This is a genomic window from Kitasatospora sp. NPDC086801 (genome assembly GCF_044745805.1).
Classification (GTDB): Bacteria; Actinomycetota; Actinomycetes; order Streptomycetales; family Streptomycetaceae; genus Kitasatospora.
Genome location: NZ_JBIVAX010000008.1, coordinates 176,615 through 228,699, shown reverse-complemented (window position 1 = coordinate 228,699; position 52,085 = coordinate 176,615). Strand labels below are relative to the sequence as shown.

The 52,085-nt window shown below is 73.2% G+C and carries 43 protein-coding genes and 2 pseudogenes; 27 read left to right on the top strand and 18 right to left on the bottom strand.

The genetic code is table 11. From position 1 onward, the window contains the following. On the top strand, window positions 1-843 hold an 843-nt coding region (locus ACIPLC_RS13085), incomplete at its 5' end, for an IS701 family transposase (protein WP_400473028.1). Between the two features lie 27 nt (window positions 844-870). Continuing rightward, a pseudogene (locus ACIPLC_RS13080) lies at window positions 871-2,175 on the top strand (serine/threonine-protein kinase); the annotation flags it as partial. Window positions 2,176-2,229: 54 nt separating this feature from the next. On the opposite strand, the gene ACIPLC_RS13075 reads toward ACIPLC_RS13080, so the two are convergent. Beyond that, on the bottom strand, window positions 2,230-2,592 hold the full coding sequence (locus ACIPLC_RS13075) for a hypothetical protein (RefSeq protein WP_400473042.1): 363 nt from the start codon (window positions 2,590-2,592) through the stop codon (window positions 2,230-2,232). Between the two features lie 81 nt (window positions 2,593-2,673). After that, entirely contained in the window at window positions 2,674-3,852 is a 1,179-nt protein-coding gene (locus ACIPLC_RS13070) for an acyl-CoA dehydrogenase family protein (protein WP_400473027.1), read from the bottom strand. Window positions 3,853-3,969: 117 nt separating this feature from the next. Here ACIPLC_RS13070 and ACIPLC_RS13065 point away from each other — a divergent pair, with 117 nt between their 5' ends. Then, the gene (locus ACIPLC_RS13065; RefSeq protein WP_400473026.1) at window positions 3,970-4,509 is read left to right on the top strand and encodes a GNAT family N-acetyltransferase; all 540 of its coding nucleotides are present in this window, start codon (window positions 3,970-3,972) and stop codon (window positions 4,507-4,509) included. Between the two features lie 154 nt (window positions 4,510-4,663). On the opposite strand, the gene ACIPLC_RS13060 is transcribed toward ACIPLC_RS13065, so the two are convergent. Next, window positions 4,664-4,972, bottom strand: a complete 309-nt coding sequence (locus ACIPLC_RS13060; RefSeq protein WP_400473041.1) for an AzlD domain-containing protein — start codon at window positions 4,970-4,972, stop codon at window positions 4,664-4,666. Then, on the bottom strand, window positions 4,972-5,766 hold the full coding sequence (locus ACIPLC_RS13055; protein ID WP_400473025.1) for an AzlC family ABC transporter permease: 795 nt from the start codon (window positions 5,764-5,766) through the stop codon (window positions 4,972-4,974). The genes ACIPLC_RS13060 and ACIPLC_RS13055 overlap by 1 nt, the downstream gene beginning before the upstream one ends. A 167-nt stretch (window positions 5,767-5,933) precedes the next feature. On the opposite strand from ACIPLC_RS13055, the gene ACIPLC_RS13050 reads away from it, so the two are divergent. Continuing rightward, window positions 5,934-6,515, top strand: coding sequence for a helix-turn-helix domain-containing protein (locus ACIPLC_RS13050; protein WP_400473040.1), 582 nt, complete (start codon window positions 5,934-5,936; stop codon window positions 6,513-6,515). Window positions 6,516-6,536: 21 nt separating this feature from the next. On the opposite strand, the gene ACIPLC_RS13045 is transcribed toward ACIPLC_RS13050, so the two are convergent. Continuing rightward, window positions 6,537-8,471, bottom strand: a complete 1,935-nt coding sequence (locus tag ACIPLC_RS13045; protein WP_400473024.1) for a cholesterol oxidase substrate-binding domain-containing protein — start codon at window positions 8,469-8,471, stop codon at window positions 6,537-6,539. 368 nt (window positions 8,472-8,839) lie between these two features. Between ACIPLC_RS13045 and ACIPLC_RS13040 the strand changes: the two genes are divergently transcribed. Continuing rightward, the gene (locus tag ACIPLC_RS13040) at window positions 8,840-9,580 is read left to right on the top strand and encodes a carbon-nitrogen hydrolase family protein (protein WP_400473023.1); all 741 of its coding nucleotides are present in this window, start codon (window positions 8,840-8,842) and stop codon (window positions 9,578-9,580) included. A 204-nt stretch (window positions 9,581-9,784) separates the two neighbouring features. Continuing rightward, the gene (locus tag ACIPLC_RS13035; protein ID WP_400473022.1) at window positions 9,785-11,191 is read left to right on the top strand and encodes a class II fumarate hydratase; all 1,407 of its coding nucleotides are present in this window, start codon (window positions 9,785-9,787) and stop codon (window positions 11,189-11,191) included. A 187-nt stretch (window positions 11,192-11,378) separates the two neighbouring features. Here ACIPLC_RS13035 and ACIPLC_RS13030 read toward each other — a convergent pair whose 3' ends face one another. Next, on the bottom strand, window positions 11,379-11,849 hold the full coding sequence (locus tag ACIPLC_RS13030; RefSeq protein ID WP_400473021.1) for an SPW repeat protein: 471 nt from the start codon (window positions 11,847-11,849) through the stop codon (window positions 11,379-11,381). Window positions 11,850-12,035: 186 nt separating this feature from the next. Here ACIPLC_RS13030 and ACIPLC_RS13025 point away from each other — a divergent pair, with 186 nt between their 5' ends. The 7 genes from ACIPLC_RS13025 (at window position 12,036) to fahA (ending at window position 21,118) form a co-directional block, all read left to right on the top strand. Continuing rightward, on the top strand, window positions 12,036-12,638 hold the full coding sequence (locus ACIPLC_RS13025) for a PadR family transcriptional regulator (RefSeq protein ID WP_400473020.1): 603 nt from the start codon (window positions 12,036-12,038) through the stop codon (window positions 12,636-12,638). Window positions 12,639-12,786: 148 nt separating this feature from the next. Next, complete coding sequence (locus ACIPLC_RS13020; RefSeq protein ID WP_400473019.1) at window positions 12,787-14,487, top strand: acyl-CoA dehydrogenase family protein; 1,701 nt, start codon at window positions 12,787-12,789, stop codon at window positions 14,485-14,487. A 348-nt stretch (window positions 14,488-14,835) separates the two neighbouring features. Then, the gene (locus ACIPLC_RS13015) at window positions 14,836-16,164 is read left to right on the top strand and encodes a phosphoribosyltransferase family protein (protein ID WP_400473039.1); all 1,329 of its coding nucleotides are present in this window, start codon (window positions 14,836-14,838) and stop codon (window positions 16,162-16,164) included. Window positions 16,165-16,369: 205 nt separating this feature from the next. Next, window positions 16,370-17,584, top strand: coding sequence for a 4-hydroxyphenylpyruvate dioxygenase (hppD, locus tag ACIPLC_RS13010; RefSeq protein ID WP_400473018.1), 1,215 nt, complete (start codon window positions 16,370-16,372; stop codon window positions 17,582-17,584). Window positions 17,585-17,694: 110 nt separating this feature from the next. Beyond that, entirely contained in the window at window positions 17,695-18,921 is a 1,227-nt protein-coding gene (locus tag ACIPLC_RS13005) for a homogentisate 1,2-dioxygenase (RefSeq protein ID WP_400473017.1), read from the top strand. Further along, complete coding sequence (locus tag ACIPLC_RS13000; protein ID WP_400473016.1) at window positions 18,918-19,898, top strand: hypothetical protein; 981 nt, start codon at window positions 18,918-18,920, stop codon at window positions 19,896-19,898. Before ACIPLC_RS13005 ends, ACIPLC_RS13000 begins: the two co-directional genes overlap by 4 nt. After that, complete coding sequence (fahA, locus tag ACIPLC_RS12995; RefSeq protein WP_400473015.1) at window positions 19,895-21,118, top strand: fumarylacetoacetase; 1,224 nt, start codon at window positions 19,895-19,897, stop codon at window positions 21,116-21,118. The genes ACIPLC_RS13000 and fahA overlap by 4 nt, the downstream gene beginning before the upstream one ends. A 154-nt stretch (window positions 21,119-21,272) precedes the next feature. On the opposite strand, the gene ACIPLC_RS12990 is transcribed toward fahA, so the two are convergent. After that, window positions 21,273-22,046: an SDR family oxidoreductase gene (locus tag ACIPLC_RS12990; protein ID WP_400473014.1), complete on the bottom strand. Its 774-nt coding sequence runs from the start codon at window positions 22,044-22,046 to the stop codon at window positions 21,273-21,275. 97 nt (window positions 22,047-22,143) lie between these two features. Between ACIPLC_RS12990 and ACIPLC_RS12985 the strand changes: the two genes are divergently transcribed. The 4 genes and pseudogenes from ACIPLC_RS12985 to ACIPLC_RS12970 all read left to right on the top strand — a co-directional run bounded on the left by ACIPLC_RS12985 (window position 22,144) and on the right by ACIPLC_RS12970 (window position 27,482). Continuing rightward, window positions 22,144-22,755 carry a TetR/AcrR family transcriptional regulator gene (locus ACIPLC_RS12985; protein WP_400473013.1) on the top strand — a complete coding sequence of 204 codons (612 nt, stop codon included), beginning with the start codon at window positions 22,144-22,146 and terminating at the stop codon, window positions 22,753-22,755. Window positions 22,756-23,012: 257 nt separating this feature from the next. After that, on the top strand, window positions 23,013-24,068 hold the full coding sequence (locus ACIPLC_RS12980; protein WP_400473012.1) for an enoyl-CoA hydratase/isomerase family protein: 1,056 nt from the start codon (window positions 23,013-23,015) through the stop codon (window positions 24,066-24,068). A 158-nt stretch (window positions 24,069-24,226) separates the two neighbouring features. Then, a pseudogene (gene aceE / locus ACIPLC_RS12975) lies at window positions 24,227-26,525 on the top strand (pyruvate dehydrogenase (acetyl-transferring), homodimeric type); the annotation flags it as partial. A gap of 171 nt (window positions 26,526-26,696) precedes the next feature. After that, complete coding sequence (locus tag ACIPLC_RS12970) at window positions 26,697-27,482, top strand: enoyl-CoA hydratase (RefSeq protein ID WP_400473011.1); 786 nt, start codon at window positions 26,697-26,699, stop codon at window positions 27,480-27,482. A 138-nt stretch (window positions 27,483-27,620) separates the two neighbouring features. Here ACIPLC_RS12970 and ACIPLC_RS12965 read toward each other — a convergent pair whose 3' ends face one another. Next, entirely contained in the window at window positions 27,621-29,435 is a 1,815-nt protein-coding gene (locus ACIPLC_RS12965) for an NAD-binding protein (RefSeq protein ID WP_400473010.1), read from the bottom strand. Between the two features lie 236 nt (window positions 29,436-29,671). Between ACIPLC_RS12965 and ACIPLC_RS12960 the strand changes: the two genes are divergently transcribed. Beyond that, a complete protein-coding gene (locus ACIPLC_RS12960; protein WP_400473009.1) occupies window positions 29,672-30,271 on the top strand; it encodes an HdeD family acid-resistance protein in 600 nt (199 codons plus the stop codon). Window positions 30,272-30,420: 149 nt separating this feature from the next. Here ACIPLC_RS12960 and ACIPLC_RS12955 read toward each other — a convergent pair whose 3' ends face one another. From ACIPLC_RS12955 to ACIPLC_RS12945, 3 genes are all read right to left on the bottom strand, one after another. Further along, complete coding sequence (locus ACIPLC_RS12955; protein ID WP_400473008.1) at window positions 30,421-31,056, bottom strand: DUF6461 domain-containing protein; 636 nt, start codon at window positions 31,054-31,056, stop codon at window positions 30,421-30,423. 70 nt (window positions 31,057-31,126) lie between these two features. Next, the gene (locus ACIPLC_RS12950; protein WP_400473038.1) at window positions 31,127-32,413 is read right to left on the bottom strand and encodes a CoA transferase; all 1,287 of its coding nucleotides are present in this window, start codon (window positions 32,411-32,413) and stop codon (window positions 31,127-31,129) included. Window positions 32,414-32,759: 346 nt separating this feature from the next. Next, a complete protein-coding gene (locus ACIPLC_RS12945) occupies window positions 32,760-33,389 on the bottom strand; it encodes a LysE family translocator (protein ID WP_400473007.1) in 630 nt (209 codons plus the stop codon). A gap of 166 nt (window positions 33,390-33,555) precedes the next feature. Here ACIPLC_RS12945 and ACIPLC_RS12940 point away from each other — a divergent pair, with 166 nt between their 5' ends. Then, window positions 33,556-34,014: an Lrp/AsnC family transcriptional regulator gene (locus tag ACIPLC_RS12940; RefSeq protein ID WP_400473006.1), complete on the top strand. Its 459-nt coding sequence runs from the start codon at window positions 33,556-33,558 to the stop codon at window positions 34,012-34,014. Between the two features lie 60 nt (window positions 34,015-34,074). Continuing rightward, the gene (locus tag ACIPLC_RS12935) at window positions 34,075-34,770 is read left to right on the top strand and encodes an N-acyl homoserine lactonase family protein (RefSeq protein WP_400473005.1); all 696 of its coding nucleotides are present in this window, start codon (window positions 34,075-34,077) and stop codon (window positions 34,768-34,770) included. 99 nt (window positions 34,771-34,869) lie between these two features. On the opposite strand, the gene ACIPLC_RS12930 is transcribed toward ACIPLC_RS12935, so the two are convergent. Further along, on the bottom strand, window positions 34,870-36,120 hold the full coding sequence (locus ACIPLC_RS12930; RefSeq protein ID WP_400473004.1) for a cytochrome P450: 1,251 nt from the start codon (window positions 36,118-36,120) through the stop codon (window positions 34,870-34,872). Between the two features lie 241 nt (window positions 36,121-36,361). Here ACIPLC_RS12930 and ACIPLC_RS12925 point away from each other — a divergent pair, with 241 nt between their 5' ends. After that, window positions 36,362-37,315 (top strand): hypothetical protein, encoded by a 954-nt coding sequence (locus ACIPLC_RS12925; protein WP_400473003.1) that lies wholly within the window; start codon window positions 36,362-36,364, stop codon window positions 37,313-37,315. 321 nt (window positions 37,316-37,636) lie between these two features. Here the strand turns inward: ACIPLC_RS12925 and ACIPLC_RS12920 are convergent, their stop codons facing one another. Next, the gene (locus ACIPLC_RS12920) at window positions 37,637-37,906 is read right to left on the bottom strand and encodes a zf-HC2 domain-containing protein (protein WP_400473002.1); all 270 of its coding nucleotides are present in this window, start codon (window positions 37,904-37,906) and stop codon (window positions 37,637-37,639) included. Window positions 37,907-37,961: 55 nt separating this feature from the next. Here ACIPLC_RS12920 and ACIPLC_RS12915 point away from each other — a divergent pair, with 55 nt between their 5' ends. The 4 genes from ACIPLC_RS12915 (at window position 37,962) to ACIPLC_RS12900 (ending at window position 42,748) form a co-directional block, all read left to right on the top strand. Beyond that, a complete protein-coding gene (locus ACIPLC_RS12915) occupies window positions 37,962-38,525 on the top strand; it encodes a sigma-70 family RNA polymerase sigma factor (RefSeq protein ID WP_400473001.1) in 564 nt (187 codons plus the stop codon). A gap of 212 nt (window positions 38,526-38,737) precedes the next feature. Beyond that, window positions 38,738-40,111, top strand: coding sequence for an MFS transporter (locus tag ACIPLC_RS12910; RefSeq protein WP_400473000.1), 1,374 nt, complete (start codon window positions 38,738-38,740; stop codon window positions 40,109-40,111). Window positions 40,112-40,227: 116 nt separating this feature from the next. Then, the gene (locus ACIPLC_RS12905; RefSeq protein WP_400472999.1) at window positions 40,228-41,598 is read left to right on the top strand and encodes a cytochrome P450; all 1,371 of its coding nucleotides are present in this window, start codon (window positions 40,228-40,230) and stop codon (window positions 41,596-41,598) included. 118 nt (window positions 41,599-41,716) lie between these two features. Beyond that, entirely contained in the window at window positions 41,717-42,748 is a 1,032-nt protein-coding gene (locus tag ACIPLC_RS12900; protein WP_400472998.1) for an L-tyrosine/L-tryptophan isonitrile synthase family protein, read from the top strand. Here ACIPLC_RS12900 and ACIPLC_RS12895 read toward each other — a convergent pair. Genes ACIPLC_RS12895 through ACIPLC_RS12885 form a run of 3 tightly spaced genes read right to left on the bottom strand, consistent with a single transcriptional unit; the run spans window position 42,733 to window position 45,740 of the window. After that, window positions 42,733-43,539 carry an ABC transporter ATP-binding protein gene (locus ACIPLC_RS12895; protein WP_400472997.1) on the bottom strand — a complete coding sequence of 269 codons (807 nt, stop codon included), beginning with the start codon at window positions 43,537-43,539 and terminating at the stop codon, window positions 42,733-42,735. The two genes, ACIPLC_RS12900 and ACIPLC_RS12895, sit on opposite strands and share 16 nt — an antisense overlap. Further along, window positions 43,536-44,624, bottom strand: a complete 1,089-nt coding sequence (locus tag ACIPLC_RS12890) for a FecCD family ABC transporter permease (RefSeq protein ID WP_400472996.1) — start codon at window positions 44,622-44,624, stop codon at window positions 43,536-43,538. The genes ACIPLC_RS12895 and ACIPLC_RS12890 overlap by 4 nt, the downstream gene beginning before the upstream one ends. A gap of 3 nt (window positions 44,625-44,627) precedes the next feature. Continuing rightward, window positions 44,628-45,740 carry an ABC transporter substrate-binding protein gene (locus ACIPLC_RS12885; RefSeq protein ID WP_400472995.1) on the bottom strand — a complete coding sequence of 371 codons (1,113 nt, stop codon included), beginning with the start codon at window positions 45,738-45,740 and terminating at the stop codon, window positions 44,628-44,630. 305 nt (window positions 45,741-46,045) lie between these two features. On the opposite strand from ACIPLC_RS12885, the gene ACIPLC_RS12880 reads away from it, so the two are divergent. Next, on the top strand, window positions 46,046-46,852 hold the full coding sequence (locus ACIPLC_RS12880) for a helical backbone metal receptor (protein WP_400472994.1): 807 nt from the start codon (window positions 46,046-46,048) through the stop codon (window positions 46,850-46,852). A gap of 49 nt (window positions 46,853-46,901) precedes the next feature. Beyond that, a complete protein-coding gene (locus ACIPLC_RS12875) occupies window positions 46,902-47,930 on the top strand; it encodes a transglycosylase SLT domain-containing protein (protein WP_400472993.1) in 1,029 nt (342 codons plus the stop codon). Between the two features lie 88 nt (window positions 47,931-48,018). Here the strand turns inward: ACIPLC_RS12875 and ACIPLC_RS12870 are convergent, their stop codons facing one another. Together ACIPLC_RS12870 and ACIPLC_RS12865 are read right to left on the bottom strand one after the other, a co-directional pair. Then, entirely contained in the window at window positions 48,019-50,067 is a 2,049-nt protein-coding gene (locus tag ACIPLC_RS12870; RefSeq protein WP_400472992.1) for a hypothetical protein, read from the bottom strand. A gap of 204 nt (window positions 50,068-50,271) precedes the next feature. Further along, window positions 50,272-51,861 (bottom strand): lipase maturation factor family protein, encoded by a 1,590-nt coding sequence (locus ACIPLC_RS12865; RefSeq protein ID WP_400473037.1) that lies wholly within the window; start codon window positions 51,859-51,861, stop codon window positions 50,272-50,274. Between the last annotated feature and the right edge of the window lie 224 nt (window positions 51,862-52,085).

Sequence of the window (52,085 nt, the reverse complement as noted above, 5' to 3'; positions counted from 1 at the left end):
CTGTACATCCCGCGCTCGTGGACCGACCAGCCCGACCGCTGCCAGGCCGCCGGACTCGACCCGGACACCGAGTTCGCCACCAAGCCCGAACTGGCCGCCCGCATGATCACCCGCTTCCTGGACTCCGGACACCACGCCCCGTGGGTAGCCGGAGACGAGGTCTACGGCGGCAACCCCACACTGCGCGCCGCACTGGAGGAACGCGCCACCGGATACGTCCTCGCGGTGGCCCGCACCCACGAGGTCACCACCGGGGCCGGGAAGTTCCGCGCGGACACCCTGGCCAAGAAACTCCCCAAGCGGGCCTGGCAGAAACTGTCCGCCGGAGCCGGCGCCAAAGGACAGCGCTTCTACGACTGGGCCCACATCGACCTGCCCAGCACCGCGTCCGGCCACCGCCACCTGTTGATCCGCCGCAACCGCACCACCGGCGAACTTGCCTACTACCGCTGCCACTCACCCGAACCAGTCCCCCTGGCAGCCCTGGTGCGGGTCGCGGGATCCAGGTGGAGGGTCGAAGAGACGTTCCAGTCCGGAAAGGGCCTGGCCGGCCTGGACGAGCACCAGCTCCGCCGCTACACGTCCTGGTCCCGCTGGGTCACCCTGGCCATGCTCGCCCACGCCTTCCTGGCCGTCGTCCGCGCCGACGAGCACCGTCTCCGTCCCGGACCCGACGACCTGATTCCGCTGACCTGCAACGAAATCCAGCGGCTGTTCATCGCCCTCATCGCTCGACCCGTCCACGATGCCGGTCACTGGCTCCACTGGTCCCACTGGAGACGTCGTCATCAAGCCCGTTCCCAGGCCAGTCACTACAGACGCCAAGCCGCGACCCAAGCATGATCGTGATCTACAGCTGGAGTACTAGGCACCGGCGCCATGGGGCAAGTCTGGCACGCCTATGACCAGGCGAATCAGCATGACGTCGCAATCAAGATCATTCAGACGGGCTGGGCCACCGCTCCGGACCTGGCCGACCGCATCCGGCGGTTCCGGCGCGAGGCCGGTGTACTCAGCCGTCTTCGCCATCCCGGCATCCCCGCGCTCTACGAAGCGCAGCTCGACCATGAATCCGAGCGCCCCTACCTGGCCATGGAACTCATCCTCGGCGAAGACCTCTCACAGCGGCTGAGCCGCGGCCCGCTACCAGTCCACGAAGTCACGTCAATCGCCGCGCAATTGTGCGACATTCTCGCCCACATACACGAGATTCCCATCGTTCACCGTGACATCAAGCCGGCCAACATCATGCTGACGGGCGACGGACAGGTGGTACTGCTCGACTATGGCGTTGCGCGCACGTTCGACATGGCCCACCAGAACCTCACCCGGAACGGACAGGTCCTCGGCACCGTCAACTACATGGCACCGGAACAGCTCGCTCCTGGCGGCCTCATCAGCCCTCGCAGCGACCTCTACTCACTCGGCTGTGTTCTGTACGAACTCCTCACGGGGTCAACACCCTTCAGCGGCGACGCGATCGGGGTCATGTACGACCACAGATACACATCACCCGGTCCGCTGCTAGCCGCGCGGCAGGATGCTCCGCCGATTTTGGAGTCCGCCATCCGTGCATCATTGGCGAAACTGCCAAAAGACCGCCCGCTCTCCGCGCAGGCGTTCCGTGAACACATCGCTCCCCTCCTCCCGGACGGCAACACGAACAGTGGGGTCGCACCCTCCGCGCCGCCGTCCGAACAGACGCGTAACAACGCAACCCCCGCCGAAGCGCGCCTTGCTCGGGCCCATACCCTGCTCGCCAACGGGGCATACGGCGAAGCCCGTACCGAGTTCACCGCACTGGCCGCTGAGTTCGCCAGCCTGGGAAGGGCTGGCGTGGAGCCGGCCGCCGAGTGCCGCGCCCGTGCCGCGCACTGCCGGATGTGGCTAGGCGCGCACGAGGAGGCGATGATGGAGTTCCGCGATCTGGCTGACGAACTCAGCTCCAGTCGAGAACCTCCCGATCCCCTGATGCTGTACGTCAGACGCCACGTGGGAATCTTGTTCCAAGCACTGGGCGACGTGACATCCGCATTCACAGAACTTTACGCCGTGTACGAAATCATGCTCGCCGCGAAGGCGGATCAGGACGACGCGGAAGTGACCCAAGTAGCCGAGGCGTTGGGCCACGTCCGTTCGGAGCTCGCCAGACGCCCCAGGGCCTCAGGCCCGTGACACCCGTGGCGCCTATCGGCGGTGCCCCGGCTGGGCCCGTCCTGGCGGGGCGCGTCACGGCTGGGGGCGGAACTCGTGGACGACCTCGATGCGGCCGACGATGTGCCTGTTGAACTCCGGCAACTCCTCTGCCGGGACCCAGAGTTCCAGGATCGTGCGGCCGCCGGCCTGCTGCACCGGGTAGCGGGCGAGGAAGGCGGTGTCGACCTCGAAGCGGGTGACGTAGCCGACGCCGGAGGCGGGGACGTTCCAGTCTCGGGCGATGCGGACCGCGTAGTCCTCGTTGAGGACGGGGTAGAAGATCGGCTGCTCGGGCAACCGGGGCGGCCAGGCACGCCAGCCGGACGCCTCGACCAGGGCCAGTTCCTCGGGGCCGGTGGGGCGCCAGAGGGTGGCGGTCGGGGAGGCGCCGGGCATGGCGGGCTGGCTGTTCACGGTGGGCACGGTAGCCGGGCCGCGGCGGGCCCGGCCACCGGATTTCCCGAGGTGGACGACCCGTCAGTGGTATGCGGACTCGCCGGTGATGGCCTCGCCCAGGATCAGGGTGTGGATCTCGCTGGTGCCCTCGTAGGTGAGCACCGACTCCAGGTTGTTGGCGTGCCGCAGCACCGGGTACTCGGTGGTGATGCCGTTGGCCCCGAGGACGGTCCGGGCGCTGCGGGCGATCTCCAGCGCGGTGCGGACGTTGTTGAGCTTGCCGAAGCTGACGTGCGGCGGGCGGGCCGCGCCCTCCTCCTTGAGCCGGCCGATCCGCAGGGCGACCAGGTAGGCCTTCTCCACCTCCAGCATCATCTCGACGAGCTTGTGCTGGGTGAGCTGGAACCCGGCGATCGGGCGGTCGAACTGGATCCGGCTCTTCGCGTAGTCGAGGGCGGCGGTGTAGCAGTCGCGGGCGGCGCCGACGGTGCCCCAGAGGATGCCGTAGCGGGCCTCGTTGAGGGAGGAGAGCGGTCCGCGCAGGCCGGTGACGCCCGGCAGGACGGCATCGGCGGGCAGGACCACCTCGTCGAAGGCGAGTTCGCTGGTGACGGAGGCACGCAGGGAGAGCTTGCCGTGCACGTCGGTGGCGGTCAGGCCGCGCGCGCCGCGCTCGACCAGGAAGCCGCGCACGCCCTCCTCGGTCTGCGCCCAGACGACGGCGACGTCGGCGATGCTGCCGTTGGTGATCCACATCTTGCTGCCGGAGAGCACCCAGTCGCCGCCCTTGCGCACCGCACGGGTCCGCATGTTCGCCGGGTCGGAGCCGAAGTCCGGCTCGGTGAGGCCGAAGCAGCCGATCAGCTCGCCGGCGGCCATGCCGGGCAACCAGCACTGCTTCTGCTCCTCGGAGCCGAAGGCGTGGATCGAACGCATCGCGAGCGAGCCCTGCACCGAGACGAAGCTGCGCAACCCGGAGTCGGCCGCCTCCAGTTCCATGCAGGCGACCCCGTACGCCACCGCGCCGGCGCCCGCGCAGCCGTAGCCGTCGAGGTGCATGCCGAGCACGCCGAGGGCGCCGAGTTCGGGGGCGAGTTCGCGGGCCGGGAAGACGCCGCGCTCGAACCAGTCGCCGATGTGCGGGCGGATCCGCTCCTCGGTGAACCTTCGGACGGTGTCGCGGATCAGCCGCTCCTCGTCGGAGAGCAGGTCGCCGACGGCGAGCAGGTCGGACGGGTCGATCCGGGTCGGCTTCGTCATCGAAGCTCCTTGTAGTGTCGGCGGGATATCGACGGGATACCGGTCTCGGCGAAGTACCGGCGAGTATGGCGCACCCGCCCGGGCGGCGGGCGGGCGCGAGCGCGTGAGGAAGACGACATGGCGGGTGATGTGTACACGGTCGGTCAGGTGACGGCGGAGGACTTGGACGGCGCGGCGGAGGAACTGGCCGGGCTGCTGGTGGCCACCGTCCACGGCGGCGGCTCGCTCGGTTTCCTCGCGCCGCTGGGGCACGACGAGGCCGTCGCGTGGTGGCGGGCGCTCGCCCCGGAGGTCGCGGCGGGACGGCTACTGCTGTGGACCGTCCGGGCCGAGGCCGACGGACGGCTCGCCGGGACGATCCAACTACGCCCGGCGGTGCCCGCGAACGGGCGGCACCGGGGCGACGTCGCCAAGCTGATGGTGCATCCGGCGGACCGCGGGCAACGGCTGGCCGGGCGCCTGCTGGCGGCGCTGGAGAAGCGGGCGGCCGAGTTGGGGCTGCGGCTGCTGGTGCTGGACACCGAGACGGGCAGCCCGGCCGAGCGGCTGTACGAGGCGGCCGAGTGGACCCGGGTCGGCTCGGTGCCGGACTACGCGACCGACCCTGCGGGGGTCGCGCACCCGACGACGATCTTCTTCAAGGCGCTGGGCGGCTGACGGCTGGCGGCAGACTGCCTGCGGCCGACGACCGACGACCGACAACTTTCAGCGAACAGATAACAGATAACAGATTTCGAAATCTGTTATCTGAAAGTTGTCAGCCGTCAGCTGTCAGCTGCCACTCATTCGCCGCCGCCCGCACAGCCGCCCCTCACCCCACCCCGCACAGCCGCAGCAGCGCCGTCGTCGCCGCGCCCGCGACCACCACCGCCGGAAACGGCGCCCGCCGCAGCGCGAGCACACCGGCGACCAGGACGCCCGCCGGGCGGGCCCAACCGGCGAAGCCGTGGCCTTGGGTGAGGGCACCGGTGGCGACCAGGGCGACCAGCAGGACGGCCGCGGCGACGACAAGCAGGTGCCGCACCCGCTCCGAGAGGGCGAGCCGGTGGCCGAGAAGCGGCCCGGCGAGGCGGAACGCGTACGTCCCGACGGCCAGCAGCAGCACGGCGTACAGCGGCATCATCGGATTTCCTCCCGATCAATCACCGGGGCACCCGGCTCCTCGGCCGACGCCCCCTTCCGCGACTCCCGTGACTCCCGCGACTCCCGCGACCGTCGCGAGTCCTGCGCCTCCCGCACCTCGCTCCCCCCGGGCTGCCCGGCGAACAGCAGCCCGACGAGGGCGAGCAGGACGGGCAGCCCCGCCGGGACGAACGGCGTGGCCGCGACCGCGACGACGGCGCCGGCCACAGCGGCAGTACGGACGCGGCGGTCCGCGAGCGAGGGCAGCACGAGCGCGAGCAGCACGGCGGGAAAGGCCGCGTCGAGGCCCAGCACGTCCGTGTCCCCGATCAGTCCGCCGGCCAGGGCCCCGAGCACCACCGAGACGTTCCACACCACGAACAGCGCCAGCCCGCAGAGCCAGAACGCGGCCCGGCGCCGGCGCCCGTCGTCCTGCCGCAGGACGAACGCGGCGGTCTCGTCGGTGATCAGCTGCGCGCCGAACAGCCGCCGCCACCACGGGCCGTCGAGCACGTCGGCCACGGTGAAGCCGAAGGGCAGCAACCGGGCGTTGAGCACCAGCCCGGTCGCGACGGCCGCGAGCGCGCCGCCGCCGGACAGCACCACGCCGACGGCCGCGAACTGGGAGCCGCCCGCGAAAACGAGGACAGAGAGGGCGACCGGCACCCACAGCGGCAGGCCGCCGGAGACGCTGATCGCGCCGAAGGAAGCGCCGACGAGCGCGTCGGCCAGGCAGACGAGAGCGATGTCACGAAGGGTGGCATGCTCCAGTGTTCGGAGTAGCGAACGCATGTCCACGAGAGTGAACCCATCACCCGCTGTTCGTCAAGGCGAACGAACGGACCGGCGTGGCGAACGAACGGGCAGGTGCGGACAGTCGCCGTCGCGAGTGGCAGCATGAACGGCACCAGCCGTACGGGAGCCGGAGAAGGAGCCAGGGGAGAGCGTGAGTGGCAAGCATGAGTGACCGGACCACCCCGAGCGCGGGTTCCGGCGCGGACCTGATCGGCCTGATCTCCGTCTCCATCCGGCGCGAGCGCGAACGCGCCGGGCTGTCGATGGCGGAACTCGCCCGGCGCGCGGGCATCGCCAAGTCGACGCTCTCCCAGCTGGAGTCGGGCGCGGGCAACCCGAGCGTGGAGACGCTCTGGGCCCTCGCCGTCGCGCTGAACGTGCCGTTCAGCCGCCTGGTCGACCCGCCGCGCCCGGCGGTCAAGGTGATCCGGGCCGGCGAGGGCCCGGTGACCCACTCCGAGCGCGCCGACTACGCGGCGACCGTGCTGTCCTCCTGCCCGCCGAACGCCCGGCGCGACATCTATCGGATCGAGGCGCAGCCGGGCGAGACCCGGGCCTCCGACCCGCACATGCCCGGCACCGTCGAGCACGTGCTGGTCGGCTCGGGCCGGGCGCTGGCCGGGCCGACGGAGGCCCCGGTCGAGCTGGGCCCGGGCGACTACGTGAGCTACCCGGGCGACGCCCCGCACGTCTTCCGCGCACTGGCGCCGGACACCCTCGCGGTGATCGTCATGGAGCACATCTGACGGCCGACCACATCCGCCTTTTTACTTCAACAGCCCGTCCAGGAACGGGTTTCCGAACACCCGGTGCGGATCATGCCGGTCCAGGACGGCGATCGCCTCGTCCCAGCCCGGCCCGCCGCCGTCGCGCAGGCTCGCGGGGATGACCCGGCCGAGCAGGTCCGGGTCGGACCAGGCCGCGTCGGCGGTGTAGGCCCAACCCTTGGACCACTCGACCCGAAGGCCCGCCCGGGTGCCGTCGAAGGTCCGCAGCAGCCACTGCTCCAGGTCGCGGGCGAAGCGTTCCAGCCCCGGGGTGCCGGGGAAGGCCAGGACGTCGAGCCAGACCGCGGTGTCCCACTCCGGGCGGTCCGCCCGCGGGCGCAGCGCGGACAGCAGCGGCGGCCGCGCGCCGGGGACACCGGAGGAGGTCGGGTCGTCCACGCCGGTGACCCGGATCTCCACCGCACCGTTCACCGGGAACTCCCCCCGGGCTTGGTATTCGGCGAGCAACTTCCGGTAGTAGTCGGCGAATTCGCTGACCACCCACTGGAGATCGGCACGCTTGGCGAGGATGGCGTAGCCGTTGGCGGTGACCCGCAGCGTGGTGGGCCGGACGTACTGCAGCAGGCTGCGCGACGGGCCCCAGAGGTCCGAGCGCAGGCCGCCGGCGAGCAGGTGGGTGAGGAGGTCGCCGGTGAGCAGGTCGCGGAGCAGTCCGCCGGAGAGGAGGACGTCCGTGAGGTCGCCGGTGAGCGCCACCTTGGCGATCAGGTACTGGAGTTGACCGAACAGCGGGGCCGATCCCCAGGCACCGGCGATGATTTGGCCGGCGAGCCGGGCGACCGGTTCCGGAATGTTGTCCGAGAAGGGGTAGTTGTAGGGCTGGTCGACGGTCAGGGAGGCCAGCGGCTTGGCCGGGGCAACGCTCCAGGTCTTCAGCCAGGGGTACTCGGTGTAGGCGAACCAGATCGCTTCGACGCGGCCGTCGCGCTCGACGAAGTCGGCGAGGGTGCGCGGGCCGCCACCGCCGAGCAGGCCACCCAGGAGCCCCCCGCCGCCTCCGGTGCCGGGGCGGGCGAACAGGTCGCCGGCCGGGATGTCGAGGCGGCTGACGCAGCGCAGCGGCCGGTCGGCGCCGGCCCGCAGCACGACCTCGGTGAGGAAGGCGCGGCCCAGGTGCACCAGGAAGGCGGCGCTGTCGGCCTCGGCGCGGTCGAAGGTGCGCAGCGTGTAGCGGCCGGTGGCCGGGTCGAGCACGACGGCGGTGAGCCGGACGACCTGGTTGCTGACCGATCCGTAGCCGTGCCCCTCCGGCCGGAGTTCGTGGGCGGCGGGTACGGCGGTGCCGTGGCCACCGATGGCGAGCACCCCGCCGACGGTGAGTTCGCCGGGCGCCGGGCACGCGGTCAGGCCGAGGCCCCGGCCGGCCAGGTGGGCGAGCAGGCCCTCCATGGTGGCGCCGGTCTGGACCCGGACGGTGGTCGGCGAGTCGGCGGTGATCGCGGTGAGGTGGCGGCTGGTGTCCACGAGCAGGACGCGGGCGCTGTCCGGGGTCCCGTTGGCGACGGTGAGCGGCGCCCAGGTGTGCCGGTAGCCGGTGGCACGCAGGCGCCAGCCGTTGGCGTGCGCCCAGTCGGCGAGCGCCGGGACCTCCTCCGGTGTGCGGGGCGCGCAGGTCCACAGCTGGTCGGTGCGGATCTCGCCGGACCAGTTCTGGAAGACCCGCTGGTACAGCTCGGTGCCGACGGGCAGGCCGGGCGGCACCGGGGTGGCCGCCTCGGCGCTGTCCGGGCCGACGGTGCCGCGCAGCAGCCAGGCCGCGCCGCCCAGGGCGGCCGAGGCGCCGAGCAACTGCCGCCTGGTGAGCCCGCCGCCGCCTCGGGCGTTCCCAAGGCCCTTGCCCGGATCCGCCCCCGAGTCCCTCCCCTGGTCCGCCCCTGAGTCCGTCCCGCCGCAGTCGTCCGTGTTCCCGGCCATGCCCCGCCCTGTCGTCGTCATGAGTCCGCCCCCACTAGCCGGTCACCCGCGCCGAGTGGCCGTGATGCCGAGCGACGGTGATGTCGCGCAGCGATGATGCCGGGTCGCGGCGATCCGGGTGGGGCCGGTGTGAATCCGGCCCGGGCAGGAGCGTACGAAGCGGCGCACGGCAGTTTGAAGCACTCCACGCAGCTATTCATCCATTCGGGTGATCATCTCCCGGGACGCGGCCGATCCGGGCTCAGCGCGGAGCGGCGGGCGCGGCCTTCCCCGGTCGCGTCCCTCCCGGCTGCCACTCGAAGCCCTTGTCCACCGCCCGGACCTGCGCATACGTTGATCCTTTCCACCTCGCGCCCGGAGGCACCGCCATGCCCGCACCCCTGACCGCCGCCACCGTCGCCGTGGCCGTCGCCCAGCCCGCCTGCGCCGACGCCGGCCGCCCGGACACCGTGGCCGTGAACGTCGAACGGCACGCTCTGGCGGTACGGGAGGCCGCCGCGCGGCTGGTGGTGTTCCCCGAGCTGTCCCTGACCGGCTACGACCTGGCCGCACCCGCACTCGGCCCGGCCGATCCGCGCCTCGCCCCGCTGGTCGCCGCCTGCGCCGCGACCGGCACGACCGCCCTGGTCGGCGCCCCTGTCGCGGAGCCCGGCGGGGGCGAGTCCATCGCCGCCCTGGCCGTCACCGGCGAAGGCGCCGCCGTCGTGTACCGGAAGACGCGCCTGCACGGCGCCGAGAACGACCGCTTCACCCCCGGCGACGGGCCCGTCGTCCTGGAGCTGGACGGTCTTCGCTTCGGCCTCGCGATCTGCGCCGACGCCGCCGACCCCGCGCACGCCGAGGAGACCGCCGCACTCGGCATCGACGCCTACGTCGCCTCCACCCTGTACGGCGCGGGGCCCGCGCAGGCCGCCCGCCGGGACGGGCACCTCCGCGACCGCGCCGCCGCCCACGGGGTGTGGGCCGTGCTGGCCACCTCCGCCGGGGCCAGCGGCGAGCACCCGCAGACCTCGGGCGGCTCCGGCTTCTGGGCGCCGGGCGGCGCCCTGGTCGCCCAGGCCGGCACCGCGCCGGGCGAACTGGTCCGCGCCGAGCTGCCCCGGCGGTAGCCCCGGACGCGGCCCGGCGGACGCAACGGACACGGCCGACGCGGCCCGGCCGGAGCTGTGGACACGGCCGGGCCGGAACGACGAACGTCACCGGGCCGAAACGGCGGATGCGACCGGGCGGAAATACCCTGGGCCCGCGCGCGGCTGTGGTGATCGGAGACCGCTCGGGGCCGTACCGGCCCGTTTCAGGAGGTGCAGCGCGTGATGGGTGACGAGCAGGAGAGCCGGCGGGAGTACCGCATCGAGCACGACTCGATGGGCGAGGTCCGGGTGCCGGCCGCCGCGAAGTGGCAGGCGCAGACGCAGCGGGCGGTGGAGAACTTCCCGGTGTCCGGCCAGCGGCTGGAGCGCGCGCACATCGCGGCATTGGCCGGGATCAAGGCCGCGGCGGCCCGGGTGAACGCCCGCCTCGGCGTCCTGGACGAGGAGACTGCGGCGGCGATCGCGGCGGCGGCCGAGGAGGTCGCCGAGGGGCGGTGGGACGGCGAGTTCCCGGTGGACGTGTTCCAGACCGGTTCGGGCACCTCGTCCAACATGAACGCCAACGAGGTGATCGCGACCCTGGCCACCGAGCGGCTGGGCCGTCCGGTCCATCCGAACGACCACGTGAACGCCAGCCAGTCGTCCAACGACGTCTTCCCGTCCTCGATCCACATCGCCGCCACCGCCGCCGTCACGCACGACCTGATTCCGGCGCTGGAGCACCTGGCGGAGGCGCTGGAGCGCAAGGCCGCCGAGTTCGCGCAGGTGGTCAAGTCGGGCCGGACGCACCTGATGGACGCCACGCCCGTCACCCTCGGCCAGGAGTTCGGCGGCTACGCCGCTCAGGTGCGAAACGGCCGGGAGCGGCTGCTGGCGACGCTCCCCCGGGTCGCCGAACTGCCGCTCGGCGGCACGGCGGTGGGCACCGGGATCAACACCCCGCCCGGCTTCCCGGCGGCGGTGATCGAGGAGGTGGCCCGCACCACCGGTCTCCCGCTGATCGAGGCGCGGGACCACTTCGAGGCGCAGGGCGCCCGCGACGCCCTGGTCGAGCTGAGCGGCCAACTGCGCACGGTGGCCGTCGGGTTCACGAAGATCGCGAACGACCTGCGGTGGATGGGTTCGGGCCCGCGCACCGGCCTCGGCGAGATCAACCTGCCGGACCTGCAACCCGGTTCGTCGATCATGCCGGGCAAGGTGAACCCGGTGCTCCCCGAGGTGGTGCTGATGGTCGCCGCCCAGGTGGTCGGCAACGACGCGACGGTCACCCTGGCCGGCGCGAGCGGCAACTTCGAGCTGAACGTGATGCTCCCGGTGCTCGCCCGCAACGTGCTGGAGTCGGTGCGGCTGCTCGCCAACAGCGCCCGGCTGCTGGCGGACCGGACGGTGGACGGCATCACCGCCAACGTCGAACGCGCCCGGGAGTACGCGGAGTCCTCACCCTCGGTGGTCACCCCGCTGAACCGCTACATCGGGTACGAGGAGGCCGCGAAGGTCGCCAAGCAGGCGCTGGCCGAGCGGAAGACGATCCGTCAGGTCGTGCTGGAGCGCGGCTACGTGGAGCAGGGCAGGCTCACTCGGGAGCAGCTCGACGAGGCGCTGGACGTCCTGCGGATGACCCACCCGTGACGGCCACGGGTTTTCCGTTGACGGCCGCAGAGTCCCGGTGACGGCCACGGGTTCCCGCTGACGGCCGTGGGTTCCCGGTGACGGCCGCGGTTCCCTGACGACGTGCGCCGGGGCGCGGAAGGCGGTTCGGCCCTCCACGCCCCGGACACGGGCTGCCAGGAGTGTCAGCCCTTGGCGCGCAGGGGTTTCAGCCCTTGGCGCGGCCGTTCCGACCGAGCCGCATCGATGCTCCGTTCGCCGTGATCGTGGCCATCGAGATCGCCGCGAGACCGAGCAGGAACATCACGGCACCGACGATGATGCAGGTGACGATGTTCTTGCCGTGCGCGACCGATCCGGAGACGACCCAGGGGGAGATGATCGTCCAAGCGCCGAGCACGGTGGCCGCCCAGGCCCTCGCGTGGGTGCGCTCGTAGGCGGACCCGTATCCCGCCATCAGCACGCAGTAGGCCAGGCCGACAATCAGGCAGGTCACGGTCAGCGTGTTGAAGGCGGTGAAGCCGACGATCCAGGGTGATGCCGCCAGGAAGAGGCCGGCCAGCACGGCCAGGGCCTCAATGCCCTGGGCGCGCGGGGTCGAGGTGACCCGCTCGTAGTGCTCCCGGAGTTCGACGATGTCCGGGTGATGCTCCATGCCCATCGGAATCTGGGTAGACACCGATACCACCTCCTATGGTTCGGAACATGGAGGGCGCTTGCCCCGTACCCATTCTGGCGCTTCTCTAACGGTTTGCGCCTTTTGGCCAGAAATGATCGACAACCATCCGATCACGCCGGTGACCTGCGTCTCACCACTCCGGACCCCCATTGCCTATGCAACTCGTTGCATAGCAGGATGCAGGCCATGGCACTGGAGCACGCGATCCTCGTCTCACTGCTGGAGCAGCCGGGCTCCGGCTACGAGCTGGCCCGGCGCTTCGACCGCTCCATCGGGCGCTTCTGGACCGCCACCCACCAGCAGATCTACAAGGTGCTGCGGCGGATGGAGGCCGATGACTGGGTCGCCGCCGAGGAGGTCACCCAGGACGGCCGACCGGACAAGAAGGTCTACTCGGCGGCCGGGGCCGGACGGGCCGCGCTCGCCGGCTGGCTGCGCGAACCGGTCGAGCCGGAGTCCGTCCGACACGAGCTCGCGGTCAAGATCCGCGCCGCCGCCTTCGACGACCCGGCCGCGCTGATCTCCGAGGTCGAACGGCACCGCGAGAGCCACGCCGCCCTACTCGCCCGCTATCTGCACGGCGAGCAGCGCGACTTCCCCGACCTCACCGCGCTCGACACCCGGCAGGAACTCCAGCACGTAGTGCTGCGCGGCGGCATCGAGTACGAGCGGATGACCCTCGCCTGGCTCGACGACGTGCTCGCCACCCTGCACCGCCTCGCCGCGGCCGCCGGCTCCAGTGGCCCTGACGGCCATGGCGGCCCTGACCACCCGACAGATGGCGGGTGACGGGTGATGGATGGCAGGTAACAGATAACAGAATCTGAACGCTGAAATCTGAAATCTGTCAGTTGTCAGTTGTCAGCTGTTCGCTGTCCCCCGCCGACCGTCACCCCCTCACCCGCTGCCCCTCACCTTCGACCCCCGGGAGCCCGCGATGCTCTTCAACCCGCACACGTACGACCCCGCACAGTTCGACGAGCCGACCCGCCGACTGCTGCGCGCGACCGTGGACTGGTTCGAGTCCCGCGGCAAGAAGGCGCTGATCGACACCTACGTCGACCGCACCTGGTACGCCGACTTCCTCGCGTTCGCCGCGAAGGAAGGCCTGTTCGCGGAGTTCCTGACGCCGTCCGCGGCCGACCCGGGCAAGCGCTGGGACACCTCCCGGATCGCCGAACTGAACGAGATCCTCGGCTTCTACGGCCTCGGCTACTGGTACACCTGGCAGGTCACCATCCTCGGCCTCGGGCCGGTCTGGCAGAGCAAGAACGAGGCCGTCCGGGCCCGCGCCGCCAAGCTCCTGACGGAGGGTCACGTCATGGCGTTCGGACTCTCCGAACGCACCCACGGCGCCGACATCTACTCCACCGACATGATCCTCACCCCGGACGGCGAGGGCGGCTTCACCGCGACCGGCTCCAAGTACTACATCGGCAACGGCAACGTGGCCGGCCTGGTCTCGGTGTTCGGCCGCCGCTCCGACGTCGAGGGCCCGGAGGGCTACGTCTTCTTCGCCGCCGACAGCCGTCACGAGGCGTACCACCTGGCCAAGAACGTGGTGAACGCCCAGATGTACGTCAGCGAGTTCCGGCTGGAGGGCTACCCGGTGCGCGCCGAGGACGTGCTGCACACCGGGCAGGCCGCCTTCGACGCCGCGCTGAACACCGTCAACGTCGGCAAGTTCAACCTCTGCACGGCCTCGGTCGGCATCTGCGAGCACGCGATGTACGAGGCCGTCACGCACGCCCACAACCGGGTGCTGTACGGCCGGAAGGTCACCGACTTCCCGCACGTGCGACGGGAGTTGACCGACGCGTACGCCCGCCTGGTGGCGATGAAGCTGTTCAGCGCACGGGCCGTGGACTACTTCCGCACCGCCTCCCCCGAGGACCGCCGCTACCTGCTGTTCAACCCGATGACCAAGATGAAGGTCACCACCGAGGGCGAGAAGGTCATCGACCTGATGTGGGACGTCATCGCGGCCAAGGGATTCGAGGCGGACACCTACTTCGACAAGGCGGCGAAGGACATCCGCGGCCTGCCGAAGCTGGAGGGGACCGTCCACGTCAACCTGGCGCTGATCCTCAAGTTCATGGGCAACTACCTGTTCGCCCCGAGCGACTACGCCCCGGTGCCGACCCGGCTGGACGCGGCCGACGACGCCTTCCTGTTCCGCCAGGGCGCGGCCCGTGGTCTCGGCGCGATCCGCTTCCACGACTGGCGCGCCGCCTACGACCGCCACACGCAGTTGCCGAACGTCGCCCGCTTCCGCGAACAGGCCGACGGCTTCTGCGAGTTGCTCCTCAGCCACGCGCCGAGCAAGGAGCAGCAGGCGGACCTGGACTTCCTGCTGGAGATCGGCCAGCTGTTCGCGCTGATCGTCTACGGCCAGCTGGTGCTGGAGCAGGCGGAGCTGACCGGCCTGGACGAGGACGTCCTGGACCAGATCTTCGACGCGCTGGTCCGGGACTTCTCCGCGCACGCGACCGAACTGCATGGCAAGGCCTCGACGACTCCGGAGCAGGCCGCCTGGGCGCTGGCGAATGTGCGCCGGCCGGTCGCCAACGCGGAGCGGGCCGCCGCCGTGTGGACCCGGGTCGAGGAGCTGTCGGGCGCGTACGAGATGCGGCCGTAGCCTCCGCAAGAACGTGGAAAGACCCCGGGGGTGCCGGTCGGCCGACCGGTACCCCCGGCCTGCGTCCCCCGGTCTGCGCTCCCCAGCCCCCCGGGGGCGCGAGCGGCCTCGACGGTCCGTCTCTGCGATCGACAGTGCGCCGCCCGCTGTCCCGGCCGCACGGGGGCCTCGTCCCGTCCCGATCCCGCCCGCCCGCCGGTCGGCAGCCCTATCCCGTCCGCCCGTCCGCCCGTCTGCACGTCCGCCCGCCCATCTGCCCGGGCCCACCCACGGCCCGTCCGGGCGACCCGCCCGGCGCCGCCCGGACGTACGGTGGAACACGGAGGGCGCGTCATGCACGGCACCGGGATCCACTTCACCGACCGCACCGACGCGGGTCGGCGGCTGGCCGCCCGCGTGGGCCACTCGGGCGGCGCCGACACCGTGGTGGTGGCGCTGCCCAGGGGCGGGGTGCCGGTGGCCGCCGAGGTGGCGGCCGCGCTCGGCGCGCCGCTGGACATCTGCGTGATCCGCAAACTCGGCGTGCCCTACCAGCCCGAGCTGGGCATGGGGGCTATCGGCGAGGACGGCGTCCGGGTGCTGAACGAGCAGGTCATCCGGCTGGCCGGGGTCAGCGACGACCAGCTGGCCGCGGTGGAGCGGCGCGAGCGAGCCGAGTTGGAGCGCCGGGCCCGCCGCTACCGGGGCGGCCGCCCGCCCGCCGACCTGCGCGGCCGCACGGTGATCGTGGTGGACGACGGCGTCGCCACCGGCTCCACCGCCCGGGCCGCCTGCCGGATCGTCCGGGCCCGCGGCGCGGCCCGGGTGGTGCTCGCCGTCCCGGTGGCCCCGGTGGACTGGACGGAGCGCCTGGCCGACGTCGCCGACGAGCTGGTCTGCGTCGGCACGCCGTCGCCGTTCTTCGCAATCGGCGAGTTCTACGGGGACTTCGCGCAGACCGGCGACGAGGAGGTCCTGCGGCTGCTCGCCGAGGCCTCGGGCGGGCGGGTGCCCGGGCTGGTGGGCGTGGACCGCGAGCTGGTCCTGCTCGCCGCAGGCGTGCGCCTCGCCGGTCGGCTGACCGTCCCCGCCGCGCCGAGCGGCATCGTGCTCTTCGCGCACGGCAGCGGCAGCGGCCGGCGCAGCCCGCGCAACCGTCACGTCGCCCGGTACCTGAACCGCTCCGGGCTGGCCACGCTGCTGTTCGACCTGCTCACCGAGGCCGAGGAGCCGGACCGCCGCAAGGTGTTCGACGTCGCCCTCCTCGGCGACCGGCTGACCGCCGTCGCCGAAGAGCTGGGCGGGCTGGACGAGACCCGAAGCCTGCCGCTCGGGCTGTTCGGTGCCAGCACCGGCGCCGCCGCCGCGCTGCACACCGCCGCCGCGCTCGGACCCGCCGTCGGCGCGGTGGTCTCCCGCGGCGGGCGCCCCGACCTCGCAGGTCCTGACGTCCTGGGCCGGGTGGGCGCCCCGACGCTGCTCGTGGTCGGCGGCCTGGACACCACCGTGATCGACCTCAACCGGCGGGCCCGGGCCCGGCTGCACTGCGTGAGCGAACTGGCGGTGGTGCCGCGCGCGAGCCATCTGTTCGAGGAGCCCGGCACGTTGGACCAGGTCGCCGAGCTCGCCGGGGCCTGGTTCCTGCGCCACCTCGCCGCGCCCGGGACCGCCCGGGGCCCGGTGTCGCAGGCGCCGTGAACCGCCCCGATCGGCAGCACATTTTGCGCAGCCGAATACGGGATTTCCTGATCAGCTTGTACACATTGAACAGTGAAATACCGACCTGTTGCCCAGCCCTCCGGACAGGAGCAAGCTCTCCGCCAACCGCACCGCCCACCCGTTCGCGGCGCGGCCGCCTCAAGCGGACGCCTCAGAGTCGAGGCCAAAAGTGGAGGAACGACCGATGACCCCGCAGTCCCACGCCCTTGAGCTGACCCCCGAGGAGCGCGAGGCCGGCCTCGACGCCGACCAGCTGCGCCGCCTCGTCGGCCTCGTCGAGCACGACCCGGCCACCGACCCGTTCCCCGTCACCGCGCAGGACGCGGTCGTCTTCGTGGTCGGCAACGCCACCCAGACGGCCCAGTTCTACCAGGCCGTGTTCGGCATGGAGCTGGTGGCCTACTCCGGTCCGGAGACCGGCCGTCGTGACCGCAAGGCCTTCGTGCTCCGCTCCGGCTCCTGCCGCTTCGTGATCAAGGGCGGGGTGCTGCCGGACAGCCCGCTGCTGGACCACCACCGCCGCCACGGCGACGGCGTCGTCGACCTGGCCCTGGAGGTCCCGGACGTCGACAAGTGCATCGCGCACGCCCGCGCGACCGGCGCCACCATCCTGGAGGAGCCGAACGACGTCTCGGACGAGAACGGCACCGTGCGCCGCGCGGCCATCGCCACCTACGGCGAGACCCGCCACACCCTGATCGACCGCTCCCGCTACCACGGCCCCTACCTGCCGGGGTACATCACCGCGCAGAGCAAGGTCCAGCACCCGGAGGGCTCGCCCAGGCGCCTGTTCCAGGCCCTCGACCACGCCGTCGGCAACGTCGAGCTGGGCCGGATGGACGAGTGGGTTTCGTTCTACAACCGGGTCATGGGCTTCGTGAACATGGCCGAGTTCGTCGGCGACGACATCGCCACCGACTACTCCGCCCTGATGTCCAAGGTCGTCGCCAGCGGCAACCACCGGGTGAAGTTCCCGCTCAACGAGCCCGCCATCGCCAAGAAGCGGTCGCAGATCGACGAGTACCTAGAGTTCTACACCGGCCCCGGCTGCCAGCACATGGCGCTCGCCACCAACGACATCCTCACCACCGTGGACGTGCTGCGCTCGCGCGGCGTGGAGTTCCTCGACACCCCCGACTCGTACTACGACGACCCGGAGCTGCGCGCCCGGATCGGCAAGGTGCGGGTGGACATCAACGAGCTGAAGTCGCGCGGCATCCTGGTCGACCGCGACGAGGACGGCTACCTGCTGCAGATCTTCACCAAGCCGATCGGCGACCGCCCGACCGTCTTCTACGAGTTCATCGAGCGGCACGGTTCGCTGGGCTTCGGCAAGGGCAACTTCAAGGCGCTGTTCGAGGCGATCGAGCGCGAGCAGGACGCCCGCGGCAACCTGTGAGCACTGGGGAGCCCTGAGCACGGAGAAGCTCTGAGCACTGGGGAACTCTGAGCACGGTCGGGCGTACCGTGAGGACGGTCGGCTGAGCACGGTCGAGGAGGAGCAGGGAGATGGCGTACTACCGGCAGCTGGGCAGCATCCCGCCCAAGCGGCACACGCAGCACCGCACACCAGAAGGCGGGCTGTACTACGAGGAGTTGATGGGCGAGGAGGGGTTCTCGTCGGACTCCTCGCTGCTCTACCACCGAGGCATCCCCTCGGCCGTGGTGAACGCGGTGCCGTGGGAGCTGCCGGACCAGTCCACGGTGCCCAACCACCCCCTGCTCCCCCGCCACCTCAAGCTGCACGAGCTGTTCGCGGACCAGGAGTGGAAGTCCGCGGACGTCGTCGGCAGCCGCCGTCTCGTCCTCGGCAACGGCGACGTGCGGATCTCGTACGTCGCCGCCGGGGCCCCGAGCGAGCTGTACCGCAACGGGCTCGGCGACGAGTGCGTGTACGTGGAGTCCGGCTCCGGCACGGTCGAGACGGTCTTCGGCTCGATCGAGGTCGGCCAGGGCGACTACGTGATCATCCCGCGCGCCACCACCCACCGCTGGGTGCCGACCGGGGACGAACCGCTGCGCGCGTACTGCATCGAGGCGAACAGCCACATCAGCCCGGTCAAGCGCTACCTCTCCAAGTACGGGCAGCTGCTGGAGCACGCGCCGTACTGCGAGCGGGACTTCCGCGGCCCGGTCGGCCCACTGGTGGTCGACACCTCCGGGGACGCATCCGGGGACGCCTCCGGGGATGTCGACGTGCTGGTCAAGCACCGCGGCCCGAACGGGGTCTCGGGCACCCGCTACACCGTGCCGCACCACCCGTTCGACGTGGTCGGCTGGGACGGCTGCCTGTACCCGTACGCCTTCAACATCCGGGACTTCGAGCCGATCACCGGCCGGGTCCACCAGCCGCCGCCGGCCCACCAGGTGTTCGAGGGCAACGGGTTCGTGATCTGCAACTTCGTTCCCCGCAAGGTGGATTACCACCCGCTGTCGATCCCGGTGCCGTACTACCACGCCAACGTGGACAGCGACGAGGTCATGTTCTACTGCGGCGGCGACTACGCGGCCCGCAAGGGCTCGGGCATCGGCCAGGGCTCGATCTCGCTGCACCCCGGGGGGCACACCCACGGGCCGCAGCCGGGCGCGTACGAGCGCAGCATCGGCGTGGACTTCTTCGACGAACTCGCCGTCATGGTGGACACGTTCCGCCCGCTGGAGCTCGGCGAGGGCGGCCGGGCCAGCGAGGACGGCAACTACGCCTGGACCTGGGCCGGGCGGGGGCCCGGGCGATGAGCGCCGCCTCGTCCGCCGCGTCCGCCTGGTCCGCTTCGACCAACGAGCCGACCTCCGGGCCGACAGCTGGGCCGACAGCCGGGCGGATCCCCGAGCTGTTCCACGGGCTCTTCGACGACGCCGCGGTGTTCCCGCCCGGGAACCTGCCGGTCGCCGAGGCGGTGCCCGCCCACCGCGGGCACCGCGCCGCCTGGTACGCCGACGCGGTCGGCCCGCTCCTCTGCGGGGCGGGCCGGCTGGGCGAGTTGGCCGCGGCGGCGGTGGGCGGTGCCACGGCGGCGTCGACCGGTGCGGCGGCTTCGGGCAGCGCGGCGGTGGCGGGCAGCGCGCCGATCAGGGTCGGGCTCGTACTGCCGGGGGGCAGTGCCGAACTCGGCCCGGCGCTCGCCGCCGCCGCGCCCTTCGAGGTGGCCATCGTCGAACTCGCCGTCCGGGACGCCGCCGAGGCGGTCGCCGCCCTCGACCGGCTGCTGCCGCCGAACGTCCCGGCCGCCGTCGAGCTGCCGCGCGAACTCCTGCGCGGCGACGGCCTGGACGAGGTGCTGGACGTGCTCGTCGACAGCCCCTACCGGGCGAAGTTCCGCACCGGCGGGGTGGTGGCCGAGGCGTTCCCGGACGAGGAGGAGCTGGCCGCCTTCCTGACCGGCTGCGCGCTGCGCGGGCTGCCGTACAAGTGCACCGCCGGACTGCACAACGCCCTCCGGCACACCGACCCGGCCACCGGCTTCGAGCACCACGGCTTCCTCAACGTGCTGCTGGCCGCACAGGAGACGGACCGGGCGGTGGCCGCGGCGGTGCTGGCGGAGCGCGACGGCGCGGTGCTGGCCAAGGCCGTCCACTCACTGACCGACCGTCAGGTTACGGTGATCCGAAACTCGTTCACCGCATTCGGCACCTGCAGCATCGCCGAACCGCTGGACGACCTGGCCGCGCTCGGCCTGCTGCCGTCCACGCCACAGCCCCAGGAGGACCGTTGAGCACCACCCCCCGCAGCTGGCTCGCCAGCGCCCAGGACTCGCCGTTCGGCGTGCACAACCTGCCGTACGGCGTGTTCACCGCCACCGACCAGCCCGGTCGGCGCCGGATCGGCGTGCGCGTCGGGGACTTCGTGCTGGACGCCGCGGCGGCCGCCCGGGCGGCCGGGAAGCCGTCCGAACTGCTGGCCGCGGACTCGCTCAACCCGCTGCTGGCGGCTGGGCGTTCGGCCTGGACACAGGTCCGGGCCGACCTCACGCGATGGCTGACGGACGAGTCCTACCGCGAGGCGCTGTCGCCGGCGCTGCTGCCGGCGGGCAAGGTCCAACTGCACCTGCCGTTCGAGGTCGCCGACTACGTCGACTTCTACGCCTCCGAACACCACGCCACCAACCTGGGCCGGATCTTCCGCCCGGGCTCGGAGCCGCTCACCCCCAACTGGAAGCACCTGCCCATCGGTTACCACGGGCGGTCCGGCACGGTGGTTGTCTCCGGCACCCCGGTGGTGCGGCCCCACGGGCAGCGCAAGGCGCCCGCCGACCCGGCGCCGTCGTTCGGGCCGACCCGGCGGCTGGACATCGAGGCGGAGGTCGGCTTCGTCGTCGGCACGCCGTCCGAACTGGGCCGACCGGTCGTCCTGGACGACTTCCGCGAGCACGTGTTCGGCGTCTGCCTGGTCAACGACTGGTCCGCGCGCGACATCCAGGCCTGGGAGTACGTGCCGCTCGGCCCGTTCCTCGGCAAGTCCTTCGCCACCTCGGTCTCGCCGTGGATCGTCCCGCTGGACGCCCTGCAGCACGCCCGGGTCGCGCCGCCCGAGCGCGACGTCGAACCGCTGGCCTACCTGGACGACCGCGGCGGCGAGCCGTGGGGGCTGGACCTGGCGCTGGAAGTCCGGCTGAACGGGCACCTGGTGTCCCGGCCGCCGTTCGCCTCGATGTACTGGACGGCACAGCAGCAGCTCACCCACATGACGGTCAACGGCGCCTCGCTGCGCACCGGCGACCTGTTCGCCTCGGGCACCGTCAGCGGACCGGAGCCGGACACCCGCGGCGCGCTGATCGAGCTGACCTGGAACGGCGAGGAGCCGCTGAAGCTCCCGGACGGCACCACCCGGACGTTCCTGGAGGACGGCGACGAGGTCACCATCACCGCCACCGCGCCGGGGCCGGACGGCGCCGTCATCGGGTTCGGCGAGGTGACGGGACGGGTCCAGCCGTAGCGGGGGCGGCCGACGGTCGACAGCCGTCGGCTGACAACTGACGGCGAACAGATAACAGACGACAGATAACAGCTGACAGATTTCATCATCTGTCAGCTGTTATCTGTTACCCCCGCCCCAGCCCCTCCGACGACTCCCGCCGGACGCACCGCGCCTACAGGCCCGCCCCTCCCGTGGCGTCGATGACCCGGCCGGTGACCCAGCGGGCGTCGTCGGAGGCGAGGAACGCGACGATGTCCGCGATGTCCTCCGGCTGCCCGACCCGGCCGAGAGCCGCGAGCGAGGCCGCATGGGCCTCCGCCTCCGCGTTGCCGCGCAGCCAGCCGGCGTTGACGTCGGTGTCGACGACGCCCGGAGCAACCGAGTTGGCGGTGATCCCGCGCGGGCCGAGCTGCTTGGCGAGGTTGAGGGTGAAGGTGTCGAGCGCCCCCTTGGTCGCGCCGTAGGCGATGACCTCCGGCATGGCGAGGCGGGCCGCGCCGCTGGAGACGTTGATGATCCGACCGCCGTCGCGCAGCCGGCGCAGCCCGTGCTGGACGACGAAGAACGGTGCGCGGACGTTGACGGCGAACACCTCGTCGAAGCCCTCCTCGGTGAGCGTGGCGAGATCGGCGCTGCGCCCGATCCCGGCGTTGTTCACGATGATGTCGACGCCGCCGTCGGCCGCGTGCGCGCCGATCTCGGCATCGAACGCCTCCCACAGCGCGGCCGCGTCCCCGTGCCGGCCGAGTTCGGCGTGCAGCGCGAAGGCCCGGCCGCCGTCGGCACGGATGCCCGCGACGACCTCGCCCGCCGCCTCCTGGTCGCGGGCGTAGCCGACGGCGACGGTGGCACCGTCGCGGCCGAGCCTGCGGGCGATCGCCCGGCCGATCCCCCTGCTGCCGCCGGTGACCAGCGCGGTCTTGCCCTTGAGTGCCTGCGTGCCCATGACTGAGCCCCCTCCTGCTTCGCCCAACACATTTATTGAGTGATTGCTCAAGAATGAAGCTAACACACTTGTTGAGCGGGTGTTCTAAAATTCCGGCATGACCGAGAACCCGACGCGCCCCCGGCGCGGACGACCGCCGACCTTCGACCGGGACGAGGCGCTGACGGCGGCGACCCGGCTGTTCTGGGAACGCGGCTACGAGGCCACCTCCGTCACCGACCTGACCACCGCGATGGGCATCCGGCCCGGCAGCCTCTACGCCGCGTTCGGCGACAAGCGGTCGCTGTTCGAGGAGGTCGTCCGCCACTACGGGCACTCCCCCGTCGGCGCGTTCGCGGGGGCCGCCCTGCGGGAGGAGACCAGCGCGTACGCGGCCTTCGCCCGGATCCTGCGGGAGGCGGCGGCCGCCTACCCGGACCCGTCGCATCCGGCCGGCTGCCTGGTGATCAGCGCCGCCACCAACGTCTCCCCGCAGGACGCCGAGGTCCAGGCCCACCTGCGCGACCTGCGCAACCGCAACCTCCACGTCTTCGAGACCAGGCTGCGCACGGCCCAGGAGGACGGCGAACTCCCGCCCGCCGCCGACCCGCACGCGCTGGCCGGCTACTTCGCCACGGTCATCCAGGGCATGTCGCAGCAGGCCCGGGACGGCGCCACCGCCGCCGACCTGGCCCGGACCGCCGAACTGGCCCTGCGCGCCTGGCCCTAGAGCCCCGAACCGGGCACACCCGGCCGCGCGAACGGCCCGCGGAAGGCCCGCGAACGGCCCGCGGAAGGCCCGCGAAGAGCCCGCGGAAGGCCCGCGAAAAGCCCGCGCCCGGCCGGGTGATCACGACTCCGCCCCGCCCCGGTACGGTGGACGGCAGGAGTCGTCAACGCCGAGGAACGGCCGGGGGACGGCCGAGGGACGGCCGAGGAACGACCGAGGAACGACCGAAGGACGACCGAAGGACGGGAGCGGGCCCGATGAGCACAGAGGTGGCGGAGGTCCAGATCTCCCTGGACGGCGGGGTCGGGCGGATCGTGCTAAACCGGCCGCGGGCGCTCAACTCGCTGACCCACGGCATGATCACCGCCGTCCACGCGACGCTGGCCGAGTGGACCACTAACGACCGGGTGCGCGCCGCCGTCCTGACCGGCGCCGGCGATCGCGGCCTCTGCGCCGGGGCCGACCTCCGCGCACTGCACGACGACGCCAAGGCGGGCGGGGCCGGCACCCGGGCCTTCTTCCGCGACGAGTACCGGCTGAACGCGCTGATCGCGCGCTACCCGAAGCCGTACGTCGCGGTGATGGACGGCATCACCATGGGAGGCGGCGTCGGCCTGTCCGCCCACGGCGCGGTCCGGATCGTCACCGAGCGCTCCACCGTCGCGATGCCCGAGACCCGGATCGGGCTGGTCCCGGACGTCGGCGGCAGCCGCCTGCTCGCCCTCGCCCCGGGCGAGTTGGGCACCCACCTCGCACTCACCTCGGCCGCGATGGGCCCCGGTGACGCGCTGCTGTGCGGGTTCGCGGACCACTTCGTCCCCTCGGCGCGGATCCCGGCGCTGCTCGACGCCCTGGCCGAGAGCCCCGGCCCGGCCGCCGTCGTCGCCGCGGTCGCCGCGCACACCGAGCCCGCACCGGGGGCCACGCTCGCGGAGCAGCGCGGCTGGATCGACGCCTGCTACGCGGCCGACACCGTCGAGGAGATCGTCGAACGGCTGCTGAACTCCGGTGTGGCGGAGGCGAAGGAGGCCGCGGAACTGGTCCTCGGCAACTCCCCCACGGCCGTCAAGGTGACCCTCGCCGCGCTGCGCCGGGCCCGCACGCTCCCCTCCCTGGAGGCCGTGCTCGACCAGGAGTACCGCGTCTCCTGCGCCGCGCTGACCGGGTACGACCTGGTCGAGGGCATCCGCGCCCAGGTGATCGACAAGGACCGCACCCCGCACTGGTCTCCGGCGGCGCTCGCCGAGGTCGGGGAGGCGGACGTCGCCCGTTTCCTCGCCCCGCGCGCGGGTGACGAGTTGGGCCTGGCCTGACCGGGCAGCGCCCACCAGCCCCGCCGTACTCGTCGGCCCCGTCGGCCCCTCCGAGCCCGGATAGGCTGAACCGCCGCCCGCGCGACCGGTCGGCACCGCCCGGCCGGCACCACCACGAGCCGTGAGCCACAAACCAGGAACCAGGAGCCAGGGAGCCCGCGCCCGGCGTCTACGCCCGTGCCTTCCTGGAAGGGCGCATCGGCGAGGCCCAGGTGGACCGCTTCCGGCAGGAGACCGCCGGTGACGGCCTGCCCTCGTATCCGCACCCGCGCCGGCTGCCCTGGTTCTGGGAGTTCCCGACCGTCTCCATGGGCCTCGGTCCGCTGTCGGCCATCCACCCGGCCCGGTTCAACCGGTACTTGACCGCGCGCGGCATCAAGGACACCTCCGGCTCGCACGTCTGGGCGTTCCTCGGGGACGGCGAGATGGACGAGCCGGAGTCGACCGCCGCGCTCGCCCTGGCCGCCCGCGAGGGGCTGGACAACCTCACCTTCGTGATCAACTGCAACCTCCAGCGCCTGGACGGACCGGTGCGCGGCAACGGCAAGATCGTCCAGGAGCTGGAGCGTCAGTTCCGCGCCGCCGGCTGGAACGTCGTCAAGTCCCTGTGGGGCGAGGCCTGGGACGAACTCCTGGCGCGCGACACCACGGGCGCGCTGGCGCGCCGGCTCCGCGAGGTGCCGGACGGACAGTTCCAGACCTACGCCGCCTCGGATGCCCGCTACGTCCGCGAGCACCTGTTCCAGGCCGCACCCGAACTCCGGACGATCGCCGAAACCGTGGACGACAAGCGGCTGTTGGAGACCATCGCGACCTCCCGAGCCGGGCACGAGCCGCGCAAGGTGTACGCGGCCTACCGGGCGGCGCTGGAGCACCGGGGTGCCCCCACGGTGGTGCTGGTGCAGACGGTCAAGGGCTGGGCGCTCGGCCCCGGCTTCGAGGCCCGCAACGCCAACCACCAGATGAAGAAGCTCTCCGGGGCGGAGTTCCGGGCGATGCGCGATCTGCTCGAACTACCCATTCCCGACAGTGCCTTGACCGCCGAGCTGGTCCCGTACGCGCACCCGGGCCCGGACTCCCCGGAGGCCCGCTACCTGCGGGAGCGGCGCGCCGCTCTCGGCGGCCCGGCACCCGCCCGCCTGGTGCGCTTCACACCGCTGCCAGAGCTGCCCGCGAAGCCCTTCGAAACGCTGTTCAAGGGCTCCGGTACGCAGGAGATCGCGACCACCATGGCGTTCGTCCGGCTGGTCAAGGACCTGATGCGGGACAAGGCCACCGGCCACCGCTGGGTGCCGATTCGTCCCGGACGAAGCGCGCACCTTCGGCATGGAGTCGCTCTTCCCGAGTGCCGGCATCTACTCGCCGCTGGGGCAGACCTACGACCCGGTCGACCGCGACCAACTGCTCCACTACAAGGAGTCGGCGACCGGCCAGATCCTCAACGAAGGCATCACCGAGGCCGGTTCGATGGCCTCGCTGACCGCCGCCGCGACCGCGTACGCCACCCACGGCGAGCCCATGATCCCGTTCTACATCTTCTACTCGATGTTCGGCTGGCAGCGCACCGCCGACCAAATGTGGTCCCTGGCCGACCAGTTGGGCTGCGGATTCCTGATCGGCGCCACCGCCGGGCGCACCACGATGACCGGCGAGGGCCTGTAACACGCCGACGGACACTCACAGTTGATCGCCTCCACCAATCCGGCGGCGCTGTCCTACGACCCGGCCTTCGGGTACGAGGTGGCGGTGATCGTCCGCGAGGGCCTGCGTCGGATGTACGGCAGCACCACCCGACACCCGCACGGCGAGGACGTGTTCTACTACCTGACCGTCTACAACGAGCCGCTGCCGCAGCCACCCCTGCCAACCGGCGCGGACGTCACCGACCTCACAGGCATCACAGATGTCACCGATGGCATCCTGCGCGGGCTGTACCGCTACCGCCCGGCGGAGCCCGCACCGGACGGCGAAGCGCCGCGCCTCCAACTGCTCGCCTCGGGCACGGCCGTTCGCTGGGCGCTCGCCGCTCAGCAACTGCTCGGCGAGGACTGGGGCGTGGCGGCGGACGTCTGGTCGGCGCCCTCCTGGACGGAACTGCGCCGGGAGGCACTGGCCTGCGACGCGGCCAACCTGGCGCAGGCGGCAGCCGGTACGGGCGCGGCGGCGCGTGTCCCCTACGTGACGCGGGCACTGGCGGGGGCGCCCGGGCCGGTACTGGCGGTCAGCGACTGGATGCGCGCGGTGCCGGACCAGATCCGCCCGTGGGTGGAGCAGGACTGGACGTCGCTGGGCACGGACGGCTTCGGCCTCTCCGACAGCCGGGACGCGGCTCGGCGGCACTTCGGCGTGGATGCGCAGTCGGTCACGGTGGCGGCGCTGGCCTCGCTGGCCCGCCGGGGCGAGGTCAAGTCGGAGACCGTCCGACAGGCGGCCGAACGCTACGGGGTCCGGTTCTGACCCCTGACGCCCCGTGTCCGGCGTCCTGGATCCCGGCCCCGCGGCGGGGAAGCGAGCCCGTGACGACTGTCTCGCATGCCAAGACTGGCGCGAGGCCGGGCGCGTCGTAGATCGTTGGGTGGTCAGGGCGCGCCCGCGCGGCGCCGAGCAGCGGAAAGGGAGTCAACGGCGATGACCGAGACCGAGACCTACGAGACGATCCTGGTCGAGCGCAAGGGCCGGGTGGGGCTGATCACGCTCAACCGGCCGAAGGCGCTCAACGCGCTGAACACCCAGCTGATGAACGAGGTGGTCGCGGCCGCCACCGCCTTCGACCGGGATCCGGAGATCGGCTGTCTGGTGATCACCGGCTCGGAGAAGGCGTTCGCGGCCGGTGCCGACATCAAGGAGATGCAGGGCAACCAGTTCCCGGACGTCTACCTGGACGACTGGCTGGGCCCCTGGGACCGACTCGGCGCGCTGCGCAAGCCGGTCGTGGCGGCGGTGGCCGGGTTCGCGCTGGGCGGCGGCTGCGAGCTGGCGATGCTGTGCGACATCCTGCTGGCGGCGGACACCGCGAAGTTCGGGCAGCCGGAGATCAAGCTCGGCGTGATCCCGGGCATCGGCGGCTCGCAGCGGCTGACCCGGGCGGTCGGCAAGGCGAAGGCGATGGAACTGTGCCTGACCGGCCGGATGATGGGCGCCGAGGAGGCCGAGCGGGCCGGCCTGGCATCCCGGATCGTCCCGGCAGACCAGTTGCTGGCCGAGGCACTGACGGTCGCCGAGACCGTCGCGGCGATGTCCACCCCGGCGGCGGTCATGATGAAGGAGAGCGTCAACCGGGCCTTCGAGACCACCCTCGCCGAGGGTGTCCGCTTCGAGCGCCGGCTCTTCCACGCCACGTTCGCCACGGCGGACCAGAAGGAGGGGATGGCGGCCTTCGCGGAGAAGCGCCCGCCGTCCTTCACCAACCGGTGACGGGGAGCCGTCGACAGCGGACGGCGGACGGCCGGCGAGTGACGGCTGACGGCTGACGGCTGACAACAAACGAGTAACAGATGACAGCTGACAGATTTCAGATAACGAAATCTGTCAGCTGTCATCTGTTAGCTGTCGTCACCCCTCCTCCACCAGCGCCGTGTTGAGCCGGGCGAGCCCGATGCGGGTGGCGGCCACCACGATCTGATCGCCCGGGGTGAGGCGCCGGGTGCGGTCGGGGAAGTTCCACTGCAACTGCGTGCTGCGGGCGAACCGGATGGCGATCACCCGGACGCCACCCGGGTCCTCCAGGTCGTGCCGGTTCATGCCGATCAGCCCGCTGCCGTCCTCGACCGTCAGCTCGGCGATCAGCAGCACGTGCCGGAACACCGACAGCATCCCGCGCACCTCGCGCCCCATCAGGGCCGCAGCGAAGGCGGGCGCGGCCAGATAGGAGACCGAGCGCGAGGCCGCGTTGTCCAGCGTGGCGTAGAAGTGCCCGGCGAAGTTGTCGTCGAACAGCCTTACCACCACGCGGACTTCGGGATTCCCATGGCGCGCCTCCAGGGCCGCCTCCAGGTTGGTGGCGTCGTCGCCGCTGACCGCGACCAGCGCCCGGCTGTGCTTCAACCGGGCGCGACGCAACTGCTCCTCGAACGGGCCGTCGCCCAGGACCACCGGGATGCCGAGCGCCCGGGCGGCGGCGATGCCCCGGGCCTGCGGGTCGCGCTCCATGCAGACCACCGGCACGCCCAGTTCGTGCAGTTGGGCCGCGACCCGGGTGCCGACGTTGCCGAGGCCGACGACGATCACGTGGTCCCGGGTGCCGGCCCCGGGGTTGCGGGGGTGCCCGCGCCGCCCGGAGCCGAGCACCTCGACCGCGATGGCGGTGGCGACCGGGGCGAACGTGATCCCGCAGATGGTGATCACCACCTGCGCCACCCGCTGCCACAGCCCGCCCGTCCCGGTCCCGGCGGCGATGTCGGAGAGCTGGTCGGGCTGGGCGGCGCCCGCGAGGTCGAGCAGCGAGATGTAGAGGGTCCAACCGAAGTTCCGGTTCAGGTACCAGAGCACGCCGAAGGCCATCAGCACCGCGGCGAGGGCGGTGAGCAGCACCAGCCGCATCCGGGCACTGGTGAAGAAGCGCATCATGTCGAGCAGCCGCCAGCGCACCCGCCGCGCCCAGCTGATCGGTTCCCTGGGTTCGATGCGCAGCACCTGGAGGGCGGCCACGCCGCCTGGTTCCTCGTCGGGTTCGGGCTCCGGTTCCGCTTCGCGGCGGACGCCGCCGGGGCGGACCGGCCCGTCGTCGCCGAACTCGCTGGCGAGTCGGACGAAGTCGGCCGAGTCACCGCGCTGTTCGGGCAGCAGGCGGATCTTGCTGAGGTCCTGGCGGTCGATGTGGTCGGCGACCACGCAGATCCGGTCGGAGGTGATGGCGTCGTCGAAGGCGATGTGCAGGAAGCGTCCGCCGATCTCGACCGAGTTGGGCCGGCCGAGCGCCGCTGCGGCGAAGGCGGGTGCGGCGGTGGCGGAGCCGGAGAGCGCGGCACCGTTCCTGAGCAGCCGTTCGATGTTCTCGCCGAGGCGCTGGTTGAACATCCGGAGCACGATCCGGATGTCCGGGTTGTGGCCTTGGGCGCTGAGCGCGGCGTGGATGTTGTCCTGGTCGCTGCCCTCGACGAGGGCGAGGCCGCGGGCGGTGTCGATCGACACCGCCCGCAGGGCCTCGTCGGTGATGCTGGCGTACTCGACGACGGCGGCGACGCCGGGGAGTTGCTCGATCTGCGGCGCGTGGTCGCGGGTGCGATCGGCGACCAGGACGACGACCGGGACCTCGTAGTGCTCGACGAGTTCCAGGACCAGTCGGTGGGCCAGCGCATTGCCCCCGCAGACGATGTAGTGCTGACTGACCGGCTCGACCGAACGGGTCCCCCACCCTTCAGAAGTCATACCGCCGGATGATATCGACGGCAGGTGGCCGGACGGTGTCGTTCCGGCGACCGGAAGGCCACCGGAGCCGCCCTATCGAACATTCGTCCCCTCCGTCCGCCCTCTCCCCACCCCGTCTACCCGCTCCCCGTACCCCCTCCGCCCCCGAACGGCCGTACCCGGCGCGCCGGTCGACGGTGGCCCGGCCAGGCTGGGGTTCGGCCCCTGCCCACCCCCGGCCCGAGGAGTACACCACCGTGGTCCCCCCGATCATCACCCCCGACGGTTCCCCGGTCCAGGGTCCGCTCGGCATGCTCGCCAAGGCCGCCTGGCAGGTCCTCCTGATCGCCGGAATCGCCTCGCTCGCCCTCGGAATCGTCGTCTTCGCCTGGCCGAAGCAGACCCTGCTGGTGGTGGGTGTGCTGTTCGGCCTCTACCTGCTGGTCATCGGCATCGTGCAACTGATCGCCGCGTTCGGCACCCACGCGACCACCGCGCTGCGGGTGCTGGCCTTCATCAGCGGGGCGATCTGCATCCTGCTGGGGCTGCTCTGCTTCCGCAGCGCGGTGCAGTCGCTGCTCCTGCTCGCGATCTGGATCGGCATCGGTTGGCTCTTCCGGGGCATCACCCAGCTCGCCGCCGCCGTCTCCGACCCGTTGATGCCGGCCCGCGGGTGGCAGGCCTTCGCGGGCGTGGCCAACACGCTGGCCGGCGTGCTGCTGCTGGTTTGGCCGGTCGGTTCGATCGCCGCGCTGACCGTCCTGGCCGGCTGCTGGCTGCTGATCCTCGGGCTGATCGAGATCGTGACGGCCCTCCAGATGCGCGGCCGGGCCAAGCAGATCCCGTCCGGGGTCTGACTCCGCGGGCCCGACTCCGCTGATCTGACCCTGCGAGCCCGACCCTGCGAGCCCGACCCTGCGAGCCCGACTCTGCGGGCCTGACCCTGCGAGCCTGACCCTGCGAGCCCGGCGGAAGTCCAGGCGGCCGCCGACGTCCCGGACCGGTGTTACCGCGTCGGCGCGTAGCCGATCCGGAACGTGGCGGTGTCCAGCCGTTCCGGCGTGAGCCGGACGTCGGTCAGCCGCTCGGCCAGCGCGAACGCGGCCCCGGTGTGCAGGTCGTGCCCCTCCCCGTCGAGTTGGAAGCCGCAGGCCGTCAGCAACTCGGGGACACCGGGGGCGTCGGCGTCCGAACCGTGCCGCTGGGTGGGGAACAGCGGCTCGAACTGGAGCCGGCAGCCGCCCTGCTCCCACCAGTTGAAGTGGTCCACCGCGCAGGCGTTCCGGAAGTGCGAGACCAGCCGGGTGCCGTCGGCGAGGCGGCGGATGACGTCGGGCAGGCTGCCGAGGTAGCCGAAGACCTCGACGACGAGGGCCCAGCCGTCGAGCTCGGTGACGGCGACGAGCAGCCGGTCCTCCTCCGGCTCGAACTGGGCCTCGGCCTCCTCGTCCTCCCCGTCGTCGAAGGTCTCCCAGGCCGCGACCACCGCGTCCAGGCCGGTGACCTCCCGACCTGGCAGGGCGCCGAAGCGGCGCAGCAGTTCGTCGGCGGTGATCCCCTCGACCAGCGTCAGGCAGTAGGCCTCTCCGGGGATGGGGTAGCGCTGTTCGAACCAGGCGTAGTCGGTCGCGTGTGCGGTCATGCGCCGATGCTGCCAGCCGCCTGTGACACCGTCGACGGTGGCGGCCGGCGGCAGCTGGTACGCGACACGCTCAGAGCCAGACCGGCGCGTCCGTCCCCCAGCGCCCCGGCGGGCGGGACCAGTCGGCGGGCGCGCCGGTGTAGGCGATGGGCGGCAGGGCGTGGCGCAGCCGTCCGTAGGCGGAGTCGGTCTCAGCGAGCCACCGAACCGGGTCGTACGTCCCGGCGTCCGGAGCGGCGCCCTCCGAGGCGGCGTCCTCCGAGGCAGCGGGCGCGGGCGACTCGGGCGCGGGCAGCTCGGGCGCGGGCGACTCGGGCGCGATGCCGTGCAGCAGCCAGGAGGCCGTACCGGCGAGGGAGAACCGCAGGTGGCGGCCGCCCGGCCGGCCGGTGCGCTGCTCGGTGAGGGCGCGCAGGACGGCGGCGGCGACGAGGTAGCCGGTGCCGTGGTCGAGGGCCTGGGCGGGCAGCACGCCGGGGCGGCCGTCGGGGCCGGCCTCGTGGGCGGCGATGCCGACGCCGGCCTGGACGAGGCTGTCGAAGCCGCGGCGGCCGGCCCAGGGGCCGGTCCAGCCCCAGGCACAGAGCTGCGCGACGATCAGGCCGGGGTGGTGGGCCGCCAATGCGTCGGGGGCGAGGCCGTGGACGTCGAGAGCGCCGGGGCGGTAGCCGGTGACGAGGACGTCGGCGGTGGCGAGCAGACCGTCGAAGACGGCGCGGTCGGCGGGATCGGCGAGGTCGAGGCGGGTGGAGCGCTTGCCGAAGCCGGTGTCGGCGTGGGCGTCGTCGGCCTCGGGGAGGTGGGGCGGGTCGACGCGCAGGACGTCGGCGCCCAGCAGGGCGAGGGTGCGGGTGGCGACCGGTCCGGCGATGACCCGGGTGAGGTCGAGGACGCGGATCCCGGCGGCGGGCCGGTCCGGGTCGGCGTCGCCGAGCGGGCGGACGGGCGCGGTGCCGGTCACCCGGCTCTCCACCAGGGGGTGCACGGTGGCACTGACCGGCGCGACGGCCACGGCGAGCGCCCCCGCTTCGTACGCTCGTTCCTGGACCTGCTCGGCCGTCAGTTCGGCCAGCAGGTCGGCGAGTTGCTCGGGCCCGGCGTCGGCGGGCAGGTCGAGGGCGGCGAGCAGCCGGGTGCGGTGGTGCGGGTAGTTGGCGTGGGTGCGGACCCAGCCGTCGGCGGTGCGCCAGAAGCCCGAGTGCGGGGCGAAGCTGACGGGCGCGCGGCCGTCGACGGTCAGGTGGCGTTCGCTGACGAAGGCGGTGGCGACGGCTCCCTGGTCCACCCGGACGGCGGGGACCGGGCCGCCTGTGCGGTGGGCGGCGAGTTCGGCGGCGGCCAGCGAGCAGGCGGCCACGGTGGCCCGGGCGAGCCGGCGCACCGGCAGGCCGGAGGGCAGGACGTCGCCGGGGCCGTGGAAGGAGACCCGCCCCAGCAGGTCGGCCGATCCGCCGAGGGCGGCCCAGACGTCGGCGGTGGGCCGGTCCGCAGGTTCCCCGCCGGGCGTGGGCTCCCCGCCGCCCCCGGGATCGGCCCCGTTCGCGGTGTCACCGCCGGGCGCGGGCCGCTCGGTGGGCACGGGCTGATCGCCGGGCGCGGGCCGCTCGGTGGGCGCGGGCCGCTCGGTGGGCGCGGGCTGCCCGGTGGGCCGGGCGCTGGGGACGGTCGGACGCTCTGTCATGCCCGGCATTGTGCTCCCGCTCTCAGGCGCTCGCCGTGACGCCCGCCACCAGCATCAGCAGCACCGCCGAGACGAGGGTCATCCGGCGCGCCGCGCGCGGGGTGCCGCCGAGCCGGCCGCCCAGGCGTCCGCTGGCGTGCGCGACCAGCCCGTACACGACGGCGCAGGCCAGCACGTTGAGCGAGCCGAGGGCGAGCACCTGCCCGCCGACCGGCAGCACGGCGCCCGGGTCGACGAACTGCGGCACCAGGGAGAGGTAGAGCAGCAGCCCCTTGGGGTTGAGCAGGGCGGTCAGCATGCTCTGGCGCAGCACGGTCGCGGTGGGCTGCGGCTTGGGCGCGGTGAGGGCCGTGGCGGCCCCGCCCTTGCGCAGCGCGAGCAGCATGGTGACGGCCAGCACCAGCAGGTACGCGGCGCCGGTGAGGCGCAGGACGGGCAGGGCGGCGGGGACGGCGCGCAGCGCGGCGGCCAGTCCGGCGCTGGAGAGCAGGGTGTGGACGGCGTAGCCGGCGCAGACGCCGCCGACCGCGATGAAGGCGGCGCGTCGCCCCTGGCCGAGGCCTCGGGCGGCGATGTAGAGCCAGTCGGGGCCCGGTGTGCAGACCAGCAGCAGGTCGACTCCGAGGAAGAGGAGGAGGGCGTGGGTGTCCATGGGTGGCGTGACCTGTCGTGCTCGTTCGGGCGGGTCCCGGCCGTTGGTCCGGTGATCCTCGCGGCACCTGTTCGGTGCGTTCGGTCACTGAAGGTAGCCGGACAGCCCTGGCACGCGATGGCGACTTCATGCTGGTCCGGCCCGTGTTTTGGCAGAATATTGCGCCATGGACCGAATCGACCGCAGAATCCTCCGCGAGCTTCAGCAGGACGGCCGCCTGACCAACGCCGACCTGGCCGCCCGGGTGGACCTCACCCCCTCCCCCTGCCTGCGCCGGGTCCGACAGCTGGAGCAGGACGGCGTGATCCGCGGCTACCGGGCGGTACTGGACGGCGCGGCGGTCGGACGGGGCTTCCAACCGTTCGTCACGATCACGATGCGTCACGAGGACCAGGTGACGGTCGCCGAGTTCGAACGCCGGGTGGCAGAGCTGCCGGAGGTGGTGGAGGCGCACCGGCTCTTCGGGGAGCCCGACTACCTGCTGCGCATCGCGGTGGCCGACATCGCCGCGTACGAGCGCTTCATCACCGACGTGCTCTCCGGCCTGCCGGGGATCGCGCAGGTCAACTCGCATCTGACGATGAAGCAGGTGAAGGCCGACCGGGGGCTGCCGATCGGCGGGTAGGGTGCGAACGGGGGCCGCCGCGGCCGCCCGTACGGGGGACAGCGCGACAAGGGGGGCTCCATGCACGCGATCCGCCGCCTCGATCTGGGGTACTTCGTCCGGCCTGCGTCCGAGGTGGGCGGCCCGGAGCCGAGGGTGGAGCCGGTCCTGGCGTACCTGGTGCGCCGCCCGGAGGGGCTGCTGCTGTTCGACACCGGGATCGGCGCGGGCGATCCGGAGACCGAGGCGCACTACCGCCCGGTCCGCCGCCCGCTGACGGAGGCGCTCGCGACCGTCGGCGTCGCCGGCGCCGACATCGACCTGGTGGTCAACTGCCACCTCCACTTCGACCACTGCGGCGGCAATCCGCTGCTCGCCGGCACGCCCGTCCTCGTGCAGGCGGCCGAACTGGCCACCGCCCGGCGCGGCGCCTACACCATCGACGCGCTGGTCGACTTCCCCGGCGCCGACTACCGCGAGCTGGACGGCGAGACGGAGATCTGGCCGGGCGTGCGGGTGCTGCCGACGCCCGGGCACACCGACGGCCACCAGTCGCTGGTGGTCGAGCGGCCCGGTGGCGGTGCGGTGGTGCTGGCCGGGCAGGCGTACGACTTCGCGTCCGAGTACGGCCAGGCGGTGCTCGCCCGGCGGGCGGCGCGCGAGGGCGTGGCCGCGCCGCTGCCCGGCTACCGGGCCTGGCTGGACCGGCTGGCGGCGTACGGACCGCGCCGGGTGCTGTTCGCGCACGACCACGCGGTCTGGGAACCGGTCGGATAGGGCCGGCGGCCGGGCCGGGCGCGGTTCACAGGGTCCAACGGGTTCGGAGGTCCAGAGGGTCCAACGGGCTCGGAGGCTCAGGGCTCGAAGGCTCAGGGCTCAGAACGTGAAGCGCAGCGACCGGACCCGGTGGTCGAAGTTGGACGGCACGATGTCCGGCTCGCCGACCGACCGCACCTCGGGCAACCGGGAGAACAGCTCGCGGAACAGCACCTTCATCTCCTGCCGGGCCAGGTGCGCCCCGATGCAGTAGTGCGGCCCGCCGCCGCCGAAGCCGAGGTGGGGGTTGGGCGTGCGGGTGATGTCGAACGCGTCCGGGGCGGGGAAGACCGTCTCGTCCCGGTTGGCCGAACCGAAGAACAGCGCGACCTTCTCCCCCGCGCGCAACAGCGGGCCCCCGGGGCCGCCGAGCTCGTGGTCGACGGCGAGGGTCCGGCGGAAGTGGATGATCGGCGTGGCGTGGCGGACGATCTCGTCGACCGCGCCGCCGAGCCCCCCGTCGAGGTCCGCGAGCAGCAGGGCGCGCTGCTCGGGGTGCACGGTCAGCAGGTGCAGGCCGTGGGCGAACGCGTTGCGGGTGGTCTCCACTCCGGCGACCAGCAGCAGGGAGAAGAAGGAGCCGAGTTCGCGTCCGGTGAGCCGGCGGCCGTCCACGTCCGCGGTGACCAGCGCGGAGATCAGGTCCTCGGCGGGCCTGCGGCGGCGCTCGCGGCCGATCGCGGCGACCATGCCCTGCATGCGGGCCAGCGCCAGCAGCCCGCGCCCTGGCATCCGGAGCCGGCTGCGCAGCGGGCGGGCCACGCCGGTGTGCTCGGAGGCGTGGTTGACCTGGTCCAGGATCGCCCGGCGCGGACGTTCCGGGATCCCCATCATGGTGCAGATCACCTGGAAGGGGAGCTCGGCGGCCACGGAGGTGACGAAGTCCTCCGGCCGCCGCCGCTCGACGTCGTCGACCAGGCGGGTGGCGACGCGGCGGATGTCCTCCTCGACCTGGCCGAGCAGCCGGGGGGTGAAGGCCCGCGAGACGATCCGGCGCAACTGGGCGTGCCGGGGATCGTCGAGGTTGACCATCGAGTCCCCGAACACCAGCCGGACCCAGCGGGGCGGTTCGGGGGAAAGGACGCCGGGGCCGCTGAGGAACACCGCGGGGGTGCGGCTGGCCTCGACCACGTCGGCGTGGCGGACCAGCGCGTGGAAGCCCTTGCCGGTGGCGGGATCGCCGAAGAACACCGGAGCGGGGCGTCGGCGCAGTTCGGCGAAGGCGGCCGCGCGGGCGGGGGCGGGCAACTGCCAGAAGCGGGGGTCGGCGAGGTCGGCGGCGGGGGCCTCCGAGCCGGTCGAGGTCTCCATGGCCGGGCCTCCTGCTTCGCGTTCGGCGTTCGCCCGGCAGCCACTGTCGGTACCGGGGTGTGCACATCTAGTGAGCAAGCGATGGGCGATGTCAAACCGCGGCGATGGTCATACGAATGGGTTGGTGCGGCGGCCAGGCCGGATACCTGGACGCCGGGCACACGGGCCGGGCATGGTCTCACGGGGTGGAACCGGCCAATACCGGAGGGTGCGATACAGCCCGGGCGGGGCGGGTGCGACGATGAGTGTCATCGTGATGACCGACCGGATCCGCCTGCTGCGCGCCGCGGTCTTCGCCGCGCTGTGCGTGGCGCTGGCCGCCGCGGCGCACGTCGCCATGGCCGGGGCCGGGGTCTCACCGCCGGTGCTGGCCGGCGCGTTCGGGGCCGTCCTCGGTCTGACCTGGCTGCTCGCCGGCAAGCGGCGCGGGCTCGGCGCGATCAGCGCCTGGATGGTCGCGACGCAGAGCGCGCTGCACCTGTTGTTCGAGCAGGCCGCGGCGCTCGGTCAGGGGGGCGGCGGTCTCGGCCGGCTCGCCACCACGGACTGGGCCGCGCTGCTGCTCTGCAACCCCGAGCGGATCCCCGGCGGACTCTCCCCCGTCGAGCTGGCCCGGATGGCGGGCCTCGACCCGGACGTCCCGCCCGCCACCGGCGGCCTGCACGCCATGGCGGGCATGCACCACGGGACGGCGGCGGGTGTGCTTTCCGCCCCGCTATCCGCCCCGCTATCGGCATCAGCATCCGCCTCGGCATCGGCATCGGCCGATGGGATGGCGCTGGACGTGGCCGGGATGGCGGGGATGCCCGGCATGCCGGGTACGTCAGGCGTGTCCGGAGCATCCGCCGCGTACGGGATGCCCGCCGGGACGACGCACGGCATGGCACATGGCATGGCGCACGGGATGTCCTTCGGGATGATCGCCGCCCACGCGCTCGCCGCGCTGGCCTGCGCGCTGCTGCTGTGGCGCGGTGACGCCGCGCTGGTCCGGCTCTTCGAGCTGCTCGGCGCGCTCGGCACCGTGGTCGCGGGAGTGCTGGTGCTCCCGCTGCTGGCGCTGTTCGCGCGCCCCTTCGGCTACCGCCCGCCGGCTGTGCCCCGGCCCACCGGCCACCGGATCCGGCCACCCCGGCCGGTGCTGCTCACCCATGCCGTGGTCCGGCGCGGCCCACCGGCGCTCGCCCTCGCCTGCTGACGCGCCCGCCGTTCCCCTCCTCCGCTCCTCCGCCTACCACCCCCGGCCGCCGACCGCCGCCGGGGACCGCGGGGTCCACGGGGTCCACGGGGTTCGCTCGACGGGCAGGTCGCCCTGCCGCTCGGCCGTGCTTTCGCCGCCGTGCCGCCAGGGCCCGGACCCGCGTCCGCCCGCCGCCTCCTCCGCGAGGCGTCGTGGGCCGCGCGGAAGTCCCATGGATGCCGGCGGCGCCGCCTCGGGTGGCGCCGCTCCCAGCCCTCCCCTCAGGACCTTCGCATGCCTGACTACGACGGCGCACCGGCTTCGGCCGGCGCCACCGTCCTACCGCTCCGCGGGCTCCGGCCCGTCCGGAGCCTGACCGCCCCCGAGCCCTTGCGTGCCGAGCCCGTTCAGCAAGCGGGCCGACCACTCCTCCGACGGGCCGTCGGCGGCGCTCGCCCGGACGCGTCCGCGCAGTTGCCCGGCCCGCTCCAGCCACGCGCGGCAGCCTGCGCAGCGCGCGACGTGCCGGTCCAGCCGGCTGCCCGGCAGCCCGGTCGGTTCGCCGTCGAGCCGGGCCGACAGGGCGGTACGGAACTGCGCGCATCTCATACGACCATGGTCCCGCACCGCCCTCACGGTGGGACCGGCCGGGTGGGAGGCCGCCGTGGATGACGAGCAGCTCACCGCGCTCGCCCTGACCGCCCGCGCGGGCCGGGCCCCGGACGTCGAGGCCTTCGTCCGCGCCACCCAGCGGGACGTCTGGCGGTTCGTCGCCCACCTCACCGACGTCCAGTCCGCCGACGACCTCGCGCAGGAGACCTTCCTGCGTGCGCTGCGCGGCCTGCCCGCGTTCGCCGGCCGCTCCTCGGCCCGCACCTGGCTGCTGTCGATCGCCCGGCGCACCGTGATCGACCGGTACCGGACGGCCGCCGCCCGACCGCGCTACGCGGCGCTGCCGGACTGGCAGGAGGCGGCGGAGCGACAGGGGGCCGAACCGACGGCCGGGTTCGAGGACGGCGTCGCGCTCGGCGACTTGCTCGACCGGGTGCCCGCCCAGCGGCGGGAGGCCTTCGTGCTCACCCAGGTGGTCGGCCTGAGCTACGCCGAGGCCGCCGAGGTCGCCGGCTGCCCGGTCGGCACCGTCCGCTCCCGGGTCGCCCGCGCCCGGGAGGAGCTGATAGCCCGGCTCCGCGCGGCCGAGGGCGGGGAACTCGCGGCGGCCTGCTGAGCGGATGACAGGTGACGGGTAACAGATGACAACTAACAGATAACAGATTTCGAAATCTGTTATCTGTTAGTTGTCAGTCGCCCGCCGCCGCCACACTCCTCCGAAAATTCCTTCATATGTTCGGAACTGGATCCCCCGCGCCTCCGACTGCTGTACCGGACACCGCCGCCGAGGCGGTGTCCGGTACAGCAGTCGGGCAACGGAGGGACTTCATGGCAGCGCAACAGCCACTGGCCGCCGCCACGCTGACGAACAGTCAGGTCGAACCGGCGGACCGTTGGATCCTGGTCGTGGCCGCCGGGCTGCTCTCGTTCGTCGCGATGCTCGACATGAACGTGGTCAACCTGGCCCTCACCGACATCTCGGCCAGCCTCCAGGTGTCCGCCGGGGTCGCACAGTGGGCCACCCTTGGCTACCAACTCCCGCTGGTGGCACTCCTCTTGCCCGCCGGTCGCTGGCTGGACCAAGTCGGCACCCGCGCCGCGCTGCTGCTCGCCGTCAGCTGCTTCGCCGCGTGCAGCGTGCTGGCCTCGCTCGCCCCCTGGGCGGGCTGGCTGATCGCCGCCCGGCTGCTGCAGGGCGCCTTCGCCGCAGTGCTGTTCGTCCTGATGCCGGTGCTGGCCGCCACCTCCGTCCGCCCCGCGTCGCGCGGACGGGCGATGAGCGTCCCGGCGACGCTCGGCCCGCTCGGCGCCGTCACCGGGCCCGTCATCGGCGGCCTGCTGCTGGACCACTTCGGCTGGCGGGCGGTCTTCCTGATCAAGCTGCCGGTCTGCCTGGCCGCCGTGCTGATCGTGCGCCGGCACGCCCCGCGGCGGGGCCGGCTGCGCCCGCCCGACCGGGCGTCGCTCGGCGACGCCGCCCTGATAGGCGCGGCCGTCGCCGCCGTGCTGCTCGCGCTGACCCTGGCCCCGGAGGCGCCGCTGTGGCTGCTGCTGGCGCTGCCCGCCGCCCCGCTGGTCCTGGTCTGGCTGCGCCGCCCCGGCGGCAGGCCGGTCGCCGAAGTGCTGCGGGCCGCCGGAACCATCGGGGTCAACGCCTCGGTGCTGGCCCTCGCCGCGGGCTTCGCGGCCTGCCACTACCTGCTCGCCCAGCACCTGCGCGGTCCGGGCGGCGAGAGCGCCACCGCCACCGCGCTCACCATGCTCGCCTTCCCGCTCGGCATGGTGCTGGCCGGCCGGGTCGGCGGGCGGCTGGCCGACCGCTGGGGCGCCCGCCCGACCGCGCTCACCGGCGCCGCCGTCACCACCCTCGGTCTGGCACTGCTCGTCCCGCTGGACACCGACTGGTCCGCCTCGGACATCGCCTGGCGGCTCGCCCTGGCCGGTGCCGGGATGGGCCTCAACGGCGGCCCCACCCAGGCCCTGGTGATGACCGCCTCGCCACCCGGGAAGCTCGCCACCGCGGGTTCCGCCGTCCAACTCGCCCGCAGCCTGGGCTTCGCCGTCGGCCCGGCCCTGGCCGGCGCCGCCGCGCTGGCCGGCGACCGGGCCACCACCGGCACCCGAACGGGCATCGCCCTGGCCGCCCTGGTCGCGGCGACGGCCGTGGCCCTGCTCGCCCTGCACCGCCGTCCACGGACCTGAGACCACCGGCCCCCCGAGCACCACCCCGGGCCCCACCCCGGCGCCGCCCGCCCGCAGCTCCCCCACCCCCAACGCCCGTACCCCGCCATGCCCGTACCACCGGAGGAACACCGCAGATGACCGACACCGTCCACGATCCGGCACCGGCCCGCCCGGCGGACGAGCCGCGCTGCCCGTACGGGTACGACCAACTCCCGGACCCCGTACCGCTGTACGGCCCCGCGTACAAGAGCGACCCGTACCCGCTCTACCGCCGGATGCGCGAGGCCGGGCCGGTGCACCGGGTGGAGTTCCCGAGCGGCATCCACGCCTGGCTGGTCACCGGCTACCAGGCCGCCCACGAGACCCTCAACGACCCCCGGTTCGGGAAGAACCACGCGCTGGGCAACGAGAACTGGCGCAGGCTGGCGTCGATCATGCCCGAGCCGCAGCACTCCCAGTTGCAGGTCCACCTGCTGCACCAGGACCCGCCCCAGCACACCGCGATGCGCCGGCTCGTCCTGGACGCCTTCGCACCGCGTCGGGTGGAGTCGTTGCGCCCGCGCTTCCAGGAGCTGGCCGACGCCCTGGTCGACGAGCTGCCCGCAGCCGGTGGCGCCGACCTGGTGGCCGGCTTCGCGGCCCACTTCCCGTTCCGGGTGCTCGCCGAAGTGATCGGGCTGCCCGCCGAGTTGGCGGTCCGCTTCGACCGCGACTGGGGCAAGGTCGTGCAGCCCGTCGGCCCGCACGACCCGGGCCGCCCGGCGTACGAGGCTCGGCTGCGCGGCCTGCAGACGTACATCACCGACGTGGTCGCCCGCAAGCGCGCCGGGGGTCCTGCCGGTGCGCACGACCCGCACGACCCGGCCGCGGCGGGCGCCGACCTGCTGGGCCGGCTCGTCGCCGCCCACGACGCGGGCGAGTTGAGCCGCGAGGAGCTCGACTCCATGGTGTTCCAACTGCTGGTCGCGGGCCAGGAGCCGGTCACCAACCAGATCACCACCATGCTGATCACCCTGCTGCGCCACCCCGACCAGCTCGCCCGGCTGCGCGACGCCCTCGCCGAAGGGCCCGCCCACGACCCCGGCCTGCTGGCCCGCGCGGTGGAGGAACTGCTGCGCCACGACGCCGCGTTCGAGCTCACCACCTGGCGGTTCCTCGCCGAGGACGGCGATCTGTTCGGGACCACCGTCCCGGCCGGCGACTCGGTGATCGTCTCGCTGTGCGCCGCCAATCGGGACGAGACGCGGTTCCCGGACGCGGACCGCCTCGACCTCGACCGCACGCCCAACGCCCACCTCGCCTTCGGCCACGGCATCCACTACTGCCCCGGCGCCGCCCTGGCCCGGGCCGAACTCCGGACCGCCATCGCCACCCTGCTCACCCGGCTGCCCGGGCTGCGCCCGTCCGAGGCCGCCCACGAGGGCCTGGACTCCCTCGCCTGGATCCCCGCCGTCCTGGCGCGCGGGGTCAACCGGCTGCCCGTCGCCTACGACCGGCGCGTCTGAACCGGGCCCTCGGCCGGCCCGCGGCCGCGCCCACCCGACGAACGCCTGGCAAACGCCTGACGAACGCCCGCCCGACACCCCGTACGGTGCCCCGTACGACTTTCCACGGAGGACCACCATGCCGCCCGCCGGCACCGTTTCCACCCGCCACCGCCACCACACCGCACCCACACCCACACCCACACCCACACCCGCGAGCGTCGAGGGCGCCGGGGGCGTCGGGGGCCTCACCGACCCGCAGTCCGCCGCGCGGCTCGCCGCCCGGATCCTCGGCCTGCTGCTGCCGCACCGCCGCGCCTCCGACCCCGGTCTGGACGCCCGGCCCGAGCACTTCCCGTGCCAGCTGGCCCAGTTGACGGACTTCATCACCGCCGGCGACCCGATCCTGTTCACCCTGCCCGGCTTCCCCTGCAAGTCGCCGAACCCCGCGAAGGTGCTCAGCCACCTGCCCGACGAGGGCGAGCGGCTGTCGCTCACCTTCCTCGACGGGCTCTGTGCGGAGATCGGCGGGCACTACGAGCCCGGCGCGCGGATCCTGATCTGCTCGGACGGGCACATCTTCGGCGACCTCGTCCACGTCCCCGACGAGCACATCGACGAGTACTCCGACGAGTTGACGGCGATGATCGGACGCGAGGGCCTCGCCCACCTCGCCACCTTCGACCTGCGGGACGTCCTCGGTGACCTGCCGTACGACGACAAGCGCGCCCGGGTGCACGCCCAGTACGCTCCGAGCGTCGAGGAGTTGCGCGAACTAGTGCTGACGGACGAGGAGACCCTGCGGCTCTACCGCGGCATCACCCGCTTCCTGGCCGACGACACGGTCGGCTTCACCGGCACCCGCTCAGCCCTGCAGCGCGACTGCCGCCGCCGCGCGTACGGGGTGATCCAGCGCAGCCGCGCCTGGGGCGAGTTGATCGCCGAGCAGCACCCCCGGTCGGTCCGGCTCTCCATCCACCCGCAGCCGGCGGGCGCGCCGAAGTTCGGCATCCGGCTGCTGGAGGCGGCCGACGCCTGGATGACGCCCTGGCACTCCTCGGTACTCCACCGCACTGACGGTGACTGGGAGTTGCTGCGCAGCGAGGACGCCGCACGGCGCGGCCGGCTGGTCGAACTCGACGGCCGGCCGAGCCACTACGAGGCGTTCTGACGGGCGGGCTCCGCCCCGGCGGTCGGGGAGCGGTGGTCGAAGGCGATCAACGGGTCGCCGGTGAGCGGGTGTTCGACCACCGCCGCCCGGACGCCGAACACCTCGGCGAGCAGCTCCGCGGTCAGCACCTCGCGCGGCGCCCCGGAGGCCACCAGGGCCCCGTGGTGCAGGACGTGCAGCCGGTCGCAGACGGAGGCGGCGGCGTTGAGGTCGTGCAGGGCGACCAGGGTGGTGCGGCGCTGCTCCCGCAGCAGGGCGAGGAGTTCGACCTGGTGCCGGACGTCCAGGTGGTTGGTCGGCTCGTCCAGCACCAGGACGTCCGGTTGCTGGGCGAGTGCGCGGGCCAGCAGCACCCGCTGCCGTTCACCCCCGGACAGTTGGGCGAACCGGCGGTCGGCGGCGTCCGCCATGCCGACCCGCACCAGCGCGTCGGCGGTGATCCGGTGGTCCTCGGCGTCGTCGGCGGCGAACGACCGCTTGTAGGGGGTGCGGCCCATCGCGACCACCTCGCGGACGCTCAACTCGAAGTCCCCGCCGCGCTCCTGCGGCAACGCGGCGATGTGCCGGGCGGACTGCGCGGGGCGCAGCCCGGCCAGGTCGCGCCCGGCCAGCAGCACCCGCCCGGCGCTCGGCCGCAGGTGCCGGTAGACGGTGCGCAGCAGGCTGGACTTGCCGCTGCCGTTGGGCCCGACCAGTCCGGCGATCTCCCCCTCCTCCGCGACCAGGTGGACGCCGGCCACCACCGCCCGCCCGGCCAGGGTGACGCTCAGGTCCTCGACGGCGATCCTCACGTGCGCTCCAGTCGTCGGTCCAGCAGGTAGAGCAGGGTGGGGGCGCCGAGGACGGCGGTGACCACGCCGATCGGCAGTTCCTGGCCGTCCAGCACGGTGCGGGCCACGGTGTCGACCACGACCAGCAGCAGCGCGCCGGTGAGCGCGGACAGCGGCAGCAGGCGCCGGTGGTCGCCGCCGACGAGCAGGCGGCAGACGTGCGGCACCATGAGCCCGACGAAGCCGATCGCGCCGGAGACCGCGACCAGCACACCGGTGAGCACGCTGGTGACGACGAAGACCTCCCGGCGCAGCCGGGTGACGTCCACGCCGAGCCCGGCGGCCGTCTCGTCGCCCATGAGCATCGCGTTGAGTCCGCGGGCGCGGGCCTGGAGCAGGGCCAGCCCGAGCGCCACCGCGATGGCGGGGAGGGCGAGTTGGGCCCAGACGGCGCCACCGAGACTGCCCATCAGCCAGAACAGCACGCCGCGGGTCTGCTGCTCGTCGCGGGTCTGCAGGACGAGGTAGCTGGTGATGCCGCCGAGGAACTGGGCGATGGCGATGCCCGCGAGGACCAGGCGCAGCGGGGAGAAGCCGCCGCCGCGCCGGGCCGCCAGCCAGACCAGGGAGAACGCGGCGAGCGCGCCGGCGAAGGCCGCCAGGGAGACGGTGAGGCCGAGTGCGCTGCCGAAGGCGAGGTCGAGGCCGAGCGAGGTGCCGAGGACGATCGCGGCGACCGCCCCGAGGGAGGCGCCGGAGGAGATGCCGAGCAGGTAGGGGTCGGCGAGCGGGTTGCGGACCAGGGCCTGCACGGCGGTGCCGACCAGGCCGAGCCCGGCCCCGACCGTCGCCGCCAGCAGGGCGCGCGGGACGCGCAGTTGCCAGACGATGAGGTCGCGGGTGCCGAGTTCGGGGGCCCGCCCGGTGAGGTGGTGGGCGACCACCGACCAGACCTCGCCGGGCGGGATGTCCACCGCGCCGAACGACACGGCGGCGGTCAGCGCGAGCACCAGGGCGGCGGTCAGCGCGACGGCCAGCGGCCCGGCCCGCAGGGTGCGGGCCGGGCGGGACTCGTCGCGCCGTTCGGCGGAGACGGCCGACGTCATCGTCTACTGCCCGTTCTTGACGAGGTCGGGGTGGACGGTGGCGGCGATCCGCCGGACGGCGTCGGCGTTGCGCACGCCCGCGATGGTGGTGACCTCGGAGCCGAGCCGCACGAAGTGGCCCTCCTGGACGGCCTTCAGGCCCTGGGTCGCGGGGAAGCCGCGCAGGAACGCCTCGGCGTCGTCGAAGGCCTTGCGGGTGGCCTCCTCGCTGCCCCGGTTGCGGACGGCGAGCTGGATCCAGTCCGGATTCTTGGCGACGACGTCCTCCCAGGAACCGGGCTTGAAGTCGGCGTCGCAGTCGGCGAACACGTTGCGGGCACCGGCCTGGGTGATCACCGCGTTGGCGACCTGCCGGCCGCAGACCGCCACCGGCTGCTTGGTGCCGGCGTCGAAGTCGAAGACGAAGTAGCCGGGCCGCTGCGCCTCCGGTACGCCGGTGAGCGCGGTGCGCACCTCGCCGATCTGCTTCTCCATCCCGGTGACGAGTTCCTCCGCGCGGGCGGCCGTGCCGGTGACCGCGCCGAGGCGGCGGATGTCGTTCTCGACCCCGGAGAGGTCGGTGCGCGGCGCCTTGGCGGCCTTGGGGGTGCCGGCGCAGGCGGTGGAGAGGAGGTAGACGTGCTGGATGCCGGCCGCCGCGAACTCCTCCTCGCTGGGCCCGGTGGCACCGCCGCCCATCATCGGCATCGCGCCGAAGGTGTCGAGGTAGAGGTCGGCGCCGGAGCCGAGCAGCTTCTCCTTGGGGATGGTCTTGTCGCCGAGCACCGGCACCTTGGCGCCCTGGTCGGCCAGGGCCGGCGGGAGGGTGCCCTTGCCGGGCGGGAAGCCGGTGCCGATCACCCGGTCGCCCGCGCCGAGTTGGAGCAGCACCTCCAGGGCGGCGGCGTTGCTGGTGACGATCTTGGTAGGGGCCTTGGCGATGGTGGTCTCCCGGTCCGTGCAGTCGGCCACCTTGACGGGGTAGCCGCCGGCCGGGGCGGTCTGGGCGGCGCCGGCCGCGCCCCGCTCTCCGCCTCCCCCGCCGCCGTTCCCGGCGCCGCTTCCGGCGCCGCTTCCGCAGGCCGTGGCGAACAGGGCGACGGCGGCCGCGATTCCGCAGACAACGCGAGGGCGCATGACAACTCTCCTGGTCGGTGATCGTGCCAGGGCGTGTCTCGTCATTCGCGGCGGATCAGCGCGCGGCGTTGGGCCGGGATGCCCGGCGTCGCGCGCCCGGCGGGGATGATGAGACACGCCCCAGGGGTCCGTGCTGCGAACCCGGACCAGGTAGTCGGCCGGATCGTCCGGCGGGTTCCCGGGGATTTCCGCGCCGTCCGCCGCCCGGCCGCTGCCCACCGCCCACCGCCCGTCCGGTGCCCGGCCGCCACCCATCCGGTGCCCGTCCGCCGCCCGTTCGCGAACCTCCGGCGTAGGGTGGCCGGATGGCCGATCCCACCGTCCTGCGGGACGATCTCGACCTGCCCGTCCGGCTCGGCCCGCGCCCGCCGCGCCGGGTGGTGTCGCTGGTGCCGTCGCTGACCGAGGCGGTCGCCGCCACCGCGCCCGGGCTGCTGGTCGGCGCCACCGACTGGTGCAGCCACCCGGCCGACCTGGCGGTCGCCAGGATCGGCGGCACCAAGAACCCGGACGTGCCGGGGATCATCGCCCTCGCCCCGGACCTCGTCCTCGCCAACGACGAGGAGAACCGGCGCCCCGACCTGAACGCGCTGCGAGCGGCCGGCCTGCCCGTCTGGGTCACCGACATCCGCACCCTGGACGGCGCGTTCCGCTCGCTCGACCGGCTGCTCACCGCCGCCTGCGCACTGCCGCGCCCGGGCTGGCTGGACCAGGCCGAGGCGGCGTGGGCCCCGGTCCGGCGCCCACCGGACGGCCCGCGGGCGATCGTGCCGGTCTGGCGCCGCCCGTGGATGGTCCTGGGCCGCGACACCTTCGCCGGAGACCTACTGCGCCGCCTCGGCCTCCATCTCGTCCACGCCGGGCACGCCGAGCGCTACCCCGCCGTTCCACTGCCCGAACTGCTCGCCTGCCGACCGGAGTTGGTGGTCCTGCCGGACGAGCCGTACCACTTCACGGCGCAGGACGGCCCCGAGGCGTTCCCAGGTGTCCCGGCGGCGCTGGTCAGTGGACGCCATCTGACCTGGTACGGACCGTCCCTGGTGACGGCGCCGACGGTCCTCGCTCGCGCGCTGGAGCACCCGTTCGTCCGGGGTTCGAACGGCACATCGTAGGATGACCGCCACTCACCGGGACGGCCGGTGACGAGTGGGGGGACCACACGTGGCAGTCAGCACATCCCGGAGAGCACTGGTCATCGTGTCGGCCGCGGCGGTCTCGACGGCCGTCCTGGCCGGCTGCGGCACCAAGCACGCCGACAACCACCAGAACAGCGCGCCGGACACCACGGCGGTCGCCGCCACCGGCACCCCGACCGAGACGCCGAGCGCGAGCCCGTCCGCGACCGTCACCCCGACGCCGACCAACTCCCCGACGGCCAGCGCCTCCCGCAGCCCGAACCCGTCCGCGAGCAAGTCCACCAAGCCCGCCCCGACCACCCCGGCCCCGACCACCGCCAAGCCCGGCGCCCCGACCAGCCCGCCCGCCGCGCCCGCCACCCCGCCCCCGGTCGCCAAGCCCGCCATCGTGGCCCCCGTGCCCGTCGCCAAGCCCGGCCCGGTCGCACCCCCGCCGCCGCCCGCGCCGGCGATCCCGCACGTCCCGCCGCTGCAGAGCGGCTGCCAGCCCAGCAAGCCCCAGCCCGACGAGCCCAAGGAGGCCGTCGGCGCGGCCCTCGCCACCGCCGCCGGCCAGGCCCGCACGCTCAACCTCAGCAGCGGCGGCACCGACAAGCTCCCGCCGCTGCCCGTCAACCTGGTCAAGGCGATCGCCTGGCAGGAGAGCGGCTGGCAGTCCGGCATCCTCGCCTGCGACGGCGGGATCGGCACCATGCAGATCATGCCGAACACCATCAGCTGGATGAACAGCAAGTACGCCACCAACTCCGACGCGAAGACCCTCGCCGGGAACGTCCAGCTCGGCACCCAGCTACTCGACTGGCTGGTCGCCTACTACGGCGACTCCTCCTTCGACGGCAAGTACGACCTCTCCCCCGACCCGGCCACCGGCAAGACGCCGCTGCTCGACCTCGTCATCTCCGCGTACAACGCCGGCGCGGGCAACGTGCACTACAACACCGTCACCGACCCGGCCACCGGCCAGGTCGTCGGCAGCCTGGTCATCCCCAACCCGGGGTACGTGGCCAACGTCAAGGCGCTGATGGCCGGCCAGCCGTGGACCAAGACCGGCTGACACCCCCGGGGCCCCGTGGGACAGCGGAAGGGCCCGGGACGCGATCTCTCGCGTCCCGGGCCCTTCACCGGTCTTCCTCGCTGGTACGTCAGCCCCGCGCGGCGGTGACGGCGGCGCCCAGCGCCTCCTTGATCCGCGGCCCGAGGCGGGCGAAGCCCAGCTCCTTCATCGCCGCCCGCAGCAGTTCCTCCTCCGTGCGCTTCACACCGTCACCGTCCACCCACCGGACGACGGCGAGCAGTTCGTCGGCCGAGTAGGCGGTCACGGGCCGGCCGGGCGTAAAGTCCGGCTTCTCGGGCTGACCGGCGGCGACGGGCGCGGGCTCGGCGACGGGCGCGGCGGCGGGCTCGGCGGCGGGCGCCTCCTCAACAGCCTCGACCTCAGCCACCGGCTCCACGGCCTCAGCCTCAGCCGCCGACTCCACGACGACGGCGGGCGCCTCCTCAACAGCCTCGGCCTCAGCCACCGGCTCCACGACGACAGCGGGCGCTTCCTCGACGACCTCGACCTCAGCCACCGGCTCCACGACAGCAACGGGCTCAACAACCGGCTCGACCTCGGCCGCCGCATCCACGGCCTCAGTGGCCTCGGCCGCATCGACCAGTTCCACGACGACAGCGGGCGCCTCCTCGACGACCTCGACCTCAGCCACCGGCTCGTCGGTCTCTGCCACGGGAGCCTCGACCACGTCGACCTCGGCGACCGTCTCGGGCTCCGCAGCCTCCTCGACCGTCTCCGGCTCGACGACGGGCGCGTCCTCCAGGACGGGCGCCTCCTCCGCAAGCTCGGCTTCGGCGTCGGCTTCGACGGCGGGGGACTCGACGACGGCCTCGGCCTCCGCTGCCTCCGTTACGTCCGTTGCCTCTGTGGCTTCCGCGTCCTCGACGGCCTCCGCCGGCGCGGCCACGGGCTCGTCCGACTCCGCGGCCTCTGCCAGGGCGGCGGTCGCGGCGGCCACCAGGTCGTCGGCGGCCGGGGACGGCGCCGGGAGGGAGACCACAACAGCGGACGGGGCTTCCTCCGTCACCTCCTCCTCAGCCGCCTCAACCGCAGCCTCAGCCTCGACCTCGACCTCGACCGAACCCGAACCCGCGTCCGCGTCCACCTCCCTGGCGGTCACCGTCTCCTCGACCGAAGCCGGAGCCGGAGCGGCGGCGGCGGCGGCACTGTCCTCCCCCGCGAGCCCGTCCCGCTGGCCGCCGGCCAGGGCCTGGCGGGCGGTGTACGCGGCTTCGGCGTCGCGGCGGTCGGCCTGGGCGGCGGCGAGTTCGGTGAGCAGGTCGCCGAGGCCGGCGTCTTCCAGGGTGGCGCGCAGGCCGCGGATGGTGGGCAGGCGGTAGAGCGTGCCTTCGTCGGCGGCGAGCCGTTCGACGAGGTCGACGAGCTCGGCGAAGGCCAGTCCGTCGAGGTCGTGGTCGGGGAGCAGCCGGGCGAGGCCGCGCAGGCCGGTGTTGATCGCCTCGAAGGCCTGGGCGGTCCGCTCGACCAGGGCGCCGTCGGCGGGGACGACCGGGAGGGTGCCGGCGGGGGCGAGGGCGGCCCAGGCGCGGCGCTCGACCTCGGCGGAGGCGAGTGCCTCGTGCAGGTCTTCGCGACGGATGCGGCGGTCGGTGGCGAGGGCGGTGGCCTGCTTGCGCAGGGAGCGGGCGCGCAGCCAGGAGAGCTTGGCGCCGTTCTCGCGGCGCCAGGTGCCGTCGGCGGTGGCGGCGGCGAGGGCGCCGAGGTCGGCATCGTAGGCGGCGGCGGTGAGGGTGGCGGAGGTGCGGTGGACGCGCTGGAGCATCTCGACGAGGAGTGCGGCCTTGGCGACGGTGTCGGGTTCGTCGAGCTTGGCGTCGGCGGCGAGGGCGGTGACGGCTTCCCAGGTCTGGCGGAGGTCGCGGCCGCGCAGTTCGGCGAGGGCGGTGGAGGCGGCCCGGGCGTCCTCGGGGGTGGCGACGGTGTCGACGGCCGCGTACCAGGCGTGGGTGTCGGCGGTGAGGGTGAAGGCCCCGAGTTCGGCGTAGCGGCCGAGGTCCTCGCGGAGGTCGGTCTCCGCCGTGGTGGCCTTGGCGTCCTGGGGGTCCTTGACGTCTGCGGCGTCGGCGACGTCCACCGGGTCGGCTGCGTCGGCGTTGCGCGAGTGAAGCACTGTCATGTGAGGTCCGGTTCTGGGCGACGACGGCGGGGCTGGCGGCGAGGGGGCGGCGGACCGGTTGCGCGGGGTGCCCCGGGGCGGGGCTGGGGGGCGCGCGGTCGGGCTGCCGGTTGTGGACGCCCAGAATACGGGTGCCCGTTCGAGCCTTGCACGCACCCACCGCCCGACGGGCCGGTGTCGTGTGCCATACCCCCCGCCTGGCCGCTACCCGGGAGGGCCGCACGGGTGGTGAGAGGTTGGGCCGGACGGGTGCTGGGGCCCGCGGCCGTCGGGCCGGGCGGGTGGGTTCCCCGGGCGGGGCCCGGGCCGCCGTGGCCGGTCCAGGGGCACGGTGCGGAGCCGTCGGCCCAGGGGCGGGCGGTACCCGGCGCGGCCGAGGGAGGCGAGGTCGACCGGCGCGAGGTACTCGTGGAGCGCGGTGCGGCGCCACCATGCGCCGGTTTCCCGCAGTTCGCGCCAATCGGTGAACCGGTAGAGGTAGAGGGTCGCCCGGACGTGGGTCGGCGGGGTGCCGGGGAAGGGGTTGTGACGCAGCAGGCGGAGGGTGGCGGGGTCGCCGGCGAGCAGGCGGGCGACGAAGGGCAGGAACCAGGGGCGGGCGTAGGCGGGTGAGATGCCGGCGAACCACATCAGCCAGTCGAGCCGCAGGTGGTAGGGGGCGTACTGGCGCGGGAGGCGGCGCACGTCGCCGGGTTTGCCCTTGAAGCCGTACTCGTGCCAGACGGTGTGCGGGGTGAGGGTCGGTTCGTCGGTGCCTTCGATGACGACCTCCTGGCGGACGCGGCTGATGCTGCCGAAGGCGCCGTAGGTGTTGACGAGGTGCAGTCGGTTGAAGGAGCGGTTCATGGCCTGGCGGCGGGAGACGAGGTTGCGGACCGGCCAGTAGCTGAGGACGGCGACGGCCGCGGTCAGCGCGATCACCAGCGCCTCGAACCAGGCGGGCGCGGCGGGGTGGGCGCGGGCGTGGACGGGCAGCGCGAGGCAGGCCGGGTCGACGGCGGCGAGGGCGAGCGTGACGGTGAGCCAGTTGAGCCAGGCGAAGTTGCCGGAGGCGATCAGCCACAGCTGGGTGGCGATGACGGCGCAGGCGGCGTAGCTCGCGACCGGCTGCGGGAGGAGGAGGCCGACGGGGACGACGAGTTGGACGAAGTGGTTGGCGGCCGCCTCGACGCGGTGCAGCGGGTCCGGCAGGTGGTGGAAGAACCAGCTGAGCGGTCCGGGCATGGGCTGGGTCTCGTGGTGGTAGCGCAGGCAGGTGAGGTCGCGCCAGCAGCGGTCGCCGCGCAGTTTGATCAGTCCGGCGCCGAACTCGACCCGGAAGACCAGCCAGCGCATCAGCCAGAGCACCAGGGTGGGCGGGGCGGTGTCGGCGTTGCCGAGGAAGGCGGCGAGGAAGCCGGCTTCGAGCAGCAGCGACTCCCAGCCGAAGGAGTACCAGGTCTGTCCGACGTTGACGATCGAGAGGTAGAGCCCCCAGAGCAGCGCCCACAGCAGGACGGACGCCCAGAGCGGGACGGCGTCGCCGAGTCCGGCGGTCACGGCGGCGGCGAGCGCGGCGCCGCTCCAGGCGACGGCGGCGAAGAAGCGGTCGCTGTAGTGGAGGTGGAACAGTCCGGGCGCGTGGCGGAAGGGGACCCGGGCGGTGAAGCGGGGCACCGGCAGCATGCCGTCGCTGCCGATGAGGGCGCGGAACTGTGCGGCGGCGGCGAGGAATCCGATCAGGTAGAGGCCGGAGAGCAGACGTTGGACGAGCAGTCGGCTCAGCCAGTAGTCGGGGGCGGCGAACCAGTCCATGCGGCCCATGCCTACCATCGGCGGCCGCCGGGCGGGACGCGGCCGGGGCGCGGGCGGGGGCCGTTCACCCGCTCGGGCCCGGTGCGGGCCTCGCGGGGCCCTCCCCGGGCTCTCGTCCGGTCCTCGCGGGGCCACATAGCGGGCTCACGATGGGCTCACGGCAGGCTCGCGGTGGGCTAGCGGTGGGCTAGCGGTGGGCTGCGGTGGAGCCACGGCGGAGTCGC

Bases quoted from the DNA above. Each gene is read 5' to 3' on its own strand.
- ACIPLC_RS13075 (WP_400473042.1), bottom strand. From the start codon at position 2,592: ATGCCCGGCGCCTCCCCGACCGCCACCCTCTGGCGCCCCACCGGCCCC.
- ACIPLC_RS13070 (WP_400473027.1), bottom strand. From the start codon at position 3,852: ATGACGAAGCCGACCCGGATCGACCCGTCCGACCTGCTCGCCGTCGGC.
- ACIPLC_RS13065 (WP_400473026.1), top strand. From the start codon at position 3,970: ATGGCGGGTGATGTGTACACGGTCGGTCAGGTGACGGCGGAGGACTTG.
- ACIPLC_RS13060 (WP_400473041.1), bottom strand. From the start codon at position 4,972: ATGCCGCTGTACGCCGTGCTGCTGCTGGCCGTCGGGACGTACGCGTTC.
- ACIPLC_RS13055 (WP_400473025.1), bottom strand. From the start codon at position 5,766: ATGCGTTCGCTACTCCGAACACTGGAGCATGCCACCCTTCGTGACATC.
- ACIPLC_RS13050 (WP_400473040.1), top strand. From the start codon at position 5,934: ATGAGTGACCGGACCACCCCGAGCGCGGGTTCCGGCGCGGACCTGATC.
- ACIPLC_RS13045 (WP_400473024.1), bottom strand. From the start codon at position 8,471: ATGGCCGGGAACACGGACGACTGCGGCGGGACGGACTCAGGGGCGGAC.
- ACIPLC_RS13040 (WP_400473023.1), top strand. From the start codon at position 8,840: ATGCCCGCACCCCTGACCGCCGCCACCGTCGCCGTGGCCGTCGCCCAG.
- ACIPLC_RS13035 (WP_400473022.1), top strand. From the start codon at position 9,785: ATGGGTGACGAGCAGGAGAGCCGGCGGGAGTACCGCATCGAGCACGAC.
- ACIPLC_RS13025 (WP_400473020.1), top strand. From the start codon at position 12,036: ATGGCACTGGAGCACGCGATCCTCGTCTCACTGCTGGAGCAGCCGGGC.
- ACIPLC_RS13020 (WP_400473019.1), top strand. From the start codon at position 12,787: ATGCTCTTCAACCCGCACACGTACGACCCCGCACAGTTCGACGAGCCG.
- hppD (WP_400473018.1), top strand. From the start codon at position 16,370: ATGACCCCGCAGTCCCACGCCCTTGAGCTGACCCCCGAGGAGCGCGAG.
- ACIPLC_RS13005 (WP_400473017.1), top strand. From the start codon at position 17,695: ATGGCGTACTACCGGCAGCTGGGCAGCATCCCGCCCAAGCGGCACACG.
- ACIPLC_RS13000 (WP_400473016.1), top strand. From the start codon at position 18,918: ATGAGCGCCGCCTCGTCCGCCGCGTCCGCCTGGTCCGCTTCGACCAAC.
- ACIPLC_RS12990 (WP_400473014.1), bottom strand. From the start codon at position 22,046: ATGGGCACGCAGGCACTCAAGGGCAAGACCGCGCTGGTCACCGGCGGC.
- ACIPLC_RS12985 (WP_400473013.1), top strand. From the start codon at position 22,144: ATGACCGAGAACCCGACGCGCCCCCGGCGCGGACGACCGCCGACCTTC.
- ACIPLC_RS12980 (WP_400473012.1), top strand. From the start codon at position 23,013: ATGAGCACAGAGGTGGCGGAGGTCCAGATCTCCCTGGACGGCGGGGTC.
- ACIPLC_RS12970 (WP_400473011.1), top strand. From the start codon at position 26,697: ATGACCGAGACCGAGACCTACGAGACGATCCTGGTCGAGCGCAAGGGC.
- ACIPLC_RS12965 (WP_400473010.1), bottom strand. From the start codon at position 29,435: ATGACTTCTGAAGGGTGGGGGACCCGTTCGGTCGAGCCGGTCAGTCAG.
- ACIPLC_RS12955 (WP_400473008.1), bottom strand. From the start codon at position 31,056: ATGACCGCACACGCGACCGACTACGCCTGGTTCGAACAGCGCTACCCC.
- ACIPLC_RS12945 (WP_400473007.1), bottom strand. From the start codon at position 33,389: ATGGACACCCACGCCCTCCTCCTCTTCCTCGGAGTCGACCTGCTGCTG.
- ACIPLC_RS12940 (WP_400473006.1), top strand. From the start codon at position 33,556: ATGGACCGAATCGACCGCAGAATCCTCCGCGAGCTTCAGCAGGACGGC.
- ACIPLC_RS12935 (WP_400473005.1), top strand. From the start codon at position 34,075: ATGCACGCGATCCGCCGCCTCGATCTGGGGTACTTCGTCCGGCCTGCG.
- ACIPLC_RS12930 (WP_400473004.1), bottom strand. From the start codon at position 36,120: ATGGAGACCTCGACCGGCTCGGAGGCCCCCGCCGCCGACCTCGCCGAC.
- ACIPLC_RS12925 (WP_400473003.1), top strand. From the start codon at position 36,362: ATGAGTGTCATCGTGATGACCGACCGGATCCGCCTGCTGCGCGCCGCG.
- ACIPLC_RS12920 (WP_400473002.1), bottom strand. From the start codon at position 37,906: ATGAGATGCGCGCAGTTCCGTACCGCCCTGTCGGCCCGGCTCGACGGC.
- ACIPLC_RS12910 (WP_400473000.1), top strand. From the start codon at position 38,738: ATGGCAGCGCAACAGCCACTGGCCGCCGCCACGCTGACGAACAGTCAG.
- ACIPLC_RS12905 (WP_400472999.1), top strand. From the start codon at position 40,228: ATGACCGACACCGTCCACGATCCGGCACCGGCCCGCCCGGCGGACGAG.
- ACIPLC_RS12900 (WP_400472998.1), top strand. From the start codon at position 41,717: ATGCCGCCCGCCGGCACCGTTTCCACCCGCCACCGCCACCACACCGCA.
- ACIPLC_RS12890 (WP_400472996.1), bottom strand. From the start codon at position 44,624: ATGACGTCGGCCGTCTCCGCCGAACGGCGCGACGAGTCCCGCCCGGCC.
- ACIPLC_RS12885 (WP_400472995.1), bottom strand. From the start codon at position 45,740: ATGCGCCCTCGCGTTGTCTGCGGAATCGCGGCCGCCGTCGCCCTGTTC.
- ACIPLC_RS12880 (WP_400472994.1), top strand. From the start codon at position 46,046: ATGGCCGATCCCACCGTCCTGCGGGACGATCTCGACCTGCCCGTCCGG.
- ACIPLC_RS12870 (WP_400472992.1), bottom strand. From the start codon at position 50,067: ATGACAGTGCTTCACTCGCGCAACGCCGACGCAGCCGACCCGGTGGAC.
- ACIPLC_RS12865 (WP_400473037.1), bottom strand. From the start codon at position 51,861: ATGGACTGGTTCGCCGCCCCCGACTACTGGCTGAGCCGACTGCTCGTC.